General features: G+C 61.0%; 57 protein-coding genes, 4 tRNA genes and 1 pseudogene. 36 read left to right on the top strand and 26 right to left on the bottom strand.

Annotated elements, in window-relative coordinates:
• Positions 1–314 precede the first annotated feature (314 nt).
• Both HMPREF2690_RS12370 and HMPREF2690_RS12365 read right to left on the bottom strand, forming a co-directional pair.
• Positions 315–845 (bottom strand): annotated as a pseudogene (locus HMPREF2690_RS12370) (GNAT family N-acetyltransferase).
• Between the two features lie 6 nt (positions 846–851).
• Positions 852–1,394 carry a GNAT family N-acetyltransferase gene (locus HMPREF2690_RS12365; protein WP_070772017.1) on the bottom strand — a complete coding sequence of 181 codons (543 nt, stop codon included), beginning with the start codon at positions 1,392–1,394 and terminating at the stop codon, positions 852–854.
• Between the two features lie 59 nt (positions 1,395–1,453).
• Between HMPREF2690_RS12365 and HMPREF2690_RS03900 the strand changes: the two genes are divergently transcribed.
• Positions 1,454–2,050: a TetR/AcrR family transcriptional regulator gene (locus HMPREF2690_RS03900; protein ID WP_246818896.1), complete on the top strand. Its 597-nt coding sequence runs from the start codon at positions 1,454–1,456 to the stop codon at positions 2,048–2,050.
• Here the strand turns inward: HMPREF2690_RS03900 and HMPREF2690_RS12545 are convergent.
• Entirely contained in the window at positions 1,972–2,358 is a 387-nt protein-coding gene (locus HMPREF2690_RS12545; RefSeq protein ID WP_083316863.1) for a helix-turn-helix domain-containing protein, read from the bottom strand. The genes HMPREF2690_RS03900 and HMPREF2690_RS12545 overlap by 79 nt on opposite strands.
• A gap of 393 nt (positions 2,359–2,751) precedes the next feature.
• Between HMPREF2690_RS12545 and HMPREF2690_RS03895 the strand changes: the two genes are divergently transcribed.
• A complete protein-coding gene (locus HMPREF2690_RS03895) occupies positions 2,752–3,708 on the top strand; it encodes an AAA family ATPase (RefSeq protein ID WP_070772016.1) in 957 nt (318 codons plus the stop codon).
• Between the two features lie 83 nt (positions 3,709–3,791).
• A complete protein-coding gene (locus HMPREF2690_RS11915; protein WP_245167893.1) occupies positions 3,792–6,323 on the top strand; it encodes a S8 family peptidase in 2,532 nt (843 codons plus the stop codon).
• Positions 6,324–6,382: 59 nt separating this feature from the next.
• Here the strand turns inward: HMPREF2690_RS11915 and HMPREF2690_RS12140 are convergent, their stop codons facing one another.
• Positions 6,383–6,556: a hypothetical protein gene (locus HMPREF2690_RS12140; protein WP_167615814.1), complete on the bottom strand. Its 174-nt coding sequence runs from the start codon at positions 6,554–6,556 to the stop codon at positions 6,383–6,385.
• A 356-nt stretch (positions 6,557–6,912) separates the two neighbouring features.
• The gene (locus HMPREF2690_RS03880; protein ID WP_070772014.1) at positions 6,913–7,359 is read right to left on the bottom strand and encodes a hypothetical protein; all 447 of its coding nucleotides are present in this window, start codon (positions 7,357–7,359) and stop codon (positions 6,913–6,915) included.
• Positions 7,360–7,553: 194 nt separating this feature from the next.
• On the opposite strand from HMPREF2690_RS03880, the gene HMPREF2690_RS03875 reads away from it, so the two are divergent.
• From HMPREF2690_RS03875 to HMPREF2690_RS03860, 4 genes are all read left to right on the top strand, one after another.
• Positions 7,554–7,997, top strand: coding sequence for a methylated-DNA--[protein]-cysteine S-methyltransferase (locus tag HMPREF2690_RS03875; protein WP_070772013.1), 444 nt, complete (start codon positions 7,554–7,556; stop codon positions 7,995–7,997).
• Entirely contained in the window at positions 7,990–8,751 is a 762-nt protein-coding gene (locus HMPREF2690_RS03870) for a fructosamine kinase family protein (RefSeq protein WP_070772012.1), read from the top strand. The genes HMPREF2690_RS03875 and HMPREF2690_RS03870 overlap by 8 nt, the downstream gene beginning before the upstream one ends.
• Before the next feature lie 69 nt (positions 8,752–8,820).
• Entirely contained in the window at positions 8,821–9,207 is a 387-nt protein-coding gene (locus HMPREF2690_RS03865; protein WP_070772011.1) for a type II toxin-antitoxin system Phd/YefM family antitoxin, read from the top strand.
• Positions 9,200–9,616, top strand: a complete 417-nt coding sequence (locus HMPREF2690_RS03860) for a type II toxin-antitoxin system VapC family toxin (RefSeq protein ID WP_070772010.1) — start codon at positions 9,200–9,202, stop codon at positions 9,614–9,616. Before HMPREF2690_RS03865 ends, HMPREF2690_RS03860 begins: the two co-directional genes overlap by 8 nt.
• Here the strand turns inward: HMPREF2690_RS03860 and nadE are convergent.
• Complete coding sequence (gene nadE, locus HMPREF2690_RS03855; RefSeq protein ID WP_305764503.1) at positions 9,613–10,431, bottom strand: ammonia-dependent NAD(+) synthetase; 819 nt, start codon at positions 10,429–10,431, stop codon at positions 9,613–9,615. The two genes, HMPREF2690_RS03860 and nadE, sit on opposite strands and share 4 nt — an antisense overlap.
• Positions 10,432–10,572: 141 nt before the next feature.
• On the opposite strand from nadE, the gene ykgO reads away from it, so the two are divergent.
• From ykgO to nrdE, 4 genes are all read left to right on the top strand, one after another.
• On the top strand, positions 10,573–10,695 hold the full coding sequence (ykgO, locus tag HMPREF2690_RS03850; protein WP_038612879.1) for a type B 50S ribosomal protein L36: 123 nt from the start codon (positions 10,573–10,575) through the stop codon (positions 10,693–10,695).
• Positions 10,696–11,016: 321 nt separating this feature from the next.
• Positions 11,017–11,247 (top strand): glutaredoxin-like protein NrdH, encoded by a 231-nt coding sequence (nrdH, locus tag HMPREF2690_RS03845; protein WP_070422598.1) that lies wholly within the window; start codon positions 11,017–11,019, stop codon positions 11,245–11,247.
• A 78-nt stretch (positions 11,248–11,325) separates the two neighbouring features.
• Positions 11,326–11,862: a class Ib ribonucleoside-diphosphate reductase assembly flavoprotein NrdI gene (gene nrdI, locus HMPREF2690_RS03840; protein WP_083279447.1), complete on the top strand. Its 537-nt coding sequence runs from the start codon at positions 11,326–11,328 to the stop codon at positions 11,860–11,862.
• An 11-nt stretch (positions 11,863–11,873) separates the two neighbouring features.
• Positions 11,874–14,039, top strand: a complete 2,166-nt coding sequence (gene nrdE, locus HMPREF2690_RS03835) for a class 1b ribonucleoside-diphosphate reductase subunit alpha (RefSeq protein WP_083320305.1) — start codon at positions 11,874–11,876, stop codon at positions 14,037–14,039.
• 61 nt (positions 14,040–14,100) lie between these two features.
• On the opposite strand, the gene HMPREF2690_RS03830 is transcribed toward nrdE, so the two are convergent.
• Positions 14,101–14,817, bottom strand: a complete 717-nt coding sequence (locus tag HMPREF2690_RS03830; RefSeq protein ID WP_070820226.1) for a FadR/GntR family transcriptional regulator — start codon at positions 14,815–14,817, stop codon at positions 14,101–14,103.
• A gap of 122 nt (positions 14,818–14,939) precedes the next feature.
• Between HMPREF2690_RS03830 and nrdF the strand changes: the two genes are divergently transcribed.
• The 3 genes from nrdF (at position 14,940) to HMPREF2690_RS03815 (ending at position 18,675) form a co-directional block, all read left to right on the top strand.
• On the top strand, positions 14,940–15,929 hold the full coding sequence (gene nrdF / locus HMPREF2690_RS03825) for a class 1b ribonucleoside-diphosphate reductase subunit beta (RefSeq protein ID WP_210400822.1): 990 nt from the start codon (positions 14,940–14,942) through the stop codon (positions 15,927–15,929).
• Positions 15,930–16,157: 228 nt separating this feature from the next.
• Positions 16,158–17,858: an aa3-type cytochrome oxidase subunit I gene (gene ctaD / locus HMPREF2690_RS03820; protein ID WP_070422595.1), complete on the top strand. Its 1,701-nt coding sequence runs from the start codon at positions 16,158–16,160 to the stop codon at positions 17,856–17,858.
• A gap of 91 nt (positions 17,859–17,949) precedes the next feature.
• Positions 17,950–18,675 (top strand): peptidyl-tRNA hydrolase, encoded by a 726-nt coding sequence (locus HMPREF2690_RS03815; protein WP_070820224.1) that lies wholly within the window; start codon positions 17,950–17,952, stop codon positions 18,673–18,675.
• Here the strand turns inward: HMPREF2690_RS03815 and HMPREF2690_RS03810 are convergent.
• Both HMPREF2690_RS03810 and HMPREF2690_RS03805 read right to left on the bottom strand, forming a co-directional pair.
• On the bottom strand, positions 18,665–20,623 hold the full coding sequence (locus HMPREF2690_RS03810; RefSeq protein ID WP_070483525.1) for an ATP-dependent DNA helicase: 1,959 nt from the start codon (positions 20,621–20,623) through the stop codon (positions 18,665–18,667). The genes HMPREF2690_RS03815 and HMPREF2690_RS03810 overlap by 11 nt on opposite strands.
• A gap of 3 nt (positions 20,624–20,626) precedes the next feature.
• Positions 20,627–21,952, bottom strand: a complete 1,326-nt coding sequence (locus tag HMPREF2690_RS03805; RefSeq protein WP_070422592.1) for a nicotinate phosphoribosyltransferase — start codon at positions 21,950–21,952, stop codon at positions 20,627–20,629.
• Between the two features lie 94 nt (positions 21,953–22,046).
• On the opposite strand from HMPREF2690_RS03805, the gene clpS reads away from it, so the two are divergent.
• From clpS to HMPREF2690_RS03755, 10 genes are all read left to right on the top strand, one after another.
• Positions 22,047–22,346: an ATP-dependent Clp protease adapter ClpS gene (gene clpS / locus HMPREF2690_RS03800; protein ID WP_070422616.1), complete on the top strand. Its 300-nt coding sequence runs from the start codon at positions 22,047–22,049 to the stop codon at positions 22,344–22,346.
• Positions 22,347–22,355: 9 nt separating this feature from the next.
• Positions 22,356–22,895: a DUF2017 domain-containing protein gene (locus HMPREF2690_RS03795; RefSeq protein ID WP_070816483.1), complete on the top strand. Its 540-nt coding sequence runs from the start codon at positions 22,356–22,358 to the stop codon at positions 22,893–22,895.
• A 9-nt stretch (positions 22,896–22,904) separates the two neighbouring features.
• On the top strand, positions 22,905–23,864 hold the full coding sequence (locus tag HMPREF2690_RS03790) for a P1 family peptidase (protein WP_070483527.1): 960 nt from the start codon (positions 22,905–22,907) through the stop codon (positions 23,862–23,864).
• A 216-nt stretch (positions 23,865–24,080) separates the two neighbouring features.
• Entirely contained in the window at positions 24,081–24,743 is a 663-nt protein-coding gene (locus tag HMPREF2690_RS03785; RefSeq protein WP_070451271.1) for a rhomboid family intramembrane serine protease, read from the top strand.
• The gene (murI, locus tag HMPREF2690_RS03780; RefSeq protein WP_070422589.1) at positions 24,740–25,558 is read left to right on the top strand and encodes a glutamate racemase; all 819 of its coding nucleotides are present in this window, start codon (positions 24,740–24,742) and stop codon (positions 25,556–25,558) included. The genes HMPREF2690_RS03785 and murI overlap by 4 nt, the downstream gene beginning before the upstream one ends.
• Before the next feature lie 63 nt (positions 25,559–25,621).
• Positions 25,622–26,389, top strand: a complete 768-nt coding sequence (locus tag HMPREF2690_RS03775) for an MBL fold metallo-hydrolase (protein ID WP_070820223.1) — start codon at positions 25,622–25,624, stop codon at positions 26,387–26,389.
• A gap of 155 nt (positions 26,390–26,544) precedes the next feature.
• Positions 26,545–27,543, top strand: coding sequence for an Abi family protein (locus tag HMPREF2690_RS03770; RefSeq protein WP_070820222.1), 999 nt, complete (start codon positions 26,545–26,547; stop codon positions 27,541–27,543).
• Between the two features lie 45 nt (positions 27,544–27,588).
• Complete coding sequence (rph, locus tag HMPREF2690_RS03765) at positions 27,589–28,317, top strand: ribonuclease PH (RefSeq protein WP_070422586.1); 729 nt, start codon at positions 27,589–27,591, stop codon at positions 28,315–28,317.
• Complete coding sequence (rdgB, locus tag HMPREF2690_RS03760; RefSeq protein ID WP_070820221.1) at positions 28,311–28,910, top strand: RdgB/HAM1 family non-canonical purine NTP pyrophosphatase; 600 nt, start codon at positions 28,311–28,313, stop codon at positions 28,908–28,910. The genes rph and rdgB overlap by 7 nt, the downstream gene beginning before the upstream one ends.
• A gap of 22 nt (positions 28,911–28,932) precedes the next feature.
• Positions 28,933–29,307, top strand: coding sequence for a hypothetical protein (locus HMPREF2690_RS03755; RefSeq protein WP_070772002.1), 375 nt, complete (start codon positions 28,933–28,935; stop codon positions 29,305–29,307).
• 44 nt (positions 29,308–29,351) lie between these two features.
• Here the strand turns inward: HMPREF2690_RS03755 and HMPREF2690_RS03750 are convergent, their stop codons facing one another.
• Positions 29,352–29,723, bottom strand: a complete 372-nt coding sequence (locus HMPREF2690_RS03750; protein ID WP_070422583.1) for a DUF3817 domain-containing protein — start codon at positions 29,721–29,723, stop codon at positions 29,352–29,354.
• Positions 29,720–30,178, bottom strand: a complete 459-nt coding sequence (locus HMPREF2690_RS03745; protein WP_224213568.1) for a hypothetical protein — start codon at positions 30,176–30,178, stop codon at positions 29,720–29,722. Before HMPREF2690_RS03745 ends, HMPREF2690_RS03750 begins: the two co-directional genes overlap by 4 nt.
• 98 nt (positions 30,179–30,276) lie before the next feature.
• Between HMPREF2690_RS03745 and HMPREF2690_RS03740 the strand changes: the two genes are divergently transcribed.
• Positions 30,277–30,361 (top strand) — tRNA-Leu (locus HMPREF2690_RS03740).
• Positions 30,362–30,384: 23 nt separating this feature from the next.
• Here the strand turns inward: HMPREF2690_RS03740 and bcp are convergent.
• Positions 30,385–30,870 carry a thioredoxin-dependent thiol peroxidase gene (bcp, locus tag HMPREF2690_RS03735; RefSeq protein ID WP_070569037.1) on the bottom strand — a complete coding sequence of 162 codons (486 nt, stop codon included), beginning with the start codon at positions 30,868–30,870 and terminating at the stop codon, positions 30,385–30,387.
• An 80-nt stretch (positions 30,871–30,950) separates the two neighbouring features.
• On the opposite strand from bcp, the gene HMPREF2690_RS03730 reads away from it, so the two are divergent.
• Positions 30,951–31,226, top strand: coding sequence for a DUF3618 domain-containing protein (locus HMPREF2690_RS03730; protein ID WP_070820220.1), 276 nt, complete (start codon positions 30,951–30,953; stop codon positions 31,224–31,226).
• 119 nt (positions 31,227–31,345) lie between these two features.
• Positions 31,346–31,993 carry a DUF305 domain-containing protein gene (locus HMPREF2690_RS03725; RefSeq protein ID WP_224213570.1) on the top strand — a complete coding sequence of 216 codons (648 nt, stop codon included), beginning with the start codon at positions 31,346–31,348 and terminating at the stop codon, positions 31,991–31,993.
• Here HMPREF2690_RS03725 and HMPREF2690_RS03720 read toward each other — a convergent pair whose 3' ends face one another.
• Together HMPREF2690_RS03720 and HMPREF2690_RS03715 are read right to left on the bottom strand one after the other, a co-directional pair.
• Positions 31,994–32,569, bottom strand: a complete 576-nt coding sequence (locus tag HMPREF2690_RS03720; RefSeq protein WP_070422580.1) for a nicotinamidase — start codon at positions 32,567–32,569, stop codon at positions 31,994–31,996.
• A 92-nt stretch (positions 32,570–32,661) separates the two neighbouring features.
• A tRNA-Lys gene (locus tag HMPREF2690_RS03715) sits at positions 32,662–32,734 on the bottom strand.
• Positions 32,735–32,939: 205 nt separating this feature from the next.
• On the opposite strand from HMPREF2690_RS03715, the gene HMPREF2690_RS03710 reads away from it, so the two are divergent.
• The gene (locus HMPREF2690_RS03710; RefSeq protein ID WP_070422579.1) at positions 32,940–34,139 is read left to right on the top strand and encodes a L,D-transpeptidase; all 1,200 of its coding nucleotides are present in this window, start codon (positions 32,940–32,942) and stop codon (positions 34,137–34,139) included.
• A gap of 34 nt (positions 34,140–34,173) precedes the next feature.
• Here HMPREF2690_RS03710 and HMPREF2690_RS03705 read toward each other — a convergent pair whose 3' ends face one another.
• The 8 genes from HMPREF2690_RS03705 to HMPREF2690_RS03670 all read right to left on the bottom strand — a co-directional run bounded on the left by HMPREF2690_RS03705 (position 34,174) and on the right by HMPREF2690_RS03670 (position 39,305).
• Positions 34,174–35,034, bottom strand: coding sequence for a siderophore-interacting protein (locus HMPREF2690_RS03705; protein ID WP_070820219.1), 861 nt, complete (start codon positions 35,032–35,034; stop codon positions 34,174–34,176).
• Positions 35,035–35,183: 149 nt separating this feature from the next.
• Positions 35,184–35,256 (bottom strand) — tRNA-His (locus HMPREF2690_RS03700).
• A gap of 46 nt (positions 35,257–35,302) precedes the next feature.
• Positions 35,303–35,932, bottom strand: coding sequence for an oligoribonuclease (gene orn / locus HMPREF2690_RS03695; protein ID WP_070614491.1), 630 nt, complete (start codon positions 35,930–35,932; stop codon positions 35,303–35,305).
• On the bottom strand, positions 35,933–36,739 hold the full coding sequence (cmrA, locus tag HMPREF2690_RS03690; RefSeq protein ID WP_070422576.1) for a mycolate reductase: 807 nt from the start codon (positions 36,737–36,739) through the stop codon (positions 35,933–35,935). It lies immediately after the preceding gene.
• Positions 36,740–36,749: 10 nt separating this feature from the next.
• Positions 36,750–37,070, bottom strand: coding sequence for a transcriptional regulator (locus HMPREF2690_RS03685; protein ID WP_070816490.1), 321 nt, complete (start codon positions 37,068–37,070; stop codon positions 36,750–36,752).
• Positions 37,067–37,492 (bottom strand): hypothetical protein, encoded by a 426-nt coding sequence (locus HMPREF2690_RS03680; RefSeq protein ID WP_070820218.1) that lies wholly within the window; start codon positions 37,490–37,492, stop codon positions 37,067–37,069. Before HMPREF2690_RS03680 ends, HMPREF2690_RS03685 begins: the two co-directional genes overlap by 4 nt.
• Before the next feature lie 39 nt (positions 37,493–37,531).
• Positions 37,532–38,914, bottom strand: a complete 1,383-nt coding sequence (locus HMPREF2690_RS03675) for an MFS transporter (protein ID WP_083320304.1) — start codon at positions 38,912–38,914, stop codon at positions 37,532–37,534.
• Positions 38,915–39,231: 317 nt separating this feature from the next.
• Positions 39,232–39,305: transfer RNA gene (locus HMPREF2690_RS03670), tRNA-Arg, on the bottom strand.
• A 54-nt stretch (positions 39,306–39,359) separates the two neighbouring features.
• Here HMPREF2690_RS03670 and HMPREF2690_RS03665 point away from each other — a divergent pair.
• From HMPREF2690_RS03665 to HMPREF2690_RS03645, 5 genes are all read left to right on the top strand, one after another.
• On the top strand, positions 39,360–41,345 hold the full coding sequence (locus HMPREF2690_RS03665; RefSeq protein WP_070820217.1) for a bifunctional copper resistance protein CopD/cytochrome c oxidase assembly protein: 1,986 nt from the start codon (positions 39,360–39,362) through the stop codon (positions 41,343–41,345).
• 156 nt (positions 41,346–41,501) lie between these two features.
• Positions 41,502–42,122 (top strand): single-stranded DNA-binding protein, encoded by a 621-nt coding sequence (locus tag HMPREF2690_RS03660; protein WP_070820216.1) that lies wholly within the window; start codon positions 41,502–41,504, stop codon positions 42,120–42,122.
• 80 nt (positions 42,123–42,202) lie between these two features.
• Positions 42,203–43,873: an energy-dependent translational throttle protein EttA gene (gene ettA, locus HMPREF2690_RS03655; RefSeq protein ID WP_070422571.1), complete on the top strand. Its 1,671-nt coding sequence runs from the start codon at positions 42,203–42,205 to the stop codon at positions 43,871–43,873.
• Positions 43,874–43,884: 11 nt separating this feature from the next.
• Positions 43,885–44,289: an acyl-CoA thioesterase gene (locus HMPREF2690_RS03650; RefSeq protein ID WP_070820215.1), complete on the top strand. Its 405-nt coding sequence runs from the start codon at positions 43,885–43,887 to the stop codon at positions 44,287–44,289.
• On the top strand, positions 44,290–44,916 hold the full coding sequence (locus HMPREF2690_RS03645) for a DUF8185 domain-containing protein (RefSeq protein WP_070820214.1): 627 nt from the start codon (positions 44,290–44,292) through the stop codon (positions 44,914–44,916).
• A 33-nt stretch (positions 44,917–44,949) separates the two neighbouring features.
• On the opposite strand, the gene HMPREF2690_RS03640 is transcribed toward HMPREF2690_RS03645, so the two are convergent.
• Both HMPREF2690_RS03640 and HMPREF2690_RS03635 read right to left on the bottom strand, forming a co-directional pair.
• Positions 44,950–45,363, bottom strand: a complete 414-nt coding sequence (locus HMPREF2690_RS03640; protein WP_083284784.1) for a globin — start codon at positions 45,361–45,363, stop codon at positions 44,950–44,952.
• Positions 45,353–46,303, bottom strand: a complete 951-nt coding sequence (locus HMPREF2690_RS03635; RefSeq protein ID WP_070820242.1) for a mechanosensitive ion channel family protein — start codon at positions 46,301–46,303, stop codon at positions 45,353–45,355. The genes HMPREF2690_RS03640 and HMPREF2690_RS03635 overlap by 11 nt, the downstream gene beginning before the upstream one ends.
• A 71-nt stretch (positions 46,304–46,374) precedes the next feature.
• Here HMPREF2690_RS03635 and HMPREF2690_RS03630 point away from each other — a divergent pair, with 71 nt between their 5' ends.
• Positions 46,375–47,523, top strand: coding sequence for a cystathionine gamma-synthase (locus HMPREF2690_RS03630; RefSeq protein ID WP_070820213.1), 1,149 nt, complete (start codon positions 46,375–46,377; stop codon positions 47,521–47,523).
• 7 nt (positions 47,524–47,530) lie between these two features.
• On the opposite strand, the gene pepN is transcribed toward HMPREF2690_RS03630, so the two are convergent.
• Entirely contained in the window at positions 47,531–49,918 is a 2,388-nt protein-coding gene (pepN, locus tag HMPREF2690_RS03625) for an aminopeptidase N (protein ID WP_070820212.1), read from the bottom strand.
• 33 nt (positions 49,919–49,951) lie between these two features.
• Between pepN and HMPREF2690_RS03620 the strand changes: the two genes are divergently transcribed.
• The gene (locus tag HMPREF2690_RS03620; RefSeq protein ID WP_070451254.1) at positions 49,952–50,569 is read left to right on the top strand and encodes a mycothiol-dependent nitroreductase Rv2466c family protein; all 618 of its coding nucleotides are present in this window, start codon (positions 49,952–49,954) and stop codon (positions 50,567–50,569) included.
• 5 nt (positions 50,570–50,574) lie between these two features.
• Positions 50,575–51,051 (top strand): ribose-5-phosphate isomerase, encoded by a 477-nt coding sequence (locus HMPREF2690_RS03615; RefSeq protein ID WP_070451143.1) that lies wholly within the window; start codon positions 50,575–50,577, stop codon positions 51,049–51,051.
• Between the two features lie 45 nt (positions 51,052–51,096).
• Here HMPREF2690_RS03615 and HMPREF2690_RS11910 read toward each other — a convergent pair.
• A partial coding sequence (locus HMPREF2690_RS11910) for an HNH endonuclease signature motif containing protein (protein ID WP_141761199.1) occupies positions 51,097–51,377 on the bottom strand: 281 nt, incomplete at its 5' end.

The raw sequence follows: 51,377 nt of genomic DNA, 5'->3' as shown, positions 1-51,377 counted from the left end.
TGGGGGTCACGGGTTCGAATCCCGTTAGCTCCACGTAACATGAGAAAATCGAAACTTGCCCCGCCTGATGGCGGGGCAGTTTTGTTTCTGCGGTGACGTGGGCCGGGCACCGATGCTGGTGTGTGCGAGAGCGCTGGCGGTGGTCTGCTCGGGGTGTAGCGAGAGAGACGGCGGTGAGCACGAACCGCTGTGTTCGCTGAGAGGCCGGCGCAGGGGGATCTTGAGTCATCTCCGCCTTTCAGTATGCCGATACGTTGTCAGAGCGCGGTAGATTTGGGGGCCGCATACAGGGAGCATGAAAGTCAGACTCCCGATCATCGGCGCATGTGCTCGGAGGCAAGTCGCGCGAAGGTGAGGGTGTCGGTCCATTCGCCCTTGCTGAACCAGTCCTGGACGTGATGTGCTTCGAGCCGGAGCCCGACACGACGAGCCAGTGCTGCCGAGGCGCTGTTTCGGGCATCCATCTGCGCGGTGACGCGGTGGAGCCGGTAGTGGTCAAACCCGAGGGCGAGTACTGCTCGGACGGCTTCGCTGGCGAAACCTTGCCCACCGTGCGCCGGGTTGAGAACCCACCCGATCTCGCCTTGACGGTGCTCGTGATCGGTGAGCCACTACGCGACGTCTCCGATCGGGACGCCGTCACGCTCGATGACCAGCGCAAGCGCGCCAGTCTCGCCATCGATGTCAGTCTTCGCTAGGCGTTCGGTGAGCTTGTCGTGGGTGACTTCCGCGGCCCTTGGCTCGTCCAGCAGGTAGCGGGCAACGTAGGGTCGCGAGTACAGCTCGTGAAGCCATTCGGCATCGTCGTCGTTATGTGGACGGAGTCGAAGCCGCTCCGTCGCCAACGGCCACTAGGCGGTGGGCTTGAGATCGCGCCGGTAATGGAATAGTTCCTCGCACCGTCCTGCGGGCGTGGTCCCGACGGCTCGCTCGACCGCGCGGAACCCTGCGTTCGTCAAGCACCGCTGGGAGGCCTTGTTCTCCAGTAGCGTGCGTGCTGTCAAGGTTTGCAGTCCACTGCTGCGTGCGAAGTGCGATGCCAACTCCAGGCCCCGGCGAGCGTGCCCTGCTCCCCGCGCATCCGGATGAATCCAGAACCCGACCTCGGCAGCCTCGGAGCTGACGTCGAAGAGCACCAAGGAGCCCACAAACCGGTCCGTCTCGGCGTCGACAAGCGCGAGGACTGCCAGCGTGCCGGACGACAGACCCTTAGCAACCTCGTCACGGATCATCCGTCGCACGGACTCTGGGGTGTAGTCGGACTCGGGTAGGTGGCCGAAGCGCCGCACAGCTTCATCCTTGGTGCCGGCTGCGTACGCGTCTGCATCCAGCTCAGAGAGGGGTCGTAGGCGAGTGTTCTCAAAGGTGATCGGGAGGGTGGTGGCATCCAGCATGTGCTAAACCTAACATAGAACGGATAGCTAACTGAAGCGTGTTTGGTTAGGTTGGTGGGGTGAACTACTGGGAACACCGCAAACCTGTGCGACGCCTCCGCGCAGTGGACATTGGGGAGGTTGCGAGGGCATCGGTGAGGCTGCTGGACGAAGGCGGGTTGAGGGCCCTCACCCTGCGATCTGTGGCGCAACAGGTGGGGGTCGCTCCAGCCAGCCTGTACTCCCGCGTCGAATCCGTCGACGATCTGTTTGACCTCGCCCTCGACACAGCGCTTGCAGACGATCCCGTGATGTCCGAGTCGATCCGCAACGCCGACCTGCCTGCCCTGATGCACGCCTTCTTCGCGCACCTCACGACCCATCGGTGGGCCGGTCAGGTCATCGGTATGCGCGCTCCCAGGGGCCCGGCATACCTGGCCCTTTCCGAGCGGATGTGCGTCCTGCTCGAACAAGCGGGTACCCCGGATCCGCTGGGAACTGCGTACCGATTGTCCAACCTGGTGATTGGCGCCTCGCTGACCGCACCCATGGCGTCTGACGAGAGGCGCGTCGCCATTGACCCTGACCAAGCTCCTACCTATGCGCGGCTCCGCGCGACGCACCACATAAGCCCACGCGAGATTCTCTCCGACGGCATCACTGCACTCCTGTCGTGAGGGGGCCCTTTGATTCGGGGCTGCCCTGCGTTGCTGATGGCCACGGGATGGTCTCGGTGAGAGCGCGCCCCTTCAAAATGCGCCGATGGTTCGGCCAGGCGGATCCCGACGATGCCGGTGAACTGCCGTGCGGCATGTTTACGGCTGCGCCACCCGACTTTTGTCATGGCGACGCCGATTGGAAGATCAGTCTCGACCAGAAGGTGAGCCAGCCGAAGAGTCCGAATGTGAGCCAGGTACCGCATGGGCGGCATCCCGAATCGTAGTGTGAACGCTCTGCCCAGCTGTGGCACCGAGAGGTTAACCAGCGCAGCAAGGTCACGGAGTCACCAATCCCGTAGAGGTGCTTCTGCGAGCAGCCACGTTGGCAGTTCTGGTGCGAGACCCGCAAGCTGCCGACCGGGCGTCAGAGACCGTTCCAGCGGACCAGCCGCAGGCACCTCGCAGCGTGTGAACTCGGCCGACGGCCCCAGATGACTGGTCGCGCGGTCGGCGGTAAGTTTTTCGACGTCGGCAACGGAAGTGACCAGGCGTGTGTGGCCGGTGCGGAGCAACTAGTGTGGACCATGACTGGTGGCGCTGGTGACCGGCCCCGGCACTGCGAGGACCGGGGTGTCCAGGGCGGCGAGTCTCTCTCGATTCCCGGTGCTCGCCGCTAAGATGGGGGCAAGGGTAACGGCTAGCGGTTCAAGGAGGCAGAAATGGCGCGTGCTGACCTGCTACTTGACCTCGTCGAAGCCGAGAGACGTGGTGATCGAGACCGATTTCGCGTTCTCGTCGAAGCTGTAATCGCTGAGGAGCGAGCCAACCAGCACCACCTTGTCGCCGACCGCTTGTCCGAGCTGATTACCACTACTGGGCAGAGCGCTCCGCGTGACGACCATGCGGCAGCTATGCGCGACCTGATCCAGGAGATCGTTCCTCAACGCCGCTTGGAAGAGCTAGAGCTCGCACCGGTCCCTCGTCGGGTCGTCGCTGAGTTGATTGAAGAGCAAAAGCGTTCCGAGCTGCTCCGCAGTTACGGAATCGAGCCCCGCAACCGACTCCTGTTGTCTGGTCCGCCGGGTAACGGCAAGACCAGCGTCGCCGAGGCGATCGCCTCAGAACTGATGCTACCCTTCTACGTCATCCGTTATGAAGGAGTGGTCTCAAGCTTCTTGGGCGAAACCGCTGCACGGCTCGACAATGCCTTCGAGTTCGCACGGACGCGCCGTTGCGTCCTGTTTTTCGACGAACTTGACACCATTGCTAAAGAGCGATCGGACGAGCACGAGACAGGAGAGATCAAGCGCGTGGTCTCGACACTGCTGCTCCAGATCGACCGGCTGCCTCCGCATGTCCTTCTAGTCGGGGCGACAAACCACAGCGAGCTTCTCGACCGGGCAGCATGGCGACGCTTCCAGATCCGCGCCGAACTCGGACCACCCAGCCGTGCTCAAGCGACGCGCTTTCTCGAACGCCTCGCCGCTCGGCTGGGCGGTGATCTCGGATTTGCCCCGCGTACTCTGGCGGACAAACTTGCGGGAGCTAGCTTCTCCGAACTGGAAGAGTTCGCTCTCGACGTGCGTCGCAGAGCAGTCCTTGAACTCCCCGACAGCAACCTCCGGAAGATCGTCGAAGAACGTCTGGAGAACAGACGAGATCGGGCAACGGGATGACGGCCGAGCCTCGGCCCCTCCTGGCATTCGGGGCACCAAAGGTTGCAGGCCGACCAAAACAAAAGCCCCGCGATCTGCCACGCTTGTCTAAACCAACCAGCGGCAGGCAGGGCGCACGCCTGACACCGCAATTTGGTGAACTGCGCTCGGCGTTCGATGCTGAGCGCGCACGTCTCTCGCCTGACGCGCGGGATGAGGTAGATCCGGCCTTGGTAGTGGTCTTTGACCTCGCCGGCAGCGTCACGGATTTCCGCAACGCGATCGACAAAGTCGACGGGCTGGAGTTCTTGTCTGAATTGATCGGGGAGCAATCTGACCCTGACGACGATTTCCACATGGTGGAGTCCAAGAGCGGCCGTATGGACAAGCCCGTTCAGCACTCCCTGTACCTAATGTTGTCGAACGCAAAAGCGATTGATCAACTCCTCAGCTTGTTCAAGACTTGGCAAACAGACCCAACAACAAAGTTTGCTCGTGGCCTCGGCAGGTTCAAGACAGCGTTCGAACAGCTCACCTCAATCAGACGCTGGGGGCCAGAGGATCGCATCCGAGAGACCGGCCTTCGCGAACAGTGGCAAGAGACGCTCGACCTCGTCGGCCAATCCGTGAGCACTGTGATGGTTGAAATCGAGCTGTGGTACCGCTCCGATGCTAGACAGCGCACCACCGCGCAAGCGCACGTCGAGCAAGTCATCGCCGACAGTGGCGGGCGTGTGCTCGATCGCTCTCAGATCGGGGAGATCAGCTACCACGCCCTGCTTGCCGAACTGCCGATTCAACAGGTTTATTCACTGACCACCGAGGGGGCCGAGTCGATCCAACTGCTGGCCACAGACGAGGTCATGTTTGTCAGCCCGTTCACCCCTATGCACGTCGCACCGCCGACTACGGAAACGAATATTCAGTTCGACCTGGAACCCCGAAGAGGTGCCCCTTCTGAGCTGCCTAGGGTCGCCTTGCTGGATGGGTTGCCGTTTGCTAACCATGACGCCCTCGCAGGTCGACTGATAGTCGATGATCCTGATGGTCTTGGCGAGGACTACCCGCTGGTCTCTCGTTACCACGGCACGGCGATGGCGTCCTTGATCATTCATGGAGACCTTGCCACCCGCAGTGAACCGATCGACCGGCCCCTTTATGTGCGCCCAATCATGCAACCCCACGAGTTCATGCCAGGACACGAACAGATCCTGCCAGACAGGCTGTTCCCTGACCTGCTACACCGCGCGGTCAAGCGAATCGTTGAAGGTGATGCCGGCCACGGCCCTGTCGCACCCAGCGTGCGCGTCATCAACCTCTCTATCGGGTCCCAAGCACGAGCGCTCGTGAGAAGGATGAGCCCTGTTGGTCGGTTACTCGACTGGCTAGCTCACTCCTACAATCTGCTGTTCATCGTCAGCGCTGGCAATCACCTCGACCCAATCACAATTCCCGTTACCGTGGCCAGCGACCCCGAATCCGCTCGATCCGCTGCAATCCGAACCCTCCACGACAGCGCGCTGTTGCGTGGCATCCTCCCTCCAGGAGATGCTCTCAACGCACTCACCATCGGAGCGACCCACGCCGACGGACTTGGCGATATCGACGTACCAGACACCGCCTGGGACATTACGCACCCGAACGGACCTGCCCACTACGGCGCGACGGGACCCGGCGTCGATCGATCAGTAAAGCCCGACTTGCACCACACCGGTGGCAGAGCGCTCTACACCCGTCCTGTCATTCCATCCGATCGCCTAGAAACCGTCGCCGTGAAACTGGCCCAGACCGCAACTACCGGTCCGGGGCTCCAGGTGGCTGCGCCTGGGCGAGCAGGCGCAACCAACAACACTGTCTTCAGTGTCGGCACGAGCAACGCAACGGCACTGGTAACGCGCGAGGCCAGCCGACTCTTCGATGTCCTTGAAGCTGGCTCCGACGATTCAGAAGACGCGCCGCTGCCAGATCCTCAATATCATCCCCTACTAGTGAGAGCCCTCCTTGCCCATGCGACAAGCTGGGGTGATTGGGAACCGCAACTGCGCCGCGAACTCAATCTGAGCAATCGGGAAGCTCGTCGACGCCTGACCGCGCTTCTGGGCTACGGGCGCCTCGACACAGATCGACTTGGCGCTGCGGCCACAAACAGAGCAGTCCTAGTCAGCGGAGGGCTGATAGCCGGCGACCAACGTCACACCTACGAATTGCCACTCCCGACTTCGCTTCGTGCACGCGCAGAATGGCATCGCCTCACCATCACCCTGGCGTACATGGCTCCCACTGTCAGTCGGCTCAACCGCTACCGAGCTGCGAAGGTGTACTTCGCCACTCCAGACAAGCAACTCGCAGGCGGAGAACGCATTGATGCGGAGCACAACTCGGTCAGGCGAGGGAGCCTCCAACACGAGATTATCCAAGGCAGCCGCGCCATGGTGTTCGGCGACGATGATACGTTCCCGATCCACGTTGAATGCATGGACGATGCCCAACACCTTGGTGCTGGTAAGACGGTGCGATACGCACTGGTGGTCTCCATCGAGACAGCAGAGCAGACCTCGACCACGATCCACGACGAAGTACGGGCAAGACTGCGGCAGCAAGCCCGCGATCGAGTGCGCGGCCGGGTACAGAGCTGATATACACGGCGAAGGACTGCATACTCTGACCCAGCTCCCGCTGGGAACAGCAGCGCCCGTCACGATGTCTTGATCTCTTGGCCGAAGCCGTGGGGCTCCGCTCGGACACGACCGTGCGTATCGCGCATCACCACGCCGAAGATGATCAAATGTTTGCGGACCGTCCCCGCCGTGTAGCCGAACTTGTCGCCTACACGCTCCAGTGAAACCCCTTGCTCATACATGGCACGCATCAGCCGAATCTCACTGCTGGACGGTGATTGGTTACGGAGGATGACACCGCGTTCCCGAAGGAGACGAGCGAGCCGCTCGTGCGCAATACCAGCCTGTCGGGCCACAGCTTTCAGAGACCCGCCGGCAGCGTAGGCGGTTTCCGCTCGCTGGAGGAGGTCTTAGGATGCTCGCGGCGCCTGCTGTGGATGGCGTTTCCACGGTGCGTCCTGTGCCGTTCAGTGCGGATTGACCGGTGCGCTCGCACCATCTGAATCACGGCCGGGGCAAGTTTCGACAAGTCTACCGCTAGCCCGACGTCGAAATGCAACTACCCGGCTGTTCGGCTGGGCAGTTCTTGCGTTGCGGGGCTACGGCGCTACTGAGCGGCCCGGCGCATGCCTTCGAAGTATGCGTTGCCATCAGCGCCGGTGTAGCAGGCGTGTGAATCCACGGGCCACACGTCGCGCGCTTGCTCGCACGTGAACAGGCTCCCATAGGGGCCGATGGTGGCCCACTCCATGGCTGGCGGGCCCGATCGCGCCAGCGCGGGTTGCGCCGGTGCCTGCTGCTGCAGTGCGGGCTCCGGTGCTTGTTGTTGGTTCGCGGCATCGCGTTCGGCCGCTTTGCGCTCTGCTTCCGCGGATTTCGACGCTGCTGCGGCAGAGGAGGACGCGGCCGCCGAGGAAGACGACGAGGCGGCGGCCTCCTTCTCCTCGGCTTCCTTGTCCAAACGCGTGAGGGCGGCGTTGAGCTCCTCGCGGTTGATGATGCCGTCGCCGTCGGCGTCGTCGAGCACATCGAGCTTGTAGCTGAGCTGGCGCATGTCGGATTCGCACCCGTCGTTGCCGTCAGCACACTGCGGAGGCGATAGCGGGGCTGGTGCCGGCGATGATGTCGGATGGGTTGCCGCAGGAGGCCAAAGTAAGGGCCGCGGCGCAGACGAGGACGGGCGTAAGTTTCCGGTGCATTGTTAGGAATCTAGCGCGATCTCATCGACCGGGAGCTACGCTGAGCTGCATGTTTGTGTCACCGATCGGCCCGTTGCGCTTCGTCGCCAGTGAGCGCGGCGTGGCCCGCGTGTGCTTCGAAGGGGAGCCCTTGCTTATTGGCGCACCTTCGGACCACCCCGTAGCCGCCCAACAGCTCAGCGAATACTTCGCCGGCACGCGCCGGGAGTTCTCCGTGCCGCTGGACCTGCAGAACGTGACTGAGTTCCGCGCTGCGGTGCTGCGGGAGCTGGCGAAAGTCCCGTACGGGGAGACCACCTCCTACGCGCAACTCGCCCGCGCGGTGGGCAACCCGAAGGCGGTACGTGCGGTGGGCACTGCGTGCGCGACGAACCCGCTGCCGATTTTCATCCCGTGCCACCGCGTGCTGCGTGCCGACGGCTCCCTTGGCGGCTACCGTGGCGGCACCGAAGCGAAACGTTTCCTGTTGCGATTGGAGGGCATCGATGTCTGAGACCTTTGTCAAGCACGGCAGCGCGCCGGGAGCGGCGGCGGCCGAGGCGGCGTACCTGCGCTGGCTGCGCGAGGGGTCCAACGCGGTGGTGGAGGTGCTCGACCTGGACGAGGACGCCAACACTGTGACCATTGAGCGCGTTGGCAGCGCGCGGCCCACCAAGGACGCGGCGCGCCAGGCCGGCCGGGAGTTGGCCGCCATCCATGCGATGGGCGCGGACGCGTTCGGCGCGCCGGCGGACGGATGGGACGGCCCGAACTTCATCGGCACCCGCGAGCAGTCATGCGTGCCGACGACACGCTGGGCCGAGTTCTACACCGAGCAGCGCGTCCTACCGTTTGCGCAGCACGCCGTACGCGCCGGCAACCTCGACCGGGAGGGGCTGGAGACGGTGCAGCGCGCGTGCGAGGCACTGGTGCGCGAGGACGAGGACGCGCCGCTGGCCCGCATCCACGGCGACCTGTGGACCGGCAACCTGCTGTTCTCCCCGGAGGGCCCGCGGTTTATCGACCCAGCCGCGCACGGCGGCCACCCGCTGACCGACATCGCGATGCTGGACCTGTTCGGCGCGCCGCACTTCGATGCGATCATCGACGGCTACCTCGACGCTGGGGGAGGCCTGGGCCGGGCCTGGCAGCGGCGCATCGTCGTCCACCAGCTGCACCCGCTCGCGGTGCACGCGTGGACGCACGGCCCGTCCTACGGCTCGGCGCTGGTGCGGGCGGCGGAGGAGACCCTGCGCGTGGTGGGTTAGGGGTTGACCGGGGAGTGAATGCCCGCTACTCTGCGTTGTAATACATGTAATACAACGGGAAGGTGGCGCATGGGTGTCGAGGAACGGCTGCAAGAGCTGCTGGCTGAACAGGCGGGTAGCGCCACCGTCTCCATGCGGGAACTGAACCAAAAGACGCGTGCGGTGATCGACCGTGTGATCAAGGAGAGGATTGCATTGACAGTGACGGACAGGGGAAGGCCGATTGCGGAAATTCATCCGGTGAGCCAGAAAGTGGGCTTGGACCGGCTTGAGGAACTGGGGCTTCTGGAGCAGAGGGGGAAACCATTCGAGGCGGACTGGGAACCCGTCCAGCTCGACTTCACTCTGGGGGAATGGCTTGAGGAGGAGCGCGGTGAGGACCGCCTGGAGCGGGTGATGGCGGACCTCCGCGCCCTGGACAGTACTCACGCAGGCAAGGGTGAAGGTGATGAATAGGGGGAAGCCCGTTGTATACGTCGACTCGTCCGTGCTCATTGCGTCGATCGGCAATGAGTCGTACGGCGAGTGGGCGAGAGAGGTCTTGGCGGGGCAAGAGGTAGTAAGTTCAGCCATCGCTAAAGTAGAACTGGCACGTTTTGTTCACCGGGTGGGGCAATTGAGCGACCGCATCCGCGCGGTGATGTCGGCAGTCTCGTTCGCGAAAGTGGACGATCAGGCAATCGCAGCCGCAACGGCGGTCAGTGGTGAAGTAAAAGCGCTCGACGCCCTGCATGTTGGGACTTGGGCAAGGATGCAATCACTAGGGCTGAACTGCCCATTCATTACGGCGGACCGGAAACAAGCAGCAGCTGCACTATCGGTAGGGGCGACGGTGGTTCACCCCTATGGTGGAGATCTGCTCTAGCTGCGCCACCAAGTGTCGGCAGGGCCCGGCGGCATGTGGCGCTTGTGCTGGCCGATGCGCCACAGGTGCTCGAGGCGCTTCTGGGCGTCGGCGGGGATGGTCTTGCCTTCGAGGTAGTCGTCGATGTGTGCGTAGGTGATGCCAAGCGCTTCCTCGTCGGGAAGGGCTGGGCGGTCCTCCTCCAGATCGGCGGTGGGCACCTTCTCCCACAGGCGCGGATCGGCGTCGAGGTGCTTGAGCATTGTCGCACCCTGGCGCTTGTTCAAGCCTGCCAGTGGGATGAGGTCGGCCGCGCCATCGCCGTGCTTGGTGAAAAACCCGGTGACGTTCTCCGCTGCGTGATCGGAGCCGATGACCAGCAGGCCACGCTCACCAGCGATGGCGTACTGGGCGATCATGCGCATACGTGCCTTGACGTTGCCTTTGTTGAAGTCGCCGAGTCCCTCCACACCGAGCGCGCCTGCGACGGCTCCGGACAACGCGGTGGTGGCCGGCTCAATGTCCACGGTTACAGTCTCGTCCGGAGCGATGAACCGCAGCGCCAGTTGCGCGTCGTCCTCGTCGGCCTGCACGCCGTGGGGGAGACGGACAGCGACAAACTCGGCAGCCGAGCCAGCCTCGCGTCGCTTCTCTACCGCGAGCTGGGCCAACTTGCCGGCGAGGGTGGAGTCCTGCCCGCCGGAAATGCCAAGCACGTAGCCTTTTGCGCCGGTGTGGTCGAGGTAATCGGCCAAGAATTGCACGCGGCGGTCGATCTCTGCGGCAGGGTCGATAACGGGGGACACGCCGAGTGCGGCGATGATCTCGGATTGCATAGCGCTCATCGTATATGGGAGGGGGATACGTGAGGGTTTTGATTCAGCGCGGGGGATGTGTAACATTTATCCCCGTGTTGCGACCCGGCAGTTCGCCGTGCGTCGCTAATTGCAGGTAATCCGAGCAGAAAGGAGCGCCCGATGAAGGTCCGCAAGTCGCTTCGGTCGCTGAAGAACAAGCCGGGCGCCCAGGTTGTGCGCCGCAACGGCAAGGTTTACGTGATCAACAAGAAGGATCCGCGCTTCAAGGCCCGTCAGGGTTAATTGTCGCGAGCAGGCGCCCCGTCACCGTGTGGTGGCGGGGTTTTTGCGTTCCCAAAAACAGGCGAAGTTCTAGGGCGGGATGAATCTATTTCGAGGAAATTACACCCGTGAAACAACAAAACTGTGTGTTGCGGATGAGCGTGCGGACTACATGTAGGTAATTCTGGGCACCTATCCTGGGAATATCACCCATGTAACTACTACATGTAGTAGCAGTTGCCCTTCTCAGCCCCAAGGTATAGTGTCTCTTGGTGTTGCCCCGCGGAGACGGGGACAGAAGAAAATCTCCCCAAAGAACCCGCAGAGAAGGGACCACAAGCGATGTCGATCACCGTTTACAGCAAGCCGGCTTGCATGCAGTGCAAGGCAACCGAGAAGGCGCTGAAGAAGGCCGGCCTTGAGTACACCACCGTCGACATTTCTGTGGACGAAGAGGCCCGCGATTACGTGATGGCCCTCGGCTATGTTCAGGCTCCGGTGGTTGAGGCTAACGGTGAGCACTGGTCCGGCTTCCGCCCGGAGCGCATCAAGGGTCTGCTCGCAGCGGCTTAAGCGTCGCGCGCATACCGACGCCATGAGGCGCACAACTGGCAGTAGCCTTCTGAAATCTGCACAAGAAAGGTAGTGGCCATGCTGGTCGTCTACTTCTCCTCCGCCACTGAGAACACGAAGCGGTTTGTGGAGAAGCTCGGCCTTCCTGCGAAGCGGATCCCCCTGCGCAGAACCGATCCGGAACTCGTCGTCGACGAGCCATACATCCTCATCTGTCCCACTTACGGAGGTGGGGTGAGCGTGAGTGGTGGTAATTCCAGGCCGGTGCCGGCGCAAGTGATCCGCTTCATGAACAATGAGGGCAATCGCACCTTGATGCGGGGTGTGATCGCCGCCGGAAACTCTAACTTTGGTGCGGATTACTGCCTTGCTGGGCCGGTGATCGCTGACAAGTGTAAGGTCCCGTACTTATACAGGTTTGAGCTCATGGGCTCGGCCGAAGATGTCGCGCATGTGCGCAACCAACTGATTGAAAACGCTGAACGATTGGGTTTGCGTGGGGGACCGGAGGTCGTCGATACGCAAGCGCACGTGCAGCAGGCTCCGGATGAGTCGGAGCGATTGGCAAAACTGCGCGAAAAATACGCCGGTAAATACAAAAGAACTACGAACTGAAAGGCCTCGAAGTGTCTACTCTGCCCCTCGGTAAGAATGTCCCGGAGCCGGCTCATGAAAAGGACCAGCTGGATTACCACGCGTTGAACGCGCTGCTGAATCTTTATGACGAGAACGGTCAGATTCAGTTTGATAAAGACCGTGAGGCTGCGAACCAGTTCTTCCTGCAGCACGTGAACCAGAACACGGTCTACTTCCACGATCTGGAAGAGAAGATCGATTACCTGGTTACGAACAAGTACTACGAGCCGGACACGATTGAGAAGTACGCGTGGGAGTTTATTAAGGACACGTTCAAGCGCGCCTACTCTTACAAGTTCCGCTTCAAGTCGTTCCTCGGTGCGTACAAGTACTACACGTCGTACACGCTGAAGACGTTCGATGGTCGTCGTTACCTGGAGCGTTTCGAGGATCGCGTGGCTATGACGGCGCTGTTCCTCGCCGATGGCAACCAGGATCTTGCATTCGCGCTTGTCGACGAAATCATGACCGGCCGTTTCCAGCCCGCCACCCCAACCTTCCTCAACGCAGGTAAGGCACAGCGCGGCGAACTTGTGTCCTGCTTCCTGCTGCGTATCGAGGACAACATGGAGTCCATCGGCCGCGCCATCAACTCCTCGCTGCAGCTGTCCAAGCGTGGCGGCGGTGTGGCGCTGCTGCTGTCGAACATTCGCGAGTCCGGTGCGCCGATTAAACACATTGAGAACCAGTCTTCCGGCGTCATCCCTGTGATGAAGCTTCTGGAGGACGCATTCTCCTACGCCAACCAGCTCGGTGCCCGCCAGGGTGCAGGTGCTGTGTATCTGAACGCGCACCACCCGGACATCATGCGCTTCTTGGACACCAAGCGTGAGAACGCCGATGAGAAGATCCGTATCAAGACGCTGTCGTTGGGCGTTGTTATCCCGGACATCACCTTCGAGCTGGCCAAGCGTAACGACGACATGTACCTGTTCTCCCCGTACGACGTCGAGCGTGTCTACGGCGTGCCGTTCGCTGACATCTCCGTGACGGAGAAGTACGAAGAGATGGTCGAGGACCCGCGCATCCGCAAGTCCAAGATCAACGCTCGTAACTTCTTCCAGACCTTGGCGGAGATCCAGTTCGAGTCCGGCTACCCGTACATCATGTACGAAGACACCGCGAACCGTGCGAACCCGGTGAAGACCGGCCGCATCAACATGTCCAACCTGTGCTCGGAGATCCTGCAGGTTAACTCTCCGTCGGTGCTGAACGAGGACCTGACTTACGCGGAAGTCGGCCACGACATCTCCTGCAACCTGGGCTCGCTGAATATCGCAATGGCGATGGATTCCGAGGACTTCGGCCGCACGGTCGAAACGGCAATCCGTGCGCTGACAGCCGTGGCAGACAAGACGTCGATCGAGTCCGTGCCGCCGGTGCGCGACGGCAACGAAGCTTCCCACGCCATTGGTCTGGGGCAGATGAACCTGCACGGCTACCTTGGCCGTGAGCACATCGAGTACGGCTCCGAGGAAGGCCTGGACTTCACCAACGCCTACTTTGCCGCGGTGATGTACGAGTGCATCCGCGCATCCCACAAGATTGCAGTGGAGAAGGGCAGCGCATTCAAGGACTTTGACAAGTCCGAGTACGCAACCGGTGAGTTCTTCGACCGCTACGATCCGGCTGATTTCGCACCGAAGACTGACAAGGTCAGGGCACTGTTTGAAAAGTCCAACATTGCTGTGCCGACGGCGGAGCAGTGGGCGCAGCTCAAGGCAGACGTGGCCCGCGACGGCATTTACAACCGTTACCTGCAGGCCGTGCCGCCGACCGGTTCGATTTCCTACATCAACAACTCGACCTCGTCGATCCACCCGATCGCATCGAAGATCGAGATCCGTAAGGAAGGCAAGATCGGCCGCGTCTACTACCCAGCGCCGCACATGGACAACGAGAACATCGAGTACTTCAAGGACGCGTACGAGATCGGCTACGAAAAGATCATCGATACGTATGCAGTTGCCACGAAGTATGTGGATCAGGGCCTGTCCCTGACCCTGTTCTTCAAGGACACGGTGACCACCCGTGACATCAACCGTGCGCAGATCTACGCATGGCGCAAGGGCATTAAGACCCTCTACTACATCCGTCTGCGTCAGATGGCGTTGGAAGGCACCGAGGTCGAGGGTTGCGTCTCCTGCATGCTCTAAGCACGTAGGGAGGGGCTCGGGGGTTGGGGTTCCCGCCTGTAGGAGGCGGGAACCCCGGGGGTTAAATTTCCATGAACTCGTTGACACCGCGCAGGAGTCGTCGAGAAGCATCTTCTGCACGATCCGGATCGTTGTTGGCGATCGCGTCAGCGAGCTCGATGTGAATCTTCATGGTGTTCATCTCCGGATCGTCCGGCATGATGCCGTACTCGGAGCGCCCCTTCATCACATCCATGATCGGCTGGGTCAACTGGACAAACATTTCGTTGCGTGACGCGGTAAGCAGCAACGAGTGGAAGCGGGCGTCGGCCTCTTGGAACTCCTCAGAGTTACCGGCGACCTGACCGGCGAGCTCCACGATGCGCTCGGCGAGGGCGCACAGCTCGCGTGCTTCCGCAGGGGTGGCATTCGTCGCGGCGAGGCGCGCGGCGGACGGCTCGATTGCGTCGCGAAGTTCGCGCAGGGAAGCGATTTGGGCGTGCCGTTGTTCGTCGCTACGCAAACGCCAAGAAATGATTTGGTGGTCGAACACATTCCACTCGGACTGGGGGAGCACCTTGAGGCCCACGCGGCGTGACGACGACACCAACCCCAACTGCTCAAGCGCACGCATCGCCTCGCGCGCGACCGTGCGAGAGATACCGAAACGCTCGGACAGATCATGAAGGGTGAACGTGTTGCCTTCCGGCTGGACACCCGAGACGATCTCTTCCCCTAACACATCCAGGATGGACGAGAGTAGGGGTTGCGTGGGTGAGCGCTTGTCGCTCGAAGTCACAGTGCCCTCCTTCAGGCAGCTAATTGTGTGTAATTCGTCAGTATCTTAGGCCATTGAGACGCTCATTCAATGCAATTTCAAGCCCGATTTCTCTTATGGGGGTCTCGGGTAGGATGGTCGCCATGACTGACGAATACGCGAGTTACCTTGAGTCTCACACCAAACCGGTGAAGGCGATTAACTGGAACAATGTGCCCGACGACAAGGATCTCGAGGTTTGGGATCGCTTGACGGGTAATTTCTGGCTGCCGGAGAAGATTCCGGTGTCCAATGACATTCCGAGCTGGAACACGCTGACTGAGGATGAAAAGGCCGCGACCATGCGTGTGTTCACCGGCCTGACGCTCCTGGACACAATCCAGGGCACGGTTGGTGCGGTGTCGTTGCTTCCGGATGCTACGTCGATGCACGAAGAGGCAGTGTTGACCAACATTGCCTTCATGGAGTCGGTGCACGCGAAGTCCTACTCCAACATTTTTATGACGCTTGCGGATACCCCTTCTATTAATGAGGCATTCCGTTGGTCTGAGGAAAACGAGTACCTGCAGCGCAAGGCGAAGATCATCCTGTCCTACTACGAGGGCGATGATCCGCTGAAGCGCAAGGTTGCTTCCGTGATGCTGGAATCGTTCCTGTTCTACTCGGGCTTCTACCTGCCGCTGAACTGGTCGGTGCACTCGAAGCTGACCAACACGGCCGACATTATCCGTCTGATCATTCGCGACGAGGCCGTGCACGGCTACTACATCGGCTACAAGTATCAGCTCGGTGTGCGCAACGAGTCCGAAGAGCGGAAGGAAGAGCTTAAGGATTACGCCTTCGATCTGCTGTACGACCTGTACGAGAATGAGAATCAGTACACCGAGGATATTTACGACCCGCTCGGCTGGACTGAGGACGTGAAGCGCTTCCTTCGCTACAACGCAAACAAGGCGCTGAACAACCTTGGCTACGAGGGGCTGTTCCCAACCGATGAGACGAAGGTCTCCCCGGCAATTTTGGCATCGCTTTCGCCAAATGCCGACGAGAACCACGACTTCTTCTCCGGCTCCGGCTCCTCCTACGTCATCGGACGTGCGGAGGATACCCAGGACGACGACTGGGACTTCTAGGCGCACTTTGCTTGTCGACGACGCCTCGCCAACCGGCGAGGCGTCTCCCATTTGCAGACAACGCAGCAGGGTTGACTGCATGGGTTCACCCCGCAAGGGGGAACAGTATTCGGAGAGGCTGGAAAAACAGTGTGCAGAACGTTATGCTGATCCGGTATCACTCGTGGCAGCTGTGCGTGATTCGAGGCAATTCGGGTCAAGTGCAGTTGTCGAAATCAGGAGGATTCAATGACCGCTGTGGCACCTAGGCTGGACAATCACGTCCCGCCGACACGCCCCGAGCCGACGGGCCATGCCCGCAAGGGTTCGCAATTTTATAAGCAACTCATCACGACCGACCACAAAGACCTCGGCATCATGTACATCATCATGTCGTTCGTGTGGTTCTTCGTGGCTGGCCTGATGGCCCTGCTGATTCGTCTGGAGCTCTTCAGCCCAGGCCTGCAGTTCCTGTCCAACGAGCAGTTCAACCAGCTGTTCACCATGCACGGCACCGTGATGCTTCTGGCATTCGGTACCCCAATCGTTTGGGGTTTTGCTAACTACGTTCTGCCGCTGCAGATCGGCGCCCCTGATGTGGCCTTCCCGCGTCTGAACGCATTCGGCTTCTGGGTCACCACCGTTGGTGTTATCGCCATGCTGGCCGGCTTCGTTACCCCGGGTGGCGCTGCTGACTTCGGCTGGACGATGTACATGCCGCTGGCTGACGCAACGCACACGCCGTCCGTTTCCGCCAACCTCTGGATTGTCGGTGTAGGCGCTACCGGTGTGGGCACCATTGCTTCCGCCGTGAACATGCTCACCACTGTGCTGACCATGCGTGCGCCGGGTATGACCATGTTCCGTATGCCGGTGTTCACCTGGACGGTGTTTGTTACCTCGATCATCGCGCTGATGATCTTCCCGCTGCTGACCGCAGCTGCAATGGGTGTGCTCTTCGACCGTCTCATCGGCGGCCACATCTACGACACCGCTAACGGCGGCACGATCCTGTGGCAGCACCTGTTCTGGTTCTTCGGCCACCCTGAGGTGTACGTCCTCGCACTGCCGTTCTTCGGCCTGGTGTCCGAGATCGTCCCGGTGTTCTCCCGTAAGCCGATCTTCGGCTACATCGGCCTGGTCTTCGCAACCCTGGCTATTGCAGGTCTGTCCATGGCTGTGTGGGCACACCACATGTTCGCCACCGGCGCTGTCCTGCTTCCGTTCTTCTCGTTCATGACCTTCCTGATTTCGGTTCCGACCGGTGTGAAGTTCTTCAACTGGCTCGGCACCATGTGGAACGGTCACCTGACGTTCGAGACCCCGATGCTGTGGGCAACGGGCTTCCTGTTCACCTTCCTCTTCGGTGGTCTGACCGGCATTATGCTGGCTGCTCCGCCGTTGGACTTCCAGCTGCACGACTCCTACTTCGTGGTTGCGCACTTCCACTACACCCTGTTTGGTACCGTGGTGTTCGCTTCCACCGCTGGCGTGTACTTCTGGTTCCCGAAGATGACCGGTCGCATGCTCGACGAGAAGCTGGGCAAGATTCACTTCTGGCTCGTTGTTATCGGCTTCAACCTGACCTTCATGGTTCAGCACTGGCTGGGCAACATGGGTATGCCGCGTCGTTACGCTGACTACCTCGACACCGATGGCTTCACCCTCCTGAACCAGGTGTCCACTGTTGGCTCCTTCATCCTGGGTATCGGCTTCCTGCCGTTCATCTGGAACGTGTTCAAGTCCTGGCGCTACGGCGAGATCGTCACCGTCGACGATCCGTGGGGCTACGGCAACTCCCTCGAGTGGGCAACCTCCTGCCCGCCGCCGCGCCATAACTTCACCTCCCTGCCGCGTATCCGCTCCGAGCGTCCTGCGTTCGAGCTGCACTACCCGCACATGGTGGAGACCCTGCGTCGTGAGGCCCACACTGGCCACCGCGAGGCATAACACCCCAGCCAAGTAGCAACGGACTACTGGCCTCCTGAACTCAGCCCCCGCTTCGGCGGGGGCTTTGTTGTGTCCACTACCCTGAACCACGATGAACGCCGCCACAACCGAAATCACAAGCGCATACGAGCTGCTGCGGGAACGCGTCGCAGATGACTACCGCCAACGCAGCGAGGATCCAAACGACCCATCGACAGTGCAGGCGATGCAACTCGCCATCAATCTGCCCAAGCAGGATCCGCCCAGCCGCAACGCGGTGCTTGTTTGCGCCGCCCGCGCCGTCGTCGCCGTATGCCTCGACTCTCGTGCGGGCATCGATGGTTTCTGGCGCGACGGGGTAGAGCAGTGGTATTCACACCGCATCCGTAAGGTTGCCCGGAGGGCACGGAACAAGGCTTGGGATGACGTGCAGGCGTTACCTGGGGTGACAGTGGGATCGGTACGCGCGTTTGTTCCGTCTGCTGTAGGGGATGTGCCACATGCGATAGCCAAGTTGCAGATCAAGGGCACAGAACTCGAGGAGGGCGAAGACCTGCCGATCGTCGAGGGTGCTCCGTTGATCGCAGTGGACAGTTCGCTTGCGATGTCCGCGGGCAAGGCGGCCGCACAGGTAGGACACGCCTCAATGTTGCTTGCTGCGGCGCAGGACCTCGAGTGGGTGCTGGACTGGGCCGAGCAGGGGTTCCCGCTAAACGTGCGTGAAGTGTCTGCTGATCAGTTCCGTGAGTACTGCGATCGGCCAGGTGCGGTCGCGGTGCGAGACGCGGGCTACACGGAGGTCGCGCCCGGTTCCACCACCGTGGTGGCTATCCCTTAGCCACCAACCTCTTCAACGCGCCGCGAACGACCTCGGGGTCGGTGGTATCCCAGAAGGCGGGGAGGCTGCGGCGGATAAACGAGCCGTAGCGCTTCGTCACCAAGCGATTGTCCAGCACTGCCACGACCCCGCGGTCATTGACGGAGCGCAGCAAGCGGCCGGCACCTTGCGCCATGAGCAGCGCCGCGTGGGTGGCGGAGACCTCCATGAAGCCCGATCGGCCGGCGGCATCGGCGGCGTTTGCTCGGGCCTGCAACAGGGGATCGTCGGGGCGGGGGAAGGGGATGCGATCGATGATGACCAGCGAGCACGAGCTCCCTGGAACGTCGACGCCCTGCCACAACGTCAGTGTGCCGAACAGACATGAGTTCTCTGACTTGGCAAAACTATCAACCAGTACACCGGTGGAGTCCTCGCCCTGCAACAAGATGTCGAAGGGGAGGCGGGCCCGCATGGCTTCGGCGGCCTGTTCGGCGGCTCGTCGAGAAGAAAACAGTGCCAGGGTGCGGCCACCGGCGGCGGTGATAAGGTCCGCGATCTCATCGAGCGTTTCCTTCGCAAGCCCATCGCGGCCCGGGGTGGGCAGGTGCTTCGCGGTGTAGAGGATGCCCGACTTGGCGGGGTCGAACGGGGTGCCAGCGTCGAGCGAGTCCCAGGTGCCCTTCGGCAAGCCCCAGGCGCTGGCCATGGCGTTGAAGTTGCCGCCGACCGTCAACGTGGCAGAGGTAAGCACCACGGTGCGCTCCCCGAAAAGCCGTTCGTGGAGCAGCCCCGCGACCGACAGGGGCGCGACGGAGACGGAATCGCCGTGGCGGTCGGAGCGGGTGAGCCACACAACGTCGGTGTGCTTGGCCGGATCCGGCTCGTCGAACACACCGAGGATGCGCACGATCGCGTCGTGGAGATCCTCCAAGTGGTTGGTCAGGTTGCCACGCTCCGCAAACTTCTCCGGATCGTTCTGGGCCTCACCCTCGGGCGGTTCGCCGATGGACTGGCGGGTCTTCCACAACGCGTCGCGCAGAGCGACAAAACCACCACGTGCCGGGTCGGAAATGGTTTCCCACCGGCCGGGGGCTTCGAGGTCGATGGCGGCAGTGAAGTCGTCGATAACGTCCTCGAGTGTTTCGCGTTTCGCGCCAAGCTTGTCGGCACGGCGAGCTGCCATGGCGAGTGCGCGTGCGGAAATCTCCGCGGTAGCGACCGAGGTGATGCGTCCGTCGAGTTCGTGGGCCTCGTCGATAATCACAGCATCGTGCTGGGGGAGCACGTCCACATCGGCGAGGGCATCGATAGCCAGTAGTGCGTGGTTGGTGACCACGATGTCCACGTCCTTGGTGCGCTCCCGGGCGATCTCCGCGAAGCAGTCCTGGCCGTGCGGACAACGCGTCGCCCCCAAGCACTCACGGGAGGTCACCGAAACTTGGCGCCACGCCTGATCTGGCACACCAGGAACCAGATCGTCGCGGTCACCGGTCGGGGTGTCCTGTGCCCACTCGGCGACGCGCTTGACGTGTTTGCCCAGCCAGGTCAGATCCTCTTCCTCGATGAGGGTGTCGCTGGGGTCCTCCGCAAGCACCTTGTGCAAACAGACGTAGTTGTTACGGCCCTTTTGGATGGCAAAGGTTGGTCGCTGGGGCAGGAGAGGCTCAAGCGCGTCGGCAAGGCGCGGCAGGTCACGGTCGACCAGTTGGCGCTGCAGCGCGATCGTCGCAGTGGAGACCACAACGGTTGTGTCGTGCATCTGTGCATAACGGAGCGCAGGAACCAGGTACGCCAGGGACTTACCCGTACCAGTGCCTGCCTGAACGGCAAGGTGACGTTCGGAATCCAACGCACGAGTGACCGCGTCGGCCATCTTGACCTGGCCAGGCCGGCGCGAGCCGCCGAGCGACTCGACGGCAGCCGAAAGCAACTCACCTGTGCTGTGCGAAAGCGGTTCGTCTGCCACGGCCTACTCGGTGGGCTCCGGAAACCCGATAAAACGGGTCGGGATGGCAACCTCGCCGCGCGACAGAGCGAGGCCCTCCCAGGGCAGGGTGGTGCGTGCTTCGGCGTGCAGCTTTCGGCTGTCCTCGATGCTTGGCTGGTTGTCCAGGACCTCACCGTCGCGGATCATCGGCACGGTCAGCTCGCGGTAGTCCAGGTTCGGCTTGCGGGGGATTTCGGCGCCCATCGGGTGGATAATCTCGCCCACCGCAACGCCGGAGGAGCGGTACGCGCGAAGCGCAGACTTGCCGCCGCCGTAGGTGACCTTGCCGGAAGAACGCTTGGCCACGGGGTGGCCTTCGACCTCGACGAGCTTGTAGACCAGGCCAGCCGTAGGCGCGCCGGAGCCTGTCACCACAGAGGTGCCGACGCCGAAGCCATCGACTGGGTCGCCGCGCAGACCTGCGATGGCGAACTCATCCAAGTCGGAGGAGACGATGATCTTGGTGTTGAACGCACCTGCCTCGTCGAGTTGCTTGCGCACGCGGCGTGAGACGATGCCGAGATCACCAGAATCGATACGCACCGCGCCGAGTTCGGTGCCAGCAACCTCGAGCGCGTTGTCCACGCCCTTGGTGATGTCAAAGGTATCCACCAGCAGCGTGGTGTCCTTACCTAGGGACTTAATCTGGCCGGCAAAGGCGGCCTTTTCATCGGGCTGGCCGTTCTCGTCGACATGCAGCAGCGTCCACGAGTGGGCGGCAGTACCGGACGCCGGGATGCCGTGGCGTAGCGACGCCTCCATGTTGGAAGTTGCGTCAAAACCCGCGATGTAGGTCGCACGTGCAGCCGAAACGGCAGCCTCTTCGTGGGTACGGCGCGAACCCATCTCGATAATCGGCCGGCCGTCTGCCGCGGAGACCATACGCGACGCGGCGGAGGCAATCGCGGAGTCGGCATTCAGGATGGACAGGATGACAGTTTCCAAGATGACGCACTCGGCGAACGTGCCGCGCACCGTCATGATTGGGGAGTACGGGAAGTACAGATCGCCCTCCCGGTAGCCGTCCACCTGGCCGGAGAAGCGGAAGTTGCGGAGATATTCGCGTGCTGCATCGGAAAGGAAATCGGCGGTTGCGATCTGCTCTTCGGTGAAGCGGAAGCGGGTAATTGCGTCGAGGGCACGCGCGGTACCTGCGACGACGCCGTAGCGGCGCTCGTTGGGCATGCGGCGGCCAAAGACTTCGAAAACACACTCGCGTTCGGCTGTGCCATCTTGGATGGCGGCGTCGAGCATGGTGAGCTCGTACATGTCGGTTAAAAACGCGGTAGAGGGCAGCGGTTGGTTCATGGTGTGCAAGCGTACCCTCCCGTCCCCTCCCGTCCGACGGGGTAAGGTGGTTCACATGTTTGCTTCAGCTCGCAACGCTGCCGAACCGGCGCATATGAGTTCGCCGATGGCGACCCCGGAGCTCGACGAGGCCGTCGATGTCGAGGTGGCCACGAGCGAGAACCTGCCATGGTTGTGCATTGTGTGGGACGACCCGGTGAACCTGATGAGTTATGTCACCTATGTGTTCCAGACGGTGCTGGGCTACGACCGCAAGCGCGCCCAGGAGCTGATGATGCAGGTCCACACTGAGGGCAAGGCTGTGGTCTCTTCTGGCGAGAAGGACAAGGTAGAAACCGACGTGAAGAAACTGCATACCGCCGGTCTGTGGGCGACGATGCAGCAGGCAGGGTAGGGGAGACGAATGCAGCCTTGGCGTAAGAAGAAGGGGTTGATGCGTTCAACCCCGAAGTACACGACCACGTTTGATCCGATGGAGCGTGAGGTCATTGGGGATCTCACGGCGACGGTGTCGGAGGCGTTGATTGCACGTGCGCAGTCGGCTCCGAAGGATGAGTTCGCGGAGATGATGGGGGTTTCCACCGGGCACACGGAGGCGCCACAGGATCCGAAGTTGGCTCGTTTGTTGCCCGACTTTGAGCGTGAGGGCGACGAGGAGTTCGAGGGCGACAACGGTTTGTTGCGCAGCTTGCATGAAAACGACATCATTCGTGCGAAGTTGATCAATCTGCAGGTGGTCAACGAGGCGCTCGGCCCCACTGGTGGCGTTGAGGTCACCATCGAGGAAGAAGACGCGCACAAGTTCATCGCTGCGGTCAACGACATGCGCCTCTACATTGCCGCTGACACTTCGGGTGGCGAGGGCGCTCAGCAGGAGCGCGCGATGCTCGTGGAGTGGCTCGCGTACTGTCAGGATTCTTTGCTCGACGCATTGATGGGCTAGCTCGAGCGCATGCGTATCGACGACCCCTTGGCCCGCATCGGCCACATCTCACTCGCGGACACTGGCGTGACCGCGATCCTTGCACCGCACGAGGCAGGCATGGTCGCGGCAGTGGATGTGCGTGGCGGTGGCCCCGGTACACGTGAGACTGACCTGCTCGAACCCCACAACACCGTTGAGCGGGTCCACGCGATCATGCTCTGTGGCGGCTCCGCGTTTGGACTTGCGGCCGCCGATGGAGCGATGGCCGAGCTGGAACGCCGCGGTTGGGGCTTTCCGGTGTTCGGCGAAGACATGCCGGGCCCCCGGGTGCCGATCGTGCCTGCGGCGGTGATCTTCGACCTTGTCGTCGGCGACCCGGCACACCGCCCCACTGCGGCCGATGGTGCAGCCGCGATCACCGCCGCCTTCGACGGTGGTACAGGAGCGACCGGCAGTGTCGGTGCTGGCTGTGGCGCAACCGCTGGCGTGCTGCGGGGTGGGTTTGGCCAGGCCACGGTGAGCACGATGAGCACGGACGGCTACACGGTTGAGGCGTATGTGGTTGCCAATCCGGTTGGGATGGTCGTCGATAAGCACACCGGGCTCCTCTACGGCGATGGCGCGAAACCCGCGGTGGACCTGGAGCGGTTTAACGCGCTTGAGCGCCCCACACCGAAACTGAACACCACGATCGGTGTGATTGCCACGAATGCGCCGCTCACAAAGCCACAACTCAAGCGCGTGGCAATGACCGGACACGACGGCATCGCGCGAGCCATTCGCCCCGCGCACTCGCCACTCGACGGCGACACGTTGTTCGCAGTGTCCACCGCTCAACCTGGTGCGCAGCCGGTCAGCGATGTCGAAGCTTTCGGGCGCATCGGAGAAGCCGGCGCTCAAGCAGTGCAGGCTGCAATCGTGGACGCTGTAGTAAACGCAACCGGTGACTTTGGTATCACCGCCTGGCGCGACATCGCACGCGCCTAGCGCAGGCAGCTAAGCTGCACCACGATGAACAATAACAACCACCACACCCCTGAAGGCTGGGGCTACGGACGCACCGAACAGCCCGGCTACGGCAAGCCGTTCCAGCGTCCGTTCTCCCACCCAGAGACCCAACCGCCCGCGTTCGGCGGCATGCCTGCGCCGGGTGTGCCACACAACCCCTATGCCAACCAGCGTCAGCCGTACGGCCAGCCGGGCATGGGGTTGCAGGGACAGGGTTACCCGGCGAGCAGGTCGCTCAAACGCAGGCAGCAGCGCAAATCCGGGCTGCGCTTTGCAGGTGGCTTCCTGGCCCTGATTTGGGCTGTGTTTATTCTCCAGCTCTTCTTCCCGTGGCTGCAGGGCTTTGGCATACACCCGCTGGACATCAACGGTCTGCCGATGATTTTCACCTCGCCGCTGCTGCACGCGAATCTGGAACACATCATTTCCAACTCGCTGCCGGGTGCGCTGTTTGCCTACCTCATCGGTTACTCCGGCAAGCGCGTGTTTTGGGAGGTGACAACGTTCGTTCTGCTCATCGGCGGACTCGGCACCTGGGTGTTCGGCGGTATTGGCACGAACCACATTGGCGCGTCCGGCCTGGTGTATGGCTGGTTGGCGTACCTGTTGGTGCGTGGCTTTTTCAACCGCTCGATTGGTCAGATTCTTACCGGCTTAATCCTCGGCTTCTTCTACTCCGGTTTGATTTGGGGTGTGCTGCCGGGCACTGAGGGTGTCAGTTGGCAGGCGCACCTCTTCGGCGCGATCGGTGGCATTGTCGCCGGCATGATCATCACGTCTGACGATCCGCCGGAGCTCGCCGCGAAAAAGCATGCGAAGAAGCAGGCGAAGGCTGCGGAAAAGCAGGCGCGCAGGTGAGTAACCAGGTAAGCAACCAGGTAAGTAACAACGCGCCGATTGGGTTGTTCGACTCCGGTGTCGGCGGGCTGACCGTGGCGCGTGCGGTGATGGATCAGTTGCCGGGCGAATCCTTGATTTATATCGGCGATACCGCCAATAGCCCGTACGGTCCGCAGCCGATCGCGGATGTGCGCGCTCATTCGCAGCGCATTGCTGACGATCTGGTGGAACGTGGCTGCAAGATGCTTGTCATTGCGTGTAACACCGCCACCGCCGCGTTTCTTCATGATGCCCGCGAGCGCTACAGCATCCCTGTCCTCGAAGTGATCCAGCCTGCAGTACGCCGTGCGATGGCGACCACCCGAAACAACAAGATCGGCGTCATTGGCACCGAAGGCACCGTCACCTCTGGTGCGTATCAGGACTTCTTCGCGGTCAACCCGAATGTGGATGTCACCGCTGTTGCCTGCCCTGATTTCGTCCCCCTCGTGGAGCAGGGCGTGACCTCCGGCAAGCATGTGCTCGAGGTCGCCCGCGGCTATGTGGAGCCGCTGCGCGAAGCAGGCGTGGACACGCTTGTGCTCGGCTGTACGCACTATCCGCTGCTTTCCGGCGTGATCCAGCTGGCCGTGGGCGATGATGTCACGCTCGTGTCCTCTGCGGAGGAAACCTCGAAGGATGTGTTGCGCGTGCTCACGGAGAGCGATTTGCTTAGCGACGACACCACCGCTCCAATCCGCATCTTCGAATCCACCGGAGATCCTGGCACATTCGATGAGCTCGCCCGCCGATTCCTCGGCCCTCAGGTGCATGCGGTGGGCAACAGACTGTAAAACTCGCCGTGCGCTTCGGCGATCCAGTGTGAAATTAGGGCGCATTCATGGCACAGTGTTTCCATGAAGTTGACCATCCTTGGGTGCTCCGGAAGCCTTGCCGCGCCGGGGAACCCCGCCTCCTCCTACGTCATTTCGGTGCCGGGTGAAACCGATGTGGTGATGGACTTTGGTCCGGGGGCGCTCGCCGCGATGCAGGAACGGTTCGATCCTGCTGCGGCCCACGTGATCTTCAGCCACCTGCACGCTGATCATTGCTCGGATTTCCCGTCGCTGTTGGTGTGGCGCCGATACCATCCGGAGGCACCTGCGCAGCAGCGACACCGCCTCATCGGGCCTTCGTATGCGGTTGAGCACTTTGGCCGCATGAGCGCCGATGGTCCGGATGATGTCGACGATTGCACCGACACATTCGAGTTCACCACCTGGCGTACCCGCGAGCCGGAGACGTTGAGCGGTCTGACGGTCACGCCGTTTGAAGTGGTCCACCCGGCCCAGGAGTCGCATGCGCTGCGCGTGGAGGACGCGCACGGCAAGGTGCTGACGTTCTCGGGCGACTCGAGCTACACGCCGTCGCTTATCGACGCCGCCCGCGGCGCCGACCTGTTCCTCTGCGAAGCAGCCTGGGGTGCGTCGTCGGAAGGCAAAGCCGAAGGCATGCACATGTCTGGCAAGGAGGCGGGACGCCTCGCCCGCGAAGCCGGGGTGAAGACGCTGGTGCTCGTGCACATTCAACCGTGGACTGACCCGTACAGTGTGCTTGAGGCAGCCCGTACTGAGTTTGATGGCGAGATTCTGCTGGGGCAGGCCGGCGCCGTCTACGAGGTGTAAGGGGCGGGCCTTACTGCGTTACCCCTTTTAAGGGGTGGAAGGTGACCTAGGGGGTCGGGTGCGCTAAATTAGCCACCACAACGACCGGTTCCGCTAGGCTACATCTTGAGTAGTCAGTCCAGGGCCGGTTTTCAAAATCTTGGGGGTAGGGGATCGTGGTATCCACGAAACCGTTTCAGAACTATGAAGACTTGCTCACGCTATTGGGCGAACGGGGGATGCGAATTGCAGATCTTGCGTCTGCGGAAGAGTCGCTGCGAAACATCGGATATTACCGTTTGAGCGGATACTGGTACCCGTTTAGAGAGCCATTCCCGAATCAACAAAAACTTCACGGATACGAACTCACACGCAAGAAAGAATTCCGTGAGGGAACGAATTTCGACGACATCATTCGACTCATGAGGTTCGATACCCGATTGCGTAAGGCAGCCTTGAGTGCGTTGGAGCCCGTGGAGATTTGGCTCCGTAACGCCATTGCACACGCGATTGGTAGCGTGCACCCGCTGCTTCATCTTCATCTTGACGACCCGTCAATGCTTGACCTGCAGATGCAGCCTCCCATTAAGGAACCGAACCAGGTAGAGCGGTATGCAAAGTGGTTGGACCGCTTTGACGCATCTATTGGTTACTCCAAAGAGGATTTCGTACACCACTACCGGGATCGCAACGAAGATCTTCCAATTTGGGCTGCAGTGCAGACCTTCGAATGGGGAACGCTGCACAATCTGTACGATCTGCTTCCAAAGTGGATGCGCGAGCAGATCGCTGCTGATACCGGGCTCACGTTCAAGGAGCTCGGGTCATGGCAGCGATCGCTGGCTTATTTGCGAAATACGTGTGCACATTACGCGAGACTGTATAACCGTGTAGACGATGCACCGCTTGTGCCAAGAAAACCAAGTTCCACACTCAGCTGGATTCGGGCGTATCCGGAATCGTTGCGAGACCGGACATTCTTCAAATTGTCCATGTTGCAGTACCTGCACGGTGTGATCGAAGGAGAGCCACATTTCGGGCTCACCAAAGTTGCTCACGAATTCCTGATGGCCAATTTCTCGGGACACGATCTTTCGACGCACTCACACTCGTTGCCCATCCTCACCGCAATGGGGTGCCCTCCGAACGTGATTAATAAATCGCCTTGGGTCTAGTTGGCTTGCAGGGACGCGACGCCCGCCTGCGTTACGCTTGGGGCTATGACTGATTTTTCGCGTTTTGACGGTCGCGCCGTCGACGAGCTTCGCCCTGTCCGTATCACCCGCGGTTTTACTTCGAACCCTGCTGGCAGCGTGCTGGTGGAGTTCGGTAACACCCGCGTGATGTGCACCGCTTCGGTGGAGGAGGGCGTTCCCCGTTTTAAGAAGGATTCCGGCGAAGGCTGGCTGACCGCCGAGTACTCCATGCTTCCTTCCGCGACGCACGAGCGTATGCCGCGTGAATCGATGCGTGGCAAGGTAAAGGGCCGCACGCACGAGATTTCGCGCCTGGTGGGTCGTTCCCTGCGCGCTGCGGTGGATCTTTCTGAACTCGGTGAGAACACCATCCAGCTCGACTGCGACGTGCTCCAGGCCGACGGTGGTACCCGTACCGCGTCGATCACAGGCGCGTACGTCGCACTTGCGGACGCGATCGCTGTGCTCAAGGAGCGCGGCGTGGTGCCGGGTGAGCCGCTGCTGAAGCCGGTAGCGGCGATCTCTGCCGGCATCATCGACGGCCACGTCTGCCTCGACCTGCCGTACGAGGAAGACTCCCGAGCGGAGGTGGACCTCAACGTGGTGATGCAGGAGGGCGGCAACTTTGTCGAGATCCAGGGCACCGGCGAGCACGGCCTGTTCGGCCGCGAGCAGCTCGGCGAGATGCTCGACGTGGCAGCCAAGGGCTGCGAGGAGCTTTTCGCAGCCCAGAAGGCGGCGTTGGGATGGTAAAAGTCCTCGTCGCGTCCCGTAACCCGGGCAAGGTCCGCGAACTCGACCAGGTGCTGCGCGAGCTGGCCATCGAGGGAGTGGAGCTAGTGTCGCTTGATCAGGCCCCCGCGTACCCCGACCCCGTCGAGGACGGCCTGTCCTTTGAGGAAAACGCCGTACTGAAGGCCCGGGTAGGTGCTGCCGCGACTGGTCTTCCGTGCGTCGCTGACGACTCCGGCCTAAGCGTCGAAGCCCTCAACGGCATGCCGGGCATCCTGTCCGCTCGCTGGTCCGGTAACCACGGCGACGACGCTGGCAACAACGCCCTGCTGCTCAAGCAGATGGAAGACATCAACCAGCGTCGAGCCGCTTTCGTGTCCTGCTGCGCGCTTGCCACCCCAGAAGGCGATGTACACGTCGCAGAAGGGCGTTGGGAAGGCGAACTGCTTCGCGAGCCCCGCGGCGACAACGGTTTCGGCTACGACCCGCTCTTCGCACCCGATGACGCGCCGGGACGTTCCTCGGCGGAACTGACCTCGGAGGAGAAGAACGCACGGTCCCACAGGGGCAAGGCGTTGCGGGAGTTGGCAAAGCACATCGCGGCGCTGAAGTGACGAATTTCGTTACAGTGGCTGCATGAAGAAAACAATCGCATTCGCAGCAACTGTTCTCGCCTCCAGCGCTCTTTTGACCGCTTGTGGGCAGGACGGTGACTTCGACGGCACCTGGTCGGGCGACGTCACCGCAACCCAGGAGGGGACCGGCGGTGGTCAGGCCACTGTGACCATTGACGGTAAGGATTGCTCCTGGGAGCTGACCGAAACCGACGGTGAGACTAACGAAGCGAACTGCCTGCGCGACGATAAAGAGTTCAAGCTGGAAGATCCGCTGACGCACCAGGATCTGGAGTACGACGCTGAGCGTGCAGGCGACACGTTGACACTGTCGCCACAAAACGATCAGGCAGAAAAGGTCGGCGTCATGGTGCTAACAAAAACCGACGACGAATAAGTTTCGCCGCCGGTTTCATCCCCCGAAGTTCCAGTTCGCCGGCGTTAGGCGAGCTGGAACTTTTCTTTAACTTCCTTGCGGCGCTTCTCTTCCACAAAGAAGGACATAAACGGCACAACGCCGGAGATAGCGGTTGCCACCCAGGTGCCGCCGGACCAGCGGGCCTTGGAGCCGAGATTCAGCGACGTCATCAAAAACGCGACAAACGCAAAGCCGTGCACGCGCGCAACCCAGGACAGGTAGTCGACGTTCATGTCGAAGCCGTACTGCATGATCATGCGGGCAATCAGCAGAAGCAGCAGGACGCCGGTGATCCACGCCGCGATGGAGAACCACAGCAATGCCTGCTTGACGCGGCGCTGGCGCTCCGGGTGGATGCGCTCTGGCTGTGCTGCTGGCTGAGTTTGCTCGGTCATGCGTGTTCACCTTTACCTTCCGGGTGGGTTTCGCGGCGCGGTGCCACAAGTTTGTTGTATTCGTCGACGTCGATCTCCGGACGTGCGGGCAGGAAGTCCTCGTCGATTTCCGTGACGGGCTTGTGCTTGCCGTAGCGGGCGAGATCGGCCTCGTACAGGTCATCCATGGTCAGTCCTGCGTTCTCGGCGTCAATCTTGTCGTTTTCCATGCGCATACCTACGCGGTAGGCGTAGATGAAGAACAGTGCGAAGCATGGCCACTGCAGGGCGTAGCCCAGGTTCTGGAGAGTGCCGGTGCCGGATTGGTAGCGTTCCCACTGCCACCGGGCGAGCAGCAGGCACGTCACTGCGGCTGCGATGAGGAGCAGGATGTGCCACCATCGCACGCGGAGACGCTCACGCTGCGGAATCGGGGTGGTCCCGTCCGCGTCCGTGTGTTCCAACTTTTCGCTCACGAGTGGTGATCTTACCCGGTAAAACCATGGTGCCAAACTAAAGTTTGATACCGCGGTTTCTGTGGATGGGGGCGCGGCGTGTAATATCCGTTCTCGACGCGCCCGTGGCGGAATTGGCAGACGCGCTGGATTTAGGTTCCAGTGCCTTATGGCGTGAGAGTTCAAGTCTCTCCGGGCGCACCAATTCTTTATGGGGGAGTGGGGACTTACAGGTTCCAGTCGCGCAGGATGCGGCCAACGTGGCCAGTTGCCCTGACGTTGTACTGGGCTTGCTCCACGGTGCCCTTACCGTCAGCGTCGACGGAGACAAGGAACGTTGAGCGGATAACGCCTTGGACGATCTTGCCGTAGTTCTTCTTTTCCCCGAAGGCACCGTATGCCTCGAGGGTTTCCTTGGATTCGTCGGAAAGCAGCTGCACGGTCAGGTTGTGGTCGTCGCGGAACTTTGCCAACTTCTCTACCGGGTCGGGGCTAATGCCGAGTACGGCGACGGAGGCCTCCTTGAACTGGTCCATATTGTCGCTAAAGTCGCAGGCTTCGGTGGTGCAGCCGGGTGTGTTGGCCTTCGGGTAGAAGTACACGATGACTCGCTGGCCAGCGAAATCGGCAAGCGAAACGGTTTCGCCCTTGTCGTTTTTCAGGGTGAATGCGGGGGCAACGTCCCCTTCTTGCAGTCTGATGGGTTCAGTCATGCCTCCCCGTTTTACACTACTGTTGGTACGAAAAGACGTGAGTCTAGAAAAGTCCCAAGTAAACGTAGGAGTTTGAAACCGTGGCACGAGATATTCACGACATTGAGCGTGACCTTGCACGCACCCGCAGCCAGCTGGCCAGCACGCTTGATGAGCTTGCAGACCGCACGAACCCGTCCACCTTGGCCGATACGGCTAGGGATCAGGCAAAGACCTGGCTCGAGGACGAGACGGTGCAGAAGGTCATCGGCGGTGTCGTCGTCGGTATCGCAGCGCTGATCGGCATCAAGGTCTACAACGGCCGTAAGCGCAAGAGCGAGCTCAAGGAGCTGCAGAAGCTGCTGTCGCGTAACTAAGCGCGAGCGTCTGTACGCCGGTACCTGCAATGTTGTAGGTGCCGGCGTTTTGTCGTCGATACGCTCGTGTCCTTGTTGAATTCAAGGTAATCTCTCTTTACGACCGAAAGGGAGCATCAATGGTTAATGATCAGGCCGACCACGAACTCGAGCGGATGCGGGGCAGCAAAAAGCCGCTGTTGATCGCACTAGCGGTCATTGCGGTGATTGTGCTTGTGCTCACTGTCGCGGGGCCGTCGATACGCGCAGCGTTCACCCCGGATGAAGAGACCGCCGCAACGTCGACGGACACCGACGCCGAGTACAACGGCACTGACGTCCACTTCCTGGGCATGATGGTGCCGCACCACCAGCAGGCGATCGACATGTCGGATGTGCTGCTGGACTCCGACGTCGACGATGCGCAGGTGCGTGATCTCGCCCAGCGCATCAAGGACGGTCAGGAGCGCGAAAACGAGCAGATGAACGCCTGGGCCGACGAGTGGGGCATCGATCAGGACATGGAGCTCCACTCGAAGCACATCGCCAATGGCATGTTCCCGCCCGAGCAGTTGGACGAGTTCGCGCAGTTGCGTGGCGACGACCTGCGCACCGCTTTCCTCGAAATGATGCACTTCCACCACGCCCACGTGATCAAGATGACGCAGGACGAGGTGGACGGCGGCGCCTACGAGCCGCTTCGCGAGTTGGCCCAAGACATGATTGAGGTGCAAACCGCCGAAATGGGCGAGATGGAAGAACTTCTGGGCTACAACCCGACGAAGTAACTAGACAATCTCGGCGCCAGCCTCAAACATTTCCTGAAGCGCTGCGGCACCGCCTTTGTCATCGACAGGGGAGCACATCGCGCGCAGGACGCGCACCTTGAAACCAGCCTTCAGGGCGTCCAGGACGGTGGCTCGCACACAGAAGTCCGTTGCAATGCCACAGACGTCTAGCTGGGAAACCTCGCGCTCGCGCAACCAATCCTCAAGCGATGTGCCAGCCTCAGTTGCGCCCTCGAATCCGGAATAAGCGGCGGTGTACTTGCCCTTGCGGAAAAACTCCTCAATCAGCGAGGTATCCACCGGTCCGCGCATCTGCGCACCATAGGAATCAGCGACGCAGTGCGGCGGCCAGGTGTTGACAAAGTCCGGTGTCTCGCCTTCCTTGGCAAAGTGGTCACCTGGCTCGATGTGCCAATCCTGTGTTGCCACAATGTGGTCGTACTCCAAACACCTGTTATCAGGGGTGGAGATCAACTCCGCGATTTTTGACGCCACCTCATCGCCGCGGGCGGTGGCAAGGCTACCGCCGGGGCAGAAGTCATTTTGCACGTCAACAATTACCAAGGCTGTTTTCATGAAGATCAGCCTAGTCTCAGCTGCGAGAAAAAGTGACGGGTACACAAAAAGCGAGGCTGGCGGGTAAAATACCTGCCAGCCTCGCTGTGCTGTGCGCCATCAGGGAATCGAACCCCGAACCCACTGATTAAGAGTCAGTTGCTCTGCCAATTGAGCTAATGGCGCGTATTTTGTTTTGTTGGTGTTGCTCTCTGCAACGAGATAATACATTAGCAGCGTGTATTGAATGTGTGAAATCGGCAGGTAAGAGCATATTTTTCGGCGATGTTAAACGTTGTATAACGCTTTGTTTGTGGATGGTGGCTTTTTAGCCGTTAACGGTTAAAGTATTGGCGTTTGAGTTTTGGATTTGAGTTGTGAGGGGTCCATTGTGCTCCACCTTCGCGCGGTTCGCCGCTGCACCGCGGTCCTGACGGCGCTGGCTGCAGGAGCGATGATTTCGGCCTGCTCACCGGGGGATGGGTCGAGCCGTCTCGAGCAGGTTGCGGAGACAGACCAGGCTGCAGAGACGACGCCTGCGGCGAAGCCGCCGAAAGTCTCGGTGAGCAATAACGCCACTGACGTCGAGCCTGGCCAGCCGGTGAAGGTGCTTTCGGAGGTCGGATTGGCCTCGGTGAAGATGACCAACGAGGCCGGCAAGGAAGTCGAGGCGGAGTTCAACGACGACAAAACCGAATGGTCTACGGCGGAACCGCTTGGTTACGGACGCGAGTACACCATTGAGGCGCGTGATGTTGAGGGCCAGAAGGTGGTGTCGTCGTTTACTACGGTGTCGCCGGCTGTGACGGTTAATGCGTACGTTGGTCCGCTTGACGGCTCGACGGTTGGTGTCGCCCAGGCGGTAACCATCCGCTTTGATAGCCCGATCCAAGACACCAAGAAGATGGAGAAACTCATCTCGGTGGAAACCTCGAACGACACCGAGGGTGGATTCTTCTGGCTGGATCCTTACGAAGTGCGCTGGCGCCCGAAGGAGTACTGGGAGCCCGGTACTGAGGTCACTGTGAAAGTGGATCTGTATGGGCGCAAACTTGCCGAAGGCGTCTACGGTTCCGACGACACCGAAATCAGCTTCACCATCGGTGACAAGGTGGAGACTGTCGTGGATAACTACGACAAGATGCTGCGCGTCTACGCTAACGACGAGTTGGTGAAGGAGTTCCCGATCTCACTGGGAACCGACGGTAGCTACGACACCCCGAATGGCACCTACGTGGTGGGGGATGAGCACCCCAGCCTTGTCATGGACTCGCGTACCTACGGCTTGGCGTTGGATGCGGGCGGGTACGTCACGCCGGTGGATTACGCCACCCAGCTGTCGTACTCGGGCATCTACGTCCACTCCGCGCCGTGGGCGCTGTGGGCGTTGGGGTCCCAGAACCAGTCGCACGGCTGCATCAACGCTTCCTATGAGAACGCCAAGTGGTTCCAGGAGTACGTCAAACGGGGTGACCCGGTAGTGGTGAAAAACACTGGCGGATCGACCCTGACCCCGTACGACGGCTTGGGCTACTGGAACCTTGATTGGGAGCAGCGCTCCGGCGGCAGCGGCGAGCAGCTCTACTCCTAGTGCCCCTAGGTGCAGTTAGTGCCCCCAGGCGCAGTTAGGCTTTCGCGCGTTCCTCCTCGGCTTCAATCTCGGCGTTGAAATCGCGCTTGGAGGCCTGCCACTGATCCTCTGTCATGCCGATGCGCCAGTATCCAGAGATGGACACGTCTTGCTTGGGGACCTCGGATTCGACGAAGAGGAAGCGCCGCATTTCCTTGATCATCTCGGCAACGCCGTGGATGAACCAGCTGGTGTTCTTTCCGTCCGGCACGCCGGCCTGTCGCACGACGCGGGATAGCTCCGTGCCATGGGTCGCGCCGTTGCGGATCACCCAATGGATGTCCACGCCATCGTGGGCTGGGAGCTCAAACTTGCGGTCTTCGGCTTCGATCTCGATGTACGCGGTCGCAGTTGCGCCCTCGGGGAGGCGCTTTAGGCCCGCGCCGATGGCCGGTGCTGCGGACTCATCGCCGGCGAAGATGAAGTGCTCGTAGTCGACCGAAGGGCCCCACGCGCCACCTGGGCCGAAGAAGCCGATCTTCTCTCCAACCTCGGCTACGCGAGCCCACGGACCGGCCAGGCCTGCATCGCCGTGGGTGACAAAGTCAACATCGAAATCCCCGGTCGATGAGTCGAGGTTGATCAACGTGTAGGTCCGGGTCACCGGTTGCGTGTCGCGCGGCTGTTGTTCACGGACCTGTTCGACGTTAAATGGCCAGGAGTAGTCGGCGCCCTCCGGCACGAACAACAGCTTGAGGTAGTGGTCCGTAAACTCCAGATCTTTACCGACAAAAGCGGGGGCGTTCAGGCTTAAGCGAACCAGATCGGGGGAGAGCTGGCGGCGACCGGTCACGGTTGCCTCATTGGCCTTCCGGGGTTTACGCCTCGCGGCCGCTTTGTTGGCTTGTTCAGTCATCGTTGTCCCTGTCCTTCAACAACTCGTGGCTGCTTCGGGCGGCGGAAGTTCGCACGCCAAATAGTTAGGTAAGGCTAACATATTCAAGGAGGGGGTGGAATAGCAATGTGCCCCGTAACCTGTTGTGGAGATTACGGGGCACGCTTCGGGGTGGCTGACGGGGCTCGAACCCGCGACACCCAGGATCACAACCTGGTGCTCTACCAGCTGAACTACAGCCACCATTGCTGTTTTGCAGCGGATTACACCTTAGCCGTTCATCTGAAGTTTACAAAAACCGCTGGTAGAACTCGGTTGCAGCGGCAGAAGCCTTCGTTGCGGTGTCGGTGTCCGGGCCGGGGGAGTCCACAAATACGGCGCGACGGTAGTAGTCCAGTTCGCGGATGGATTCCACGATGTCCGCCAAGGCGCGGTGAGCCATGCCCTTTTCGGGCTGGTTGTAGTACGCCTTAGGGAACCAGCGGCGCGACAGTTCCTTCACGGTGGAGACGTCGATCATGCGGTAGTGCAGGGCGTCGTCGAGACGCGGCATCTGCGCACGGATAAACGCACGGTCGGTAGCAATCGAATTGCCCGCAAGCGGGGCAGGATGTGCAGGATCGCAATGCTTTGCGACGAGCTCCAGCACCGCATCCTCAGCCTCCTCGATGCTGACCGTGGAGGCCTTAATGTCATCGAGCAGCCCGTTAGAGGAGTGCATCTCGGTGACAAAGTCATCCATCTCCGCCAGTTCGGCGTCGGTGGCGTGGACGACGAGGTCGACGCCGTCGTCGATAATGTTGAGCTCCGCATCCGTGACAAGCGCCGCAACCTCCACGATGACGTGGCGTGACGGGTCAAGACCGGTCATCTCCAGGTCGACCCACACGATGCGATTGTCCTTGTCTGCGATCTCCATTTATTCCTCTCCCATCTTGGCGTAAAACTTGCCCATAATCGGCGGCAGAATCCCGCGCGGGGCGTAGGTAGACACGACATCCATCGCCTTCGATAGCGGCCCCGGAACGACGCGTCGGCGGTTGCGGCGCATCGCCTTCAGGGTGTCGGCAGAACAAGACTCGTAGGTCGTCCACAGGAAATCGGGCACGACCTTATCCACGATCGACTGCTCCTCCTCCGGAATGTGCGCCTCACGCACCGGGCCGGGGGCGAGCAGGGTGACGTGCACGCCGGAATCCTTCAGCTCGTAGTGCAGTGCCTCGGTGAACATGTTGACGCCCGCCTTGGTGAACACGTAGGTGGCGTTGTTCGGGATCGGCAGGTTGCCCGCGGCGGAGCCGACGTTGCACAGCGCGCCCTCGCCGCGTGGCACCATCTGATCCAGCACCGCCTTGGTGATGCGGAACACTGCCGTCGCGTTCAGGTTGAACTGGTTCGTCTCGTACTCCCAGTCCTGCTTCATAAACGGGCCGAACGACGCGATGCCGGCAGAATTGACGCAAATGTGAATCTTGCGGTTCGCAATGTGGTTAAGCAGTGCGGTGACGTCGCGTTCCTTAGACAGATCCGCGGCGAAGACTTCGACGGTGACGCCGTGAGCGGCCGCGAGTTCGTCGCCAAGCTTCTGCAATACCTCCTCGCGCCGGGCAACAAGGATGAGGTTGTGGCCACCTTTGGCCAGGTCGCGCGCGATCGCCTCGCCGATGCCTTGGCTCGCGCCAGTAATCAACGCGAACGAGTTGATGGATGGTCCTGGAAAACTCATGCGTCCGAATCTACCCGCCCGCGATCTCTCGCAACGCTGCCGTGTGTCGCTCGAAGGCCTGCGCGCCCGTCGCTGTCAGTGTGACCCACACTGTGTCCTTCGCTCTGCTCGACCCATACTCGCGAAAACGGGTGACGTAGCCGTGCTCCTCCAGCGTGGCCAACTGCTTGGACAGTGCGGAGTCTGACAAGTCTGCCTCGTCCTTTAGGGCGCTAAAGCGCATCTCAAAGCGGGACGATTGCTTTTCGACGGCACCCCCATGAAACAGCGCCGCACAAATCTTCAACCTGGCTAACGGGTGAATAACGGGGTCGATGGCTGGCTCACTCATCGGTTTTTCTCCCAGTAGTAACCGGTGACGATAATGACAGCTGCGGAGAGGACGCCCGCGATAGTCGCGCCAGCGACGCTACCTTCGGGGGCGAGCCAGATGATTGGCATGAAGATCAGTGGCATCAGGACGGATCCCCAATTCGTCTCGGGGTCTTCCTGGATCGGCTGCTTCATGCTTGGGCGCACGTTGCGGTTGTGATCTCGCACGGTGATGGCGATGCAGGCGATGATAATGACCGCAAACAATGCCCACCAGTACGTCCACCGCAGGATCAGGCCAGCAGCAGTGACTCCGAACAGGGTGCCGAGAATGACATAAGCCCACAGGGGTGTGGGCTTATGTTGCGCGTCGCGCTCGAGCGCGTCGATCTGCTCGAGGGTGGCGCGGGCCTCTTCCTTCGAGATGCTGTTGTTTTCCATAGGCGCAAGTATGTCACTTGCCGGTGTGGAAAGCAAGGGTTAAATCTCGTGCATCTCCTGGTGCTTGGTCTCCGGGGAGGAAATGATCGCCCAGAGGGAAATCGCAGTGACGACGACCAGGTAGATGCCCACAGCCTGCGGGCCATACTTCGCGTTCAGTGCCGTCGCAATGAAGGGGGCGATAGCCGCACCCAGGATGGAGGACACGTTGTACGCGATACCCGAGCCGGTGTAGCGCACATTCGACGGGAACAACTCCGGCAAGATCGCAGACATCGGGCCGAAGATGAAGCCCATCAACACCATGCCGATGAACAAGAAGATGCCCAGGGAAACCATGGTGAACGTCTCCGGATTCAGCAGCCACTTGAAGCTCAGGCCGTAGACGATGATCGCAACCGAGGTCAGACCCAGCACCGGGCGACGGCCGTAGACATCCGACCAATGCGCCGCAATCGGGATGCCAGCGATGAACCCGAAGATGCACACCAGCTGCAGCTTCAGGAACGTCGGGTACGCAATACCCAGGCCAACGCCCTCTTCCGCCGAACCAATTCCGTAGGAGAGGAACCAAGTGGTCACGATGTAGAACAGCGTGTAGCAACCGACCATGACAAACGTGCCCTGGATCAGCGGCTTCCAAGCGGTCTTGAATACCTCCGCCAGTGGGGAAGCGGCCTTCTGGTTGTTCTGCTCCACCTGCTGGAACACCGGAGTCTCCTCAACCTGCAGGCGAACCCACAGGCCGATGATGACCATCACGATGGACAGCAGGAACGGAATGCGCCAGCCCCAGCGCATGAACGCGCCCTCGAAGTCGCCAGTGGTGTGGCCCAGCACGGTGACCAGGATGAGGAACAGGCCGTTGGCCAGCAGGAAGCCGAACGGCGCGCCGAGCTGCGGCCACATGCCCGCCCAGGCGCGGCGGCCCTTAGCTGCTGTTTCTGTGGACAGCAGGGCTGCGCCGGACCACTCGCCGCCCAGGCCGAGGCCCTGGCAGAAGCGCATCAGTGCCAGCAGCGCCGGCGCCCAGATACCGGCTTGGGCATAGGTGGGCAGCAGGCCGATAACAAAGGTGGCGATGCCCATCGTCAGCAGCGCGCCGACCAGGGTCGCCTTACGCCCAACCTTGTCGCCGAAGTGGCCGAACAGTACTGAACCCAGCGGACGGGCAATAAACGCCAAGCCGAACGTGGCAAACGACGACAGCAGCGCAACCGTGCTCGATTCCGACTTGGGGAAGAAGAGGAACGGAAATACCGCGACGGCTGCGGTGGCGTAGGCGTAGAAGTCGTAAAACTCAATCGTCGTGCCAATTGTCGACGCAAGGCGGACCCGGTTTCGCTCCTGTGGCGTTGTCTCCCGGATGGCAGCAGGGGCCGCTTGTGGGGCAGGGGGTTGATGCTCGACGCTGGTGGTCATCGCCCGTCCTTTCATTCCATTGTGTGAAACTGCTGTGTCGCAGAATGGAAGAAACTGTATCACGCTATGGGACGCGTATCCCAAAAATGGGTGAAGTGTGGTCTGCTGAGGCCAAACGACACATCCAACACGGCATATATCGCTGAAAATCAGCGGAGTATGCCGTGTTCCATGTGCCGTTTAGCTTTGCGGCACGCCTCTTTCCCCGCACATGGTGAGAACGCATTGGTGAAGACGGCCAAAAATCGGCATCTTCACCAATGCGTTCTCACCAAGTACGCGGCGCGCCCCTCATCCCAACCCCCAGAAACACAAAGCGCCCCCAGCAGGATTCGAACCCGCGACCAGCCGGGTAGAAACCGGATGCTCTAATCCACTGAGCTATGGGGGCAGTGCGAATGATTGTAGTTATGGCCGTTTCGCGGGCGAAAGTAGGGTATGCAGCATGACTGAGACTGCCCGAAAGCCTGCTGTTGTTTCCGCTTGGCCGCTCTATCTTGCGGCGCTCGCTGCGGCCGCGGTGGTCGCGGGTGCGGTGGCGCAGTCGTTCTCTGGTGGGTCGCTGGCGGCGCTCGGTATTCCGGACCCCGGCGTGACCACCACGTTTGGTTTGCCGGCGCTGCGCGGTGTGGCGTGGATCCTTATGGCGTTGGCGGTGGGGTCGTTCATGCTGTCGTCATTCTTCATCCCGCCGCGCATGCAGGGGGAGGATCTCAACGGTGCGCAGTTGACGGTGGACGGGCACATCGCTTCGCGTACTGGTGCGCACGCGAGTGCGGGCATCGTGCTGATTGGGTTGTTGATGATTCCGCTGGTGCTGTCGGATGTGTCGGGCCAGCCGATGAAGACTGTCATGTTTGAGGCGGCCGCCTGGACGCAGGCCTTGGAGCAGGTGAAAGAGGCTCGCGTGTGGCTGATCGTCGCTGCGTTTGCGGCGGTGGTGGCCGTCGGTGGCTACATCGCGACGAGTTGGTGGTCGCAGGTTGCGCTGTTCATCGGCGCGATTGTGGTGGTCATGCCGATCGGTCTGACTGGCCACTCGGCGACGGGCGGCTCCCACGACTTTGGCACTAACTCGCTCATTTGGCACCTTGTGGCCATGTTGTTGTGGGTTGGTGGTCTTATGGCGCTGGTAGCGCATGCTTTACGACGAGGCCCTCACCTCACCGAAGCCTCCCGCCGCTACTCCATGGTCGCCCTGTTTTCCATTCTGGCTATGGCGCTTTCCGGTGTGATTAACGCGCTGGTGCGCGTGCGTATTAGTGAGTTGACGGAGTACAGCTACGGCATCGTGCTGATCGTGAAGACGGTGGCGATTATGCTGCTCGGCATCATTGGTTACGCCCACCGCGAGCGCACCATCCCGCTGTTGGACAGCCAGCCGAAGGCGTTTGCCCGCCTCGGAGCGGTGGAAGTCCTGATCATGGCTGCGGTCTCCGGCCTTGCGGTCACCCTTGGCCGCACGCCGCCCCCGCCGCCGCTGGACCCGAACCTCACCCGCATGCAGGTGAAGATGGGGTACAACCTTTCTGAACAGATCTCCTGGACCAACTGGATCACTCTGTGGCGCCCCGAGCTGCTGTTTAGCGTCATTGCGATTCTTCTGGCCGTCTACTACCTGCGCCTGGTGCGCCGCGTGGACGGGTGGAAGACGTCACGGACGGTGTGGTGGTTGCTTGGGTGTGTGACGGTCGTCGTCACGCTGAGTTCTGGGTTGGGCATGCACATGCCGGCGTCGTATTCGGTGCACATGTCCGTCCACATGATTCTGTCCATGGGCGTGCCAGTGTTCCTGGTGCTGGGCGCACCGCTGACGCTGATCGGCAAGGCGTATCCGGCAGGCGAGTTCAACCCGCGCATGTGGGTGGAGAGCTTCCAGCGCTCGAAGTTCTTGCGCATGGTCACGTTCCCGCCGGTGTCCACCATTCAGTTTCTGGTGTTTTTCTACGCCATGTATGTGTTCGTCCCGTTCTACGAACTGATGATTTCCGAGCACGCCGGCCACGTCATCATGAACGCCGTCTTCATGGTGTCCGGATACTTCTACTTCTGGGAGCTGATCGGCCCCGACCACATTGAGGGCCGCGCCACCGCGAAAACGCGCCTGGCCTGGTTGTGGGTATCCATGCCGTTCCACCTGTTCATGGGTGTTTACCTCATGCAACTCGGCGTGGTTATGGGCGAGGACTTCTACAACAACCTCGAACTGCCGTGGAACCCTGACCTGGCGCAGATTCAGAAGGAGGGCGGCGGCATCGCCTGGGCGTCTGGCTCCTTCCCGCTGCTGATCGTCTTCGGTGAGTTGTTCATGCAGTGGCTGCGCGAAGACCGCGCCGAGACGGAAGAGGCCGATCGTCGCGCGAAAGAGACCGATGACGAAGAATGGCGCCGCTACAACGAGATGCTCGCCCAGTACGGAAATCGCTCCTAGCAGCGGATTGTGGAATCTGGTTTCAAAGTTATCCACAGAAACGGCTTCCCCCTTTACCGGCTTTACAAATCGTGCGAACCTCGAAGTGTGCAGGGCGTTGCTTGACGACGACACCCCGCACACCATCATCCGCACTATGGAAAGGGGGGCTCTTCCATGAGCCAAAACACCATCCGCCTTATTGGCAATCTGACCGACGATCCGAAACTTGTGTTGTTCGCGAGTGGGGCGACGGTAACCAAGATGAGGCTGGCGTCGTCGAAAAGAAGGCGCGTCACCGACGACAACGGCAAAGAGGTCTGGGAAGACGTCGACCCGCTGTTCATCGACGTCGAATGCTGGGGGCAACTCGCCGTCAACTGTGGAGCGTCGCTGAAGAAGGGATTCCCCGTCATCGTCGACGGCTCGCTGGTCACCGACTTCTGGCAAGAAGGCGAAGGCAACAACGCCGTCACCCGCTCGAAGATCATGCTCAAGGCCCGCAACGTGGCCTTTGACATGAACCACTACCAGCTCAACTCGGCGCGCACCTCCAACTCCGGACACAGCCTCGACGGACACGACGCGGTACCTGTTATGGATGCCGAGGCCGTGTTCGAGCGGCTCACCGGCCAACCACCCAGCTTTGCCGACCCGGTCGACCCGGCCGAGCCGGTGGCCGCCGAAGCCGATGGGGGAGACAATGCTCTCGACGGAGCCCTCGACGGAGCCCTCGAGGGCACCGACGAGGCCCGCTACAGCGCCGAAGACCTCCGTGCTGCCAAGGCACCGTTCTAGGAGGGCGTCGTACTCAGCCACGTGATGTACCCTGATTGCGGTATTTAACGTCCGCATTCACCAACAAAAGGGGAAACGTAGTGGCTGAGTTCATCTACACGATGAAAAACGTCCGCAGGGCCATTGGCGAAAAAGTCATCCTGGACAACGTCACCATGGCCTTCTACCCAGGCGCCAAGATCGGCGTTGTGGGTCCGAACGGCGCCGGTAAATCGTCGCTGCTGAAGATCATGGCGGGCATCGACCAGCCAAACAACGGCGAAGCCTTCCTGCAGCCAGGAGCCACCGTTGGCATCCTGCTGCAGGAGCCGCCGCTCAACGAAGAAAAGACCGTCCGCGGCAACGTCGAAGAAGGCCTCGGCGAGCTGTTTGAAAAGAAGCAGCGCTTCGAGGAAATCGCCGAGGAAATGGCGACCAACTACTCCGACGAGCTCATGGAAGAAATGGGCAAGCTGCAAGAAGAACTCGACGCAGCCGATGCGTGGGAGATCGACTCCAAGATCGAGCAGGCCATGGAGGCTCTGCGCTGCCCGCCGTCTGATGCGCCGGTGACCAACCTGTCGGGTGGTGAGCGTCGTCGAGTAGCACTGGCGAAACTGCTGCTGAGCGAGCCGGACCTCCTGCTTCTCGACGAGCCCACCAACCACCTCGACGCCGAATCCGTCCTCTGGTTGGAGCGCCACCTGCAGACCTACCCGGGTGCCGTGCTGGCAATTACCCACGACCGCTACTTCCTGGACAACGTCGCAGAATGGATCTGTGAGGTCGACCGCGGCCAGCTCTACCCGTACGAAGGCAACTACTCCACCTACCTGGAGAAGAAGGCTGAGCGTCTCGAAGTTGCCGGCAAGAAGGACCAGAAGCTGCAGAAGCGCCTGAAGAAGGAACTCGAGTGGGTCCGTTCCTCGCCGAAGGCACGCCAAGCCAAGAACAAGGCACGTCTGGAGCGCTACGAAGAGATGGCAGCCGAGGCGGAGAAGTACCGCAAGCTCGACTTCGAAGAAATCCAGATCCCGACCCCGCCGCGCCTCGGCAGCAAGGTCGTCGAAGTGGAAAACCTGAACAAGGGCTTCGACGGACGCGTCCTGATCAAGGACCTGTCGTTCACCCTGCCGCGCAACGGCATCGTCGGCGTCATCGGCCCCAACGGTGTGGGTAAGTCCACCCTGTTCAAGACCATCGTTGGTCTGGAAGAGCCGGACTCCGGCAACGTGACCGTCGGCGAGACCGTCCAGATCTCCTACGTGGACCAGAACCGCGAAAACATCGACCCCGAAGAAACCGTGTGGGAAGTTGTCTCCGACGGCCTGGACTACATCCACGTCGGCCAGAACGAAATGCCATCGCGCGCCTACCTGTCCGCCTTCGGCTTCAAGGGCGCTGACCAGCAGAAGCCATCCAAGGTCCTCTCCGGCGGCGAGCGCAACCGCCTCAACCTGGCGCTGACGCTCAAGCAGGGCGGCAACCTGATCCTGCTCGATGAGCCCACCAACGACCTTGACGTCGAAACCCTGGGCTCCCTGGAAAACGCGCTGCAGGCCTTCCCGGGCTGCGCCGTGGTCATCTCGCACGACCGCTGGTTCCTCGACCGCACCTGTACCCACATCCTCGCGTGGGAAGGCAACGTCGAAGAAGGCAAGTGGTTCTGGTTCGAAGGCAACTTCGGCGACTACGAAAAGAACAAGGTCGAACGCCTCGGCGAGGAAGCCGCCAAGCCGTCGCGCGTCACCCACCGCAAGCTCACCCGTTAGGAGCAAACCCCATGGCAGAAATCCACGTGCACACCATTCCGGTGCGTTGGAGCGACTTTGACCGCTACGGTCACGTGACCAACTCGGCCTACGTCGAGTTGGCGCAGGAGGCGCGCCTGGCGTTCGCGGAGAAGTTCTTCTATTCCGAAGGCCACGAGTTCGTGGTGTTCGTGCGCCGGCTCGATGTGGACTACGTCCGTCCGATCCTGCCCAACACCACTGAAGTGACCGTGGAGACGCAGGTGGTCAACGTAGGCAATACCTCGTTTACCACCCGCCAGGAAATCAAGGACGCGCAGGGCAAAACCTGCGCAGTGGTGGAGTGTGTGCAGGTTACGGTGGATACTGCGACGACCTCGCCGCGCGAGATCACGAAGAAGGAGATCGGCATCCTGTCTAAGGCGGCCGACAACTAGGTGATCACCCTTGACATCGAATCTGGCGCGCGCGGCCTGACCACTCTGGTCGGCCGCGCCGTCGGCTTAGATTCACAGGCCTCCGCACGCTTCCAGGAGGTTGGCGGGGGTGCGCTCGACGTGTTCGTGACCACGCCCTTCGAGGCCATTGCTTCTCGACGAATCACCGGCACCACCTCCCACAACACCGGCACCGTCAGCGCCCGCGACTTGCTTGCCGCGCTGCAGTCCGGCTCGGTGGAGGTCGGGCCGGCGCGCGATACCGCCTGGCCCGGGGCGCTGCCACCCGCCACCGGATTCGTTGCGCGTGAGCAGGTGCCGGTTGGCGTGGCGCGTCGCCTTGCCGACGAAGGCCGCAACCTCGCCCGCCAATTCTCCGGACCAGCCGGCCCACCGAAATCCTTGCTGGACGGGATCGTGCTCACCGCAGACGCCGACAGCGACAACCCAGTGGAGATCCCCATGCGGATGATCTTCGCCTGCACCGCACTCGGGCTCATCCCCGGCTTCGAAGCACCCGCGGAGATCCCGCGTCACCTGCGCGTATCCAGCTGCGGGCGCTGGACCCGCCTAGACGCCCCCTTCGGATCCGTCTACCGCAACGCCGGACTCGGCCTGCTGTTCTAACGGGCCGCGCTTCGCTGGCGGCCCGGGCTGGGACTAATAGGCCCGCGGGCCCTGGTTGATCATCATGTACGCCACACGCTGCATGTGATTCCACATCTGGGCGCGGTACGGTTCGGGCAGCTCGTCGTCGTCAAACTGCTCCATCGACTTGCCCATCAACTCGAGCCAACGATCCGCCTCCGGCTCACCGATCGCGAAAGGGAAGTGGCGCTTGCGCAACATCGGGTTGCCGCGCTGCGCCTGATACTCGCGCGGGCCACCCCAATACTGGACGAGGAACCAACGCAGGCGGTTCTCCGCTCCTTCCCAATCCTGATCCGGGTACATCGGGCCGATGAGGTCATCTTCCTTGACCTGATCGTAAAACCCGCGGACAAGGCGGGTGAAGAATGGTTCGCCGCCGACGGCGTCGAAAAGCGTCTGCTCCTGCTTCGGGCTAATCTCCAACGTTTTCCTCCTGCTGTTTCACCAACACAGACTCCCGCGGCGTCAACACCACACCCTCGCGGTGCAACGCCGCCAAAATCCGCTGATTCAAATAACGCGCAACCGTCCACTGCATGCCAGGCATCGTCTGCACCTCCACGCGGAACGACATGTAATTCGGCGTCACTTCGCTCGGACCCAACATCCGCGGAGTGCCCATCACCAGCTCGGCGACATCCTTGTCCTGGCAGCCCGCAACAGCGGTCTCTTCGATCAAACGCGACACCTCATCCGGATTCACCATCAACGACACCGGCACCTGCACACGCGCGGTAGAGAAGCGGGCCGAGTGATTGCCAACCCGATCAATGTCGCCGTTGCGGATGTACCACAGCGCGCCGTCGATATCGCGAAGCGTGGTGATGCGAAGCGTCATCTCCTCAACATCACCCACAACATCGCCGACCTCAATCGTGTCACCCACCCCGAACTGATTCTCAATCAAAATCGCTACACCGGAGAAGAAATCCTTCACCAACGACTGCGCACCAAAACCAATCGCCACACCAACGACACCAGCCGACGCAATCAACGGCGCAACATTGACCCCCAACTGATCCAGCACCGCAAGCACCGCCCACGCCCAAATCACAATCGCAGCCACCGACCGGCCCACATTGGCCAGCGTCTTCATCCGCTGCTGACGACGCTTCTCCTGCGCACGAATCTGCTGCGCATCACGCCCCTCATACTTCAACACATTCGAGCGTTTAATTCCCTGGCGCGTCGCACGCCGAATAATGCCATTCGCCAGCCAATTCAGCACAATTGCAACCAGCAAAATGAGCACGATCTTCACCGGGCGCTCAATGAACAATTCATGCGTTTGCGGATTGTTCCACCACGACGCCACGCCCTCGACAGCTTGGTCAACCTTTTCAGAAGCATCTTGAGTATCCATCACCGCACGAGTGTACGCGCGATGCATAAAAATGACCGAGGGGTGTACCGCTTGGTCTAGTGTCTGTGCACATGACTGTCTACGGATTCACCACCAACGCCATCCACGCAGGCTACGAGCCCGACAGCCTCTACGGGCCAATCAACACCCCCATCTACGCCTCCACCACCTTCGCCCAAGACGGCCTCGCCGAACTCCGCGGCGGCTACGAATACACACGCGTGGGAAACCCCACCGTCACCGCCCTGGAAAAAGCCGTTGCGGCGCTTGAAAACGCCGACTTCGCCGTCGCCTACTCATCCGGCATGGCAGCTATCGACGTCGTCCTGCGCATCCTGCTCAAACCCGGCGACCACGTCGTCGTATCCAACGACGCCTACGGCGGCACCTACCGCCTCATCCAACAAGTCTTCACCCTCTGGGGTGTGGAAAACACCGTCGTCGACATGACCAACCCCACAGAGGTCGCCGCCGCCGTCCAAGACAACACCAAGGTCATCTGGGTGGAAACGCCGACAAACCCAATGCTGGACGTCGTCGACATCGAAGCAATCGCGGCAGTGAAGAAGCAGGCAGCGCTGGTCGTCGACAACACCTTCGCATCCCCCTACCTGCAAAAACCATTCGAACTCGGCGCCGACGTCGTCCTCCACTCAACGACGAAATACATCGGCGGCCACTCCGACGTCGTCGGCGGCATCGTCTGCGGACGCGACGACCGCGTCGAAAACTTCCACGAGCAGCTGCGCTTCTTCTTCGGCTGGGTCGGCGCCAACCCATCCCCGTTCGACACCTACCTCACCGGCCGCGGCCTGAAAACCCTCGCCGTGCGCATGGACCGCCACTGCGACAACGCCGAAGCCGTCGCCAAATACCTCGACGCCCAACCGCAAATTTCACGCGTGTGTTACCCGGGACTCGAAACACACCCGGGCCACGAGGTGGCGAAAAAACAGATGACCCGCTTCGGCGGCATGGTCTCCGTACTGTTCCAAACCACCGAGCAGGCCAAGACGTTCTGCAAGTCGACGAAACTGTTCTGCCTCGCCGAATCCCTCGGCGGCGTGGAAAGCCTGCTCGAGCACCCCGCCACCATGACCCACGTGTCCGTCGCCGGCTCCGCGCTCGAGGTGCCGGGGGAGTTAGTCCGAATTTCGGTGGGCATTGAGGACGAGGCCGACCTGATCGCCGACCTCGAACAAGCCCTCAAGCAGCTGTAGCGCCGCGTTAGTTCGCTGCTGCGTCGACCGCGCGGTTGCGCACAGCGCGTGCGGAGCGGTCCTGGCCTTCGGCGATAACACGCTTCAGGCCATTGGGGACGTCGCTGTTCAGCAGGGCGTTTGCCTTCTCAACAGCCTCTTGCGTGACGTCCCAACGCGGGTACATGCCCTCCAGGGTGCGCTGCGCCATCTCGTTGGTCAAACGGTCCCACAGGGCCGGCGCGGCGCGGAAGTACTCGTCGGTCAACCCCTCGAGCCCAGCGTCGGTGAAGGTGAGCCCGTCCATGAGGTAGCGGGCCTCGAGGTTGGTCAGGTCGTCGTTAATGAGCTTGTCCCAAGCCCAACGCTTATCGACGACCGCCTTCGCCCTCAACCGCGAAATCGCACCCTCCGACGTATCGTCCTGCTCCTCGTCAATGGCCTCCAACGGCAAGGCTTCAGCAGCGAGAAGGTTCGTGATCGCCAACCAACGAACCTCTTGGTTCTCGGAGGTCTCCAGCAAATCCTTGAAGTACTCAACCGTCTCCTCGGTCGGCTCCAGACGGGCAAGCGCACGGTCGAACACCGCCTTCGGCTCCTGGCCACGGAACGCCTCGTTCAACAGATCGAAGCCGGTGCGCCGCCACGCCGGATCCACGTAGCGCTTCACAGCCTCAGTAGCCTGAGCGGCGATCCGCTCCTGCATATCCGGGCCAACCTCACGCGCTACCAACTCCACATACTGACGAGCAGGCAGACGACCATCACGCACAGACTCCCACAGGGAAGACCACACCAACGTCTTCGCCAACGAATCCTCAATCTGGCCCAAGTGCTCCACGGCAAACTGCTGCTGCTCCGCATCGAGACCCATCAGGCAGTACGTGAGGTCGTCGTCGTTCACCAGGGCGAGATCGTGTTTCACGCCTGAAAATTCAGGAATCTCAGTGCGCTCGCCAGTGATATCGAGTTCGACTTGGTGGGTGCGCTGCACGGTGCCGTCGATAAGCGAATAAAGCCCCACGCGAACACGGTGATCGCGCAACACCGGCGACTCCTGCACCACGGTAAACGTGTCCGAAATCTCCGGGTAAAGACGCGACACACCGGTAGTACGCAGCCACTGCTCAGCCCAGTTCGACAAGTCGCGACCCGAAGCCTCCTCCAGCGCGCCGAGCAGATCATCAAACGTGGCATTGGAGTAAGCATGGTTATCGAAGTGCTTACGCACACCCGCGAAAAACTCCTCATAACCCACATACGCCTGCAACTGCTTCAACACAGACGCACCCTTGGCGTAAGTAATGCCGTCGAAATTCTGCTCCGCCGTCTCAATATCCGGCGCATCCGCAGCAATCGGGTGCGTCGACGGCAACTGATCCTGCGAATACGCCCACGCCTTCTCCACCGTGGCAAACGTCGTCCACGCCTCCGGATACTCACCGATACCCACCTGCGCCGTCGCCGCCGACCAAGTAGCAAACGACTCATTGAGCCACAGATCGTCCCACCACTCCATCGTGACAAGATCGCCGAACCACATATGCGCCATCTCATGCAGAATCGTATCGTTGCGACGCTCCAGACGATACGGCGTCGGCTCAGACGTGAAAATGTACTCATCGCGGTACGTCACACAACCAACGTGCTCCATCGCGCCCATGTTGTACTCCGGGCAAAACACCTGATCGTACTTGTCGCCAAACGGGTACTTGCGGCCGAAATTCGCGTGATAGAAATCGAAGCCGTCCTTCGTCTGACGGAACAGTCGCTCCGAATCCATATGCGGAATCAAACTGGCACGCGCGTACAGACCAAGCTCAATCGTGCGGCCATCACCCGCGTCGTACGTGTCGGTGACCTTCTCAAACTCACCCGCGCAAATCGCAACCAGGTATGTCGACAGCGGGTAATCAATCGTCGTGGTCCAAGTCGCGGTGCCATCACCGTTTTCCTCGCGTGAAACCGCCTCATTCAGAATCACCGTGTAACGCTCCGGCGCCTTCACACCCACCTTGTACGTCGCCTTCAAATCCGGCTGATCAAACGAGGCAAACACCTTCATCGCCATCGCCGGCTCAAACTGCGTGTACAGGTAGTCCTTGCCGTCCACCGGATCCGTGAACTTATGCAGACCCTCGCCCGTGCGGTTGTACGGCTCCGTCGACGTCACCCGCAGCTCGTGTGCACCAGCCGTCAGCGTGACTTCCTGGCCAGTCGGCTCCCCATCAAGCGTCGCCTCGAATGATTCCGCCACCAGGTCAAAGTGCGTCGTTCCCGCCTCGGAATCGAACTGGATTGTCGACACCGTCGTGAACGTGTCCTTGCCAGTGATATCCACCAGAATGTCGTAACGAACGTTGGAAATGAGCTTTGCGCGCAACTGCGCGTCTTCACGCGTGAGATTAGTCTTCATGTGACTCAGGCTACACGCGCTATTGTGGGCGGCATGAAAGAGCAAGTGACTTTTTGGTTTGATGTTTCCTGCCCGTTTTGCTGGTTGACTTCGCGTTGGATGAAGGAAGTGGAGAAAGTCCGCGATGTTGAGGTCGAGTGGGTGCCGATGTCGCTCTCCGTGCTCAACGACGGCCGTGACATCCCTGCCGACTATGCCGAGTTGATGAAGGCGAACTGGGGGCCCGCGCGTGTGTTCGCGAAAGTGAAGCAGGATGCCCCGGACAAGATCGACGCGCTGTACACGGCGATGGGCACGATCATCCACACTGGCGGCCAGGATCACAAGAAAGGTTTCGGCGCCTACGACAGTGTTATTGCGGAGGCGCTTGCCGAGGTCGGTTTGCCCGCGGAGTACGCGGATGTGGCGAATACCGACGAGGTTGATGAGGCCTTGCGCGGTTTTCACGCGTCGGCAATGGCTGAGGTTGGCGACGACGTCGGCACCCCCGTGGTCAAGCTCGGCGACAGTGCGTTTTTCGGCCCGGTGATCACGCGTGTGCCGGAGGGCGAGGATGCTGGGAAGTTGTTCGACCATGCGGTTGGTGTGGCAAGTTTCCCGTATTTCTTTGAGCTCAAGCGCAGCCGTACGGAAGCCCCGCAGGTACGCTAAGCCTTATGCGTATTTACCTTGGAGCAGATCACGCCGGTTTCGAGCGGAAGAATCAGATTAAGGCCCATCTTGAGGCGCAGGGTCATGAGGTGACTGACTGCGGCGCCCACGAGTACGACGCCGCGGATGACTACCCGGCGTTTTGCATCGCCGCAGCGGAGGCTGTTGTTGCGGATCCGGGTTCTCTGGGCATTGTGCTTGGTGGTTCGGGTAATGGTGAGCAGATTGCTGCGAATAAGGTCAAGGGTGCTCGTTGTGCGTTGGCGTGGTCGGAAGAGACCGCGAAACTGGCCCGCGAGCACAACAACGCGCAACTCATCGGCATCGGCGGGCGCATGCACACCGAGGAAGAGGCGCTCGCGATTGTTGATGCGTTTGTTTCCCAGCCGTGGAGTGAGGAGGAGCGTCATCAGCGTCGTATCGATATTCTCGCGGAGTACGAGCGCACTGGTGTCGCGCCGGAGGTTCCGTCTGCGAAGTAGTGTGTAGGCATGACGATTGGCCCGCTTTTTTGGCGGGCTTTTTCGTTATGTGAAGAGTTGTTGCATGGCTCCGGGCGGATGCTTCTCGACGACCGACCCTCCCGGCGATACCCACACCGGTATCCCATCGCGTATCTGTATTCGCCCGTAGCGGTTAACACGTGGGTCATCGTCGTTGCGCCCGTTATGAAACCGACATAACGGCACGAGGTTGGCCAGGTTGGTTTCCCCACCATGCCGCCAGGCGTGGATATGGTGCATGTCGCAATTGTCAGCTCCATGTCGACAATCCGGCACCGGACAGGTTGGCGACATCATCGATGCCA

It is taken from the genome of Corynebacterium sp. HMSC034E11, from assembly GCF_001835905.1.
GTDB classification, from domain to species: Bacteria; Actinomycetota; Actinomycetes; order Mycobacteriales; family Mycobacteriaceae; genus Corynebacterium; species Corynebacterium coyleae.
This window is presented reverse-complemented; position numbering and strand designations above follow the sequence as displayed.

What these genes read in the sequence shown, in the direction of transcription:
- HMPREF2690_RS03720 (WP_070422580.1), bottom strand. Translation starts at nt 32,569, where the DNA reads ATGAAAACAGCCTTGGTAATTGTTGACGTGCAAAATGACTTCTGCCCC.
- HMPREF2690_RS03755 (WP_070772002.1), top strand. Translation starts at nt 28,933, where the DNA reads ATGAAGAAAACAATCGCATTCGCAGCAACTGTTCTCGCCTCCAGCGCT.
- nadE (WP_305764503.1), bottom strand. Translation starts at nt 10,431, where the DNA reads ATGCAATCCGAGATCATCGCCGCACTCGGCGTGTCCCCCGTTATCGAC.
- HMPREF2690_RS03665 (WP_070820217.1), top strand. Translation starts at nt 39,360, where the DNA reads ATGACTGAGACTGCCCGAAAGCCTGCTGTTGTTTCCGCTTGGCCGCTC.
- ykgO (WP_038612879.1), top strand. Translation starts at nt 10,573, where the DNA reads ATGAAGGTCCGCAAGTCGCTTCGGTCGCTGAAGAACAAGCCGGGCGCC.
- HMPREF2690_RS03870 (WP_070772012.1), top strand. Translation starts at nt 7,990, where the DNA reads ATGTCTGAGACCTTTGTCAAGCACGGCAGCGCGCCGGGAGCGGCGGCG.
- HMPREF2690_RS03675 (WP_083320304.1), bottom strand. Translation starts at nt 38,914, where the DNA reads ATGACCACCAGCGTCGAGCATCAACCCCCTGCCCCACAAGCGGCCCCT.
- HMPREF2690_RS03860 (WP_070772010.1), top strand. Translation starts at nt 9,200, where the DNA reads ATGAATAGGGGGAAGCCCGTTGTATACGTCGACTCGTCCGTGCTCATT.
- HMPREF2690_RS12365 (WP_070772017.1), bottom strand. Translation starts at nt 1,394, where the DNA reads ATGCTGGATGCCACCACCCTCCCGATCACCTTTGAGAACACTCGCCTA.
- HMPREF2690_RS03685 (WP_070816490.1), bottom strand. Translation starts at nt 37,070, where the DNA reads ATGAGTGAGCCAGCCATCGACCCCGTTATTCACCCGTTAGCCAGGTTG.
- HMPREF2690_RS03635 (WP_070820242.1), bottom strand. Translation starts at nt 46,303, where the DNA reads ATGGATACTCAAGATGCTTCTGAAAAGGTTGACCAAGCTGTCGAGGGC.
- HMPREF2690_RS03680 (WP_070820218.1), bottom strand. Translation starts at nt 37,492, where the DNA reads ATGGAAAACAACAGCATCTCGAAGGAAGAGGCCCGCGCCACCCTCGAG.
- HMPREF2690_RS03620 (WP_070451254.1), top strand. Translation starts at nt 49,952, where the DNA reads ATGAAAGAGCAAGTGACTTTTTGGTTTGATGTTTCCTGCCCGTTTTGC.
- HMPREF2690_RS03865 (WP_070772011.1), top strand. Translation starts at nt 8,821, where the DNA reads ATGGGTGTCGAGGAACGGCTGCAAGAGCTGCTGGCTGAACAGGCGGGT.
- HMPREF2690_RS03615 (WP_070451143.1), top strand. Translation starts at nt 50,575, where the DNA reads ATGCGTATTTACCTTGGAGCAGATCACGCCGGTTTCGAGCGGAAGAAT.
- nrdF (WP_210400822.1), top strand. Translation starts at nt 14,940, where the DNA reads ATGACTGACGAATACGCGAGTTACCTTGAGTCTCACACCAAACCGGTG.
- HMPREF2690_RS03660 (WP_070820216.1), top strand. Translation starts at nt 41,502, where the DNA reads ATGAGCCAAAACACCATCCGCCTTATTGGCAATCTGACCGACGATCCG.
- HMPREF2690_RS03775 (WP_070820223.1), top strand. Translation starts at nt 25,622, where the DNA reads ATGAAGTTGACCATCCTTGGGTGCTCCGGAAGCCTTGCCGCGCCGGGG.
- rph (WP_070422586.1), top strand. Translation starts at nt 27,589, where the DNA reads ATGACTGATTTTTCGCGTTTTGACGGTCGCGCCGTCGACGAGCTTCGC.
- cmrA (WP_070422576.1), bottom strand. Translation starts at nt 36,739, where the DNA reads ATGAGTTTTCCAGGACCATCCATCAACTCGTTCGCGTTGATTACTGGC.
- HMPREF2690_RS03880 (WP_070772014.1), bottom strand. Translation starts at nt 7,359, where the DNA reads ATGCGCCAGCTCAGCTACAAGCTCGATGTGCTCGACGACGCCGACGGC.
- HMPREF2690_RS03805 (WP_070422592.1), bottom strand. Translation starts at nt 21,952, where the DNA reads ATGAACCAACCGCTGCCCTCTACCGCGTTTTTAACCGACATGTACGAG.
- HMPREF2690_RS03875 (WP_070772013.1), top strand. Translation starts at nt 7,554, where the DNA reads ATGTTTGTGTCACCGATCGGCCCGTTGCGCTTCGTCGCCAGTGAGCGC.
- HMPREF2690_RS03750 (WP_070422583.1), bottom strand. Translation starts at nt 29,723, where the DNA reads ATGACCGAGCAAACTCAGCCAGCAGCACAGCCAGAGCGCATCCACCCG.
- clpS (WP_070422616.1), top strand. Translation starts at nt 22,047, where the DNA reads ATGAGTTCGCCGATGGCGACCCCGGAGCTCGACGAGGCCGTCGATGTC.
- bcp (WP_070569037.1), bottom strand. Translation starts at nt 30,870, where the DNA reads ATGACTGAACCCATCAGACTGCAAGAAGGGGACGTTGCCCCCGCATTC.
- rdgB (WP_070820221.1), top strand. Translation starts at nt 28,311, where the DNA reads ATGGTAAAAGTCCTCGTCGCGTCCCGTAACCCGGGCAAGGTCCGCGAA.
- HMPREF2690_RS03725 (WP_224213570.1), top strand. Translation starts at nt 31,346, where the DNA reads ATGGTTAATGATCAGGCCGACCACGAACTCGAGCGGATGCGGGGCAGC.
- HMPREF2690_RS03895 (WP_070772016.1), top strand. Translation starts at nt 2,752, where the DNA reads ATGGCGCGTGCTGACCTGCTACTTGACCTCGTCGAAGCCGAGAGACGT.
- nrdI (WP_083279447.1), top strand. Translation starts at nt 11,326, where the DNA reads ATGCTGGTCGTCTACTTCTCCTCCGCCACTGAGAACACGAAGCGGTTT.
- ctaD (WP_070422595.1), top strand. Translation starts at nt 16,158, where the DNA reads ATGACCGCTGTGGCACCTAGGCTGGACAATCACGTCCCGCCGACACGC.
- HMPREF2690_RS03785 (WP_070451271.1), top strand. Translation starts at nt 24,081, where the DNA reads ATGGGGTTGCAGGGACAGGGTTACCCGGCGAGCAGGTCGCTCAAACGC.
- HMPREF2690_RS03790 (WP_070483527.1), top strand. Translation starts at nt 22,905, where the DNA reads ATGCGTATCGACGACCCCTTGGCCCGCATCGGCCACATCTCACTCGCG.
- nrdH (WP_070422598.1), top strand. Translation starts at nt 11,017, where the DNA reads ATGTCGATCACCGTTTACAGCAAGCCGGCTTGCATGCAGTGCAAGGCA.
- HMPREF2690_RS03795 (WP_070816483.1), top strand. Translation starts at nt 22,356, where the DNA reads ATGCAGCCTTGGCGTAAGAAGAAGGGGTTGATGCGTTCAACCCCGAAG.
- orn (WP_070614491.1), bottom strand. Translation starts at nt 35,932, where the DNA reads ATGGAGATCGCAGACAAGGACAATCGCATCGTGTGGGTCGACCTGGAG.
- HMPREF2690_RS03630 (WP_070820213.1), top strand. Translation starts at nt 46,375, where the DNA reads ATGACTGTCTACGGATTCACCACCAACGCCATCCACGCAGGCTACGAG.
- HMPREF2690_RS03815 (WP_070820224.1), top strand. Translation starts at nt 17,950, where the DNA reads ATGAACGCCGCCACAACCGAAATCACAAGCGCATACGAGCTGCTGCGG.
- HMPREF2690_RS12140 (WP_167615814.1), bottom strand. Translation starts at nt 6,556, where the DNA reads ATGCGTGCCATGTATGAGCAAGGGGTTTCACTGGAGCGTGTAGGCGAC.
- pepN (WP_070820212.1), bottom strand. Translation starts at nt 49,918, where the DNA reads ATGAAGACTAATCTCACGCGTGAAGACGCGCAGTTGCGCGCAAAGCTC.
- HMPREF2690_RS03705 (WP_070820219.1), bottom strand. Translation starts at nt 35,034, where the DNA reads ATGACTGAACAAGCCAACAAAGCGGCCGCGAGGCGTAAACCCCGGAAG.
- HMPREF2690_RS03650 (WP_070820215.1), top strand. Translation starts at nt 43,885, where the DNA reads ATGGCAGAAATCCACGTGCACACCATTCCGGTGCGTTGGAGCGACTTT.